60 protein-coding genes, 22 tRNA genes and 2 riboswitches are annotated in these 57,671 nt (G+C 30.6%); of the genes, 64 read left to right on the top strand and 18 right to left on the bottom strand.

Going from position 1 to position 57,671, the window contains the following annotated elements:
• Window positions 1–93: 93 nt before the first annotated feature.
• The 23 genes from Q4528_RS10170 (at window position 94) to fumC (ending at window position 9,698) form a co-directional block, all read left to right on the top strand.
• Window positions 94–167 (top strand) — tRNA-Met (locus Q4528_RS10170).
• 15 nt (window positions 168–182) lie between these two features.
• A tRNA-Asp gene (locus tag Q4528_RS10175) sits at window positions 183–258 on the top strand.
• Between the two features lie 10 nt (window positions 259–268).
• Window positions 269–341: transfer RNA gene (locus Q4528_RS10180), tRNA-Phe, on the top strand.
• An 8-nt stretch (window positions 342–349) separates the two neighbouring features.
• A tRNA-Thr gene (locus Q4528_RS10185) sits at window positions 350–425 on the top strand.
• Between the two features lie 6 nt (window positions 426–431).
• Window positions 432–515, top strand: a tRNA-Tyr gene (locus Q4528_RS10190).
• 9 nt (window positions 516–524) lie between these two features.
• A tRNA-Trp gene (locus tag Q4528_RS10195) sits at window positions 525–598 on the top strand.
• A gap of 2 nt (window positions 599–600) precedes the next feature.
• Window positions 601–673: transfer RNA gene (locus Q4528_RS10200), tRNA-His, on the top strand.
• 11 nt (window positions 674–684) lie between these two features.
• Window positions 685–756: transfer RNA gene (locus Q4528_RS10205), tRNA-Gln, on the top strand.
• A gap of 5 nt (window positions 757–761) precedes the next feature.
• Window positions 762–835 (top strand) — tRNA-Cys (locus tag Q4528_RS10210).
• A gap of 12 nt (window positions 836–847) precedes the next feature.
• Window positions 848–922, top strand: a tRNA-Gly gene (locus tag Q4528_RS10215).
• A 13-nt stretch (window positions 923–935) separates the two neighbouring features.
• Window positions 936–1,010: transfer RNA gene (locus Q4528_RS10220), tRNA-Gly, on the top strand.
• Between the two features lie 13 nt (window positions 1,011–1,023).
• A tRNA-Gly gene (locus Q4528_RS10225) sits at window positions 1,024–1,098 on the top strand.
• Window positions 1,099–1,111: 13 nt separating this feature from the next.
• Window positions 1,112–1,186: transfer RNA gene (locus tag Q4528_RS10230), tRNA-Gly, on the top strand.
• A 36-nt stretch (window positions 1,187–1,222) separates the two neighbouring features.
• Window positions 1,223–1,305, top strand: a tRNA-Leu gene (locus Q4528_RS10235).
• A gap of 223 nt (window positions 1,306–1,528) precedes the next feature.
• Entirely contained in the window at window positions 1,529–2,593 is a 1,065-nt protein-coding gene (locus Q4528_RS10240) for a PTS sugar transporter subunit IIC (RefSeq protein WP_017638024.1), read from the top strand.
• 115 nt (window positions 2,594–2,708) lie between these two features.
• A complete protein-coding gene (locus Q4528_RS10245) occupies window positions 2,709–4,169 on the top strand; it encodes an ABC transporter substrate-binding protein/permease (RefSeq protein ID WP_046466854.1) in 1,461 nt (486 codons plus the stop codon).
• Complete coding sequence (locus Q4528_RS10250) at window positions 4,162–4,884, top strand: amino acid ABC transporter ATP-binding protein (protein ID WP_046466853.1); 723 nt, start codon at window positions 4,162–4,164, stop codon at window positions 4,882–4,884. The genes Q4528_RS10245 and Q4528_RS10250 overlap by 8 nt, the downstream gene beginning before the upstream one ends.
• A gap of 142 nt (window positions 4,885–5,026) precedes the next feature.
• Window positions 5,027–6,157 (top strand): tRNA epoxyqueuosine(34) reductase QueG, encoded by a 1,131-nt coding sequence (queG, locus tag Q4528_RS10255; RefSeq protein ID WP_046466852.1) that lies wholly within the window; start codon window positions 5,027–5,029, stop codon window positions 6,155–6,157.
• Complete coding sequence (trmL, locus tag Q4528_RS10260; protein WP_017638028.1) at window positions 6,158–6,628, top strand: tRNA (uridine(34)/cytosine(34)/5-carboxymethylaminomethyluridine(34)-2'-O)-methyltransferase TrmL; 471 nt, start codon at window positions 6,158–6,160, stop codon at window positions 6,626–6,628.
• A gap of 181 nt (window positions 6,629–6,809) precedes the next feature.
• Complete coding sequence (locus Q4528_RS10265; protein WP_017638029.1) at window positions 6,810–7,409, top strand: 6-phosphogluconolactonase; 600 nt, start codon at window positions 6,810–6,812, stop codon at window positions 7,407–7,409.
• A gap of 27 nt (window positions 7,410–7,436) precedes the next feature.
• Complete coding sequence (locus tag Q4528_RS10270) at window positions 7,437–7,613, top strand: SAS053 family DNA gyrase inhibitor (RefSeq protein ID WP_017638030.1); 177 nt, start codon at window positions 7,437–7,439, stop codon at window positions 7,611–7,613.
• A gap of 151 nt (window positions 7,614–7,764) precedes the next feature.
• Complete coding sequence (locus Q4528_RS10275; RefSeq protein WP_017638031.1) at window positions 7,765–8,157, top strand: hypothetical protein; 393 nt, start codon at window positions 7,765–7,767, stop codon at window positions 8,155–8,157.
• A gap of 155 nt (window positions 8,158–8,312) precedes the next feature.
• On the top strand, window positions 8,313–9,698 hold the full coding sequence (gene fumC, locus Q4528_RS10280; RefSeq protein ID WP_046466851.1) for a class II fumarate hydratase: 1,386 nt from the start codon (window positions 8,313–8,315) through the stop codon (window positions 9,696–9,698).
• A gap of 59 nt (window positions 9,699–9,757) precedes the next feature.
• Here the strand turns inward: fumC and Q4528_RS10285 are convergent, their stop codons facing one another.
• Window positions 9,758–10,588 carry an RluA family pseudouridine synthase gene (locus tag Q4528_RS10285; RefSeq protein WP_029056289.1) on the bottom strand — a complete coding sequence of 277 codons (831 nt, stop codon included), beginning with the start codon at window positions 10,586–10,588 and terminating at the stop codon, window positions 9,758–9,760.
• A 179-nt stretch (window positions 10,589–10,767) separates the two neighbouring features.
• Here Q4528_RS10285 and Q4528_RS10290 point away from each other — a divergent pair, with 179 nt between their 5' ends.
• From Q4528_RS10290 to Q4528_RS10330, 9 genes are all read left to right on the top strand, one after another.
• Window positions 10,768–11,880 (top strand): GAF domain-containing sensor histidine kinase, encoded by a 1,113-nt coding sequence (locus Q4528_RS10290; RefSeq protein WP_029056288.1) that lies wholly within the window; start codon window positions 10,768–10,770, stop codon window positions 11,878–11,880.
• 20 nt (window positions 11,881–11,900) lie between these two features.
• Entirely contained in the window at window positions 11,901–12,524 is a 624-nt protein-coding gene (locus Q4528_RS10295) for a response regulator (protein WP_029056287.1), read from the top strand.
• Window positions 12,525–12,774: 250 nt separating this feature from the next.
• On the top strand, window positions 12,775–13,239 hold the full coding sequence (xdrA, locus tag Q4528_RS10300; RefSeq protein WP_002452105.1) for an XRE family transcriptional regulator XdrA: 465 nt from the start codon (window positions 12,775–12,777) through the stop codon (window positions 13,237–13,239).
• A 224-nt stretch (window positions 13,240–13,463) separates the two neighbouring features.
• On the top strand, window positions 13,464–14,594 hold the full coding sequence (locus Q4528_RS10305) for a DUF445 domain-containing protein (RefSeq protein WP_029056286.1): 1,131 nt from the start codon (window positions 13,464–13,466) through the stop codon (window positions 14,592–14,594).
• Between the two features lie 69 nt (window positions 14,595–14,663).
• Window positions 14,664–15,008 carry a YlbF/YmcA family competence regulator gene (locus tag Q4528_RS10310; protein WP_017638037.1) on the top strand — a complete coding sequence of 115 codons (345 nt, stop codon included), beginning with the start codon at window positions 14,664–14,666 and terminating at the stop codon, window positions 15,006–15,008.
• Between the two features lie 250 nt (window positions 15,009–15,258).
• Window positions 15,259–16,455, top strand: coding sequence for a metallophosphoesterase family protein (locus Q4528_RS10315; protein WP_017638038.1), 1,197 nt, complete (start codon window positions 15,259–15,261; stop codon window positions 16,453–16,455).
• Window positions 16,445–19,378 (top strand): ATP-binding protein, encoded by a 2,934-nt coding sequence (locus tag Q4528_RS10320; protein WP_096807774.1) that lies wholly within the window; start codon window positions 16,445–16,447, stop codon window positions 19,376–19,378. Before Q4528_RS10315 ends, Q4528_RS10320 begins: the two co-directional genes overlap by 11 nt.
• Window positions 19,378–20,319, top strand: coding sequence for a 3'-5' exoribonuclease YhaM (gene yhaM / locus Q4528_RS10325; protein WP_017638040.1), 942 nt, complete (start codon window positions 19,378–19,380; stop codon window positions 20,317–20,319). The genes Q4528_RS10320 and yhaM overlap by 1 nt, the downstream gene beginning before the upstream one ends.
• A 190-nt stretch (window positions 20,320–20,509) precedes the next feature.
• Window positions 20,510–20,605, top strand: a complete 96-nt coding sequence (locus tag Q4528_RS10330) for a type I toxin-antitoxin system Fst family toxin (RefSeq protein ID WP_107999723.1) — start codon at window positions 20,510–20,512, stop codon at window positions 20,603–20,605.
• A gap of 159 nt (window positions 20,606–20,764) precedes the next feature.
• On the opposite strand, the gene prsA is transcribed toward Q4528_RS10330, so the two are convergent.
• From prsA to Q4528_RS10350, 4 genes are all read right to left on the bottom strand, one after another.
• Window positions 20,765–21,757, bottom strand: coding sequence for a peptidylprolyl isomerase PrsA (gene prsA / locus Q4528_RS10335; protein ID WP_303521469.1), 993 nt, complete (start codon window positions 21,755–21,757; stop codon window positions 20,765–20,767).
• 182 nt (window positions 21,758–21,939) lie between these two features.
• Window positions 21,940–22,497 (bottom strand): DUF3267 domain-containing protein, encoded by a 558-nt coding sequence (locus tag Q4528_RS10340; protein ID WP_303521471.1) that lies wholly within the window; start codon window positions 22,495–22,497, stop codon window positions 21,940–21,942.
• A 195-nt stretch (window positions 22,498–22,692) separates the two neighbouring features.
• Window positions 22,693–23,064, bottom strand: a complete 372-nt coding sequence (locus Q4528_RS10345; RefSeq protein WP_017638293.1) for a YtxH domain-containing protein — start codon at window positions 23,062–23,064, stop codon at window positions 22,693–22,695.
• A gap of 77 nt (window positions 23,065–23,141) precedes the next feature.
• Window positions 23,142–23,567 (bottom strand): HIT family protein, encoded by a 426-nt coding sequence (locus tag Q4528_RS10350; RefSeq protein WP_017638294.1) that lies wholly within the window; start codon window positions 23,565–23,567, stop codon window positions 23,142–23,144.
• Window positions 23,568–23,698: 131 nt separating this feature from the next.
• Here Q4528_RS10350 and ecsA point away from each other — a divergent pair, with 131 nt between their 5' ends.
• Together ecsA and ecsB are read left to right on the top strand one after the other, a co-directional pair.
• Window positions 23,699–24,439 (top strand): ABC transporter ATP-binding protein EcsA, encoded by a 741-nt coding sequence (gene ecsA, locus Q4528_RS10355; protein WP_017638295.1) that lies wholly within the window; start codon window positions 23,699–23,701, stop codon window positions 24,437–24,439.
• Window positions 24,432–25,655 carry an ABC transporter permease EcsB gene (gene ecsB, locus Q4528_RS10360; protein WP_096807776.1) on the top strand — a complete coding sequence of 408 codons (1,224 nt, stop codon included), beginning with the start codon at window positions 24,432–24,434 and terminating at the stop codon, window positions 25,653–25,655. Before ecsA ends, ecsB begins: the two co-directional genes overlap by 8 nt.
• Window positions 25,656–25,710: 55 nt before the next feature.
• Here ecsB and traP read toward each other — a convergent pair whose 3' ends face one another.
• Window positions 25,711–26,214, bottom strand: a complete 504-nt coding sequence (traP, locus tag Q4528_RS10365) for a signal transduction protein TRAP (protein WP_017638297.1) — start codon at window positions 26,212–26,214, stop codon at window positions 25,711–25,713.
• Between the two features lie 338 nt (window positions 26,215–26,552).
• Between traP and hemE the strand changes: the two genes are divergently transcribed.
• From hemE to Q4528_RS10430, 12 genes are all read left to right on the top strand, one after another.
• Entirely contained in the window at window positions 26,553–27,590 is a 1,038-nt protein-coding gene (gene hemE / locus Q4528_RS10375) for a uroporphyrinogen decarboxylase (protein WP_017638298.1), read from the top strand.
• Window positions 27,591–27,651: 61 nt separating this feature from the next.
• Window positions 27,652–28,575, top strand: a complete 924-nt coding sequence (gene hemH / locus Q4528_RS10380) for a ferrochelatase (RefSeq protein ID WP_303521476.1) — start codon at window positions 27,652–27,654, stop codon at window positions 28,573–28,575.
• Between the two features lie 21 nt (window positions 28,576–28,596).
• Complete coding sequence (hemY, locus tag Q4528_RS10385) at window positions 28,597–30,003, top strand: protoporphyrinogen oxidase (RefSeq protein ID WP_096807872.1); 1,407 nt, start codon at window positions 28,597–28,599, stop codon at window positions 30,001–30,003.
• A gap of 118 nt (window positions 30,004–30,121) precedes the next feature.
• On the top strand, window positions 30,122–30,676 hold the full coding sequence (locus Q4528_RS10390; RefSeq protein WP_046466846.1) for an RBBP9/YdeN family alpha/beta hydrolase: 555 nt from the start codon (window positions 30,122–30,124) through the stop codon (window positions 30,674–30,676).
• 506 nt (window positions 30,677–31,182) lie between these two features.
• Window positions 31,183–31,256, top strand: a tRNA-Met gene (locus Q4528_RS10395).
• A gap of 15 nt (window positions 31,257–31,271) precedes the next feature.
• Window positions 31,272–31,347: transfer RNA gene (locus Q4528_RS10400), tRNA-Asp, on the top strand.
• Window positions 31,348–31,360: 13 nt separating this feature from the next.
• A tRNA-Phe gene (locus tag Q4528_RS10405) sits at window positions 31,361–31,433 on the top strand.
• Window positions 31,434–31,446: 13 nt separating this feature from the next.
• Window positions 31,447–31,522 (top strand) — tRNA-His (locus tag Q4528_RS10410).
• A gap of 28 nt (window positions 31,523–31,550) precedes the next feature.
• A tRNA-Gly gene (locus Q4528_RS10415) sits at window positions 31,551–31,624 on the top strand.
• Window positions 31,625–31,631: 7 nt separating this feature from the next.
• Window positions 31,632–31,706 (top strand) — tRNA-Asn (locus tag Q4528_RS10420).
• 1 nt (window position 31,707) lies between these two features.
• Window positions 31,708–31,779 (top strand) — tRNA-Glu (locus Q4528_RS10425).
• Window positions 31,780–31,835: 56 nt separating this feature from the next.
• Window positions 31,836–31,924, top strand: a tRNA-Ser gene (locus Q4528_RS10430).
• 189 nt (window positions 31,925–32,113) lie between these two features.
• On the opposite strand, the gene Q4528_RS10435 is transcribed toward Q4528_RS10430, so the two are convergent.
• Together Q4528_RS10435 and Q4528_RS10440 are read right to left on the bottom strand one after the other, a co-directional pair.
• Complete coding sequence (locus tag Q4528_RS10435; RefSeq protein ID WP_046466845.1) at window positions 32,114–32,326, bottom strand: tyrosine-type recombinase/integrase; 213 nt, start codon at window positions 32,324–32,326, stop codon at window positions 32,114–32,116.
• Window positions 32,316–32,555: a hypothetical protein gene (locus tag Q4528_RS10440; RefSeq protein WP_046466844.1), complete on the bottom strand. Its 240-nt coding sequence runs from the start codon at window positions 32,553–32,555 to the stop codon at window positions 32,316–32,318. The genes Q4528_RS10435 and Q4528_RS10440 overlap by 11 nt, the downstream gene beginning before the upstream one ends.
• A 452-nt stretch (window positions 32,556–33,007) precedes the next feature.
• On the opposite strand from Q4528_RS10440, the gene menE reads away from it, so the two are divergent.
• The gene (gene menE / locus Q4528_RS10445) at window positions 33,008–34,417 is read left to right on the top strand and encodes an o-succinylbenzoate--CoA ligase (RefSeq protein WP_029055622.1); all 1,410 of its coding nucleotides are present in this window, start codon (window positions 33,008–33,010) and stop codon (window positions 34,415–34,417) included.
• Window positions 34,407–35,423: an o-succinylbenzoate synthase gene (gene menC / locus Q4528_RS10450; protein ID WP_052728885.1), complete on the top strand. Its 1,017-nt coding sequence runs from the start codon at window positions 34,407–34,409 to the stop codon at window positions 35,421–35,423. Before menE ends, menC begins: the two co-directional genes overlap by 11 nt.
• Here the strand turns inward: menC and yidD are convergent.
• Complete coding sequence (yidD, locus tag Q4528_RS10455; protein ID WP_017637320.1) at window positions 35,404–35,661, bottom strand: membrane protein insertion efficiency factor YidD; 258 nt, start codon at window positions 35,659–35,661, stop codon at window positions 35,404–35,406. The genes menC and yidD overlap by 20 nt on opposite strands.
• 66 nt (window positions 35,662–35,727) lie before the next feature.
• Between yidD and ytkD the strand changes: the two genes are divergently transcribed.
• On the top strand, window positions 35,728–36,195 hold the full coding sequence (ytkD, locus tag Q4528_RS10460) for an RNA deprotection pyrophosphohydrolase (RefSeq protein WP_017637319.1): 468 nt from the start codon (window positions 35,728–35,730) through the stop codon (window positions 36,193–36,195).
• Window positions 36,182–36,973 carry an alpha/beta hydrolase family protein gene (locus Q4528_RS10465; protein WP_017637318.1) on the top strand — a complete coding sequence of 264 codons (792 nt, stop codon included), beginning with the start codon at window positions 36,182–36,184 and terminating at the stop codon, window positions 36,971–36,973. Before ytkD ends, Q4528_RS10465 begins: the two co-directional genes overlap by 14 nt.
• A gap of 23 nt (window positions 36,974–36,996) precedes the next feature.
• On the opposite strand, the gene pckA is transcribed toward Q4528_RS10465, so the two are convergent.
• Window positions 36,997–38,589 (bottom strand): phosphoenolpyruvate carboxykinase (ATP), encoded by a 1,593-nt coding sequence (pckA, locus tag Q4528_RS10470; protein WP_017637317.1) that lies wholly within the window; start codon window positions 38,587–38,589, stop codon window positions 36,997–36,999.
• A 153-nt stretch (window positions 38,590–38,742) separates the two neighbouring features.
• A riboswitch (SAM riboswitch) is annotated at window positions 38,743–38,858 on the top strand.
• A gap of 113 nt (window positions 38,859–38,971) precedes the next feature.
• On the opposite strand from pckA, the gene metK reads away from it, so the two are divergent.
• The 3 genes from metK (at window position 38,972) to Q4528_RS10485 (ending at window position 42,157) form a co-directional block, all read left to right on the top strand.
• On the top strand, window positions 38,972–40,171 hold the full coding sequence (gene metK / locus Q4528_RS10475; protein WP_046466842.1) for a methionine adenosyltransferase: 1,200 nt from the start codon (window positions 38,972–38,974) through the stop codon (window positions 40,169–40,171).
• Between the two features lie 121 nt (window positions 40,172–40,292).
• Window positions 40,293–41,201 (top strand): nuclease-related domain-containing protein, encoded by a 909-nt coding sequence (locus Q4528_RS10480; protein WP_046466841.1) that lies wholly within the window; start codon window positions 40,293–40,295, stop codon window positions 41,199–41,201.
• A gap of 119 nt (window positions 41,202–41,320) precedes the next feature.
• Complete coding sequence (locus Q4528_RS10485) at window positions 41,321–42,157, top strand: aldo/keto reductase (protein ID WP_017637314.1); 837 nt, start codon at window positions 41,321–41,323, stop codon at window positions 42,155–42,157.
• A 63-nt stretch (window positions 42,158–42,220) separates the two neighbouring features.
• On the opposite strand, the gene Q4528_RS10490 is transcribed toward Q4528_RS10485, so the two are convergent.
• The 3 genes from Q4528_RS10490 to Q4528_RS10500 form a co-directional block, all read right to left on the bottom strand.
• Window positions 42,221–42,577, bottom strand: coding sequence for a fluoride efflux transporter FluC (locus Q4528_RS10490; protein ID WP_017637313.1), 357 nt, complete (start codon window positions 42,575–42,577; stop codon window positions 42,221–42,223).
• Window positions 42,574–42,936: a fluoride efflux transporter CrcB gene (gene crcB, locus Q4528_RS10495; RefSeq protein ID WP_017637312.1), complete on the bottom strand. Its 363-nt coding sequence runs from the start codon at window positions 42,934–42,936 to the stop codon at window positions 42,574–42,576. The genes Q4528_RS10490 and crcB overlap by 4 nt, the downstream gene beginning before the upstream one ends.
• 95 nt (window positions 42,937–43,031) lie before the next feature.
• On the bottom strand, window positions 43,032–43,337 hold the full coding sequence (locus Q4528_RS10500; RefSeq protein ID WP_017638160.1) for a hypothetical protein: 306 nt from the start codon (window positions 43,335–43,337) through the stop codon (window positions 43,032–43,034).
• Window positions 43,338–43,602: 265 nt separating this feature from the next.
• On the opposite strand from Q4528_RS10500, the gene Q4528_RS10505 reads away from it, so the two are divergent.
• Window positions 43,603–44,316 (top strand): transaldolase, encoded by a 714-nt coding sequence (locus tag Q4528_RS10505; RefSeq protein ID WP_017638161.1) that lies wholly within the window; start codon window positions 43,603–43,605, stop codon window positions 44,314–44,316.
• 189 nt (window positions 44,317–44,505) lie between these two features.
• A complete protein-coding gene (locus tag Q4528_RS10510; RefSeq protein WP_017638162.1) occupies window positions 44,506–44,961 on the top strand; it encodes a hypothetical protein in 456 nt (151 codons plus the stop codon).
• Here the strand turns inward: Q4528_RS10510 and Q4528_RS10515 are convergent.
• Both Q4528_RS10515 and Q4528_RS10520 read right to left on the bottom strand, forming a co-directional pair.
• Window positions 44,936–45,382, bottom strand: coding sequence for a competence protein ComK (locus tag Q4528_RS10515; protein WP_017638163.1), 447 nt, complete (start codon window positions 45,380–45,382; stop codon window positions 44,936–44,938). The genes Q4528_RS10510 and Q4528_RS10515 overlap by 26 nt on opposite strands.
• A gap of 4 nt (window positions 45,383–45,386) precedes the next feature.
• Window positions 45,387–45,875, bottom strand: coding sequence for a sigma-70 family RNA polymerase sigma factor (locus Q4528_RS10520; RefSeq protein ID WP_046466838.1), 489 nt, complete (start codon window positions 45,873–45,875; stop codon window positions 45,387–45,389).
• A gap of 196 nt (window positions 45,876–46,071) precedes the next feature.
• Here Q4528_RS10520 and Q4528_RS10525 point away from each other — a divergent pair, with 196 nt between their 5' ends.
• The 7 genes from Q4528_RS10525 (at window position 46,072) to ribH (ending at window position 53,147) form a co-directional block, all read left to right on the top strand.
• Entirely contained in the window at window positions 46,072–46,296 is a 225-nt protein-coding gene (locus Q4528_RS10525; protein ID WP_029055630.1) for a hypothetical protein, read from the top strand.
• 281 nt (window positions 46,297–46,577) lie between these two features.
• Complete coding sequence (gene sagB / locus Q4528_RS10530) at window positions 46,578–47,438, top strand: peptidoglycan release complex glucosaminidase SagB (protein WP_046466837.1); 861 nt, start codon at window positions 46,578–46,580, stop codon at window positions 47,436–47,438.
• 371 nt (window positions 47,439–47,809) lie between these two features.
• Complete coding sequence (locus Q4528_RS10535; protein WP_017638291.1) at window positions 47,810–49,309, top strand: FAD/NAD(P)-binding protein; 1,500 nt, start codon at window positions 47,810–47,812, stop codon at window positions 49,307–49,309.
• 198 nt (window positions 49,310–49,507) lie between these two features.
• A riboswitch (FMN riboswitch) is annotated at window positions 49,508–49,637 on the top strand.
• 158 nt (window positions 49,638–49,795) lie between these two features.
• Window positions 49,796–50,839, top strand: coding sequence for a bifunctional diaminohydroxyphosphoribosylaminopyrimidine deaminase/5-amino-6-(5-phosphoribosylamino)uracil reductase RibD (gene ribD, locus Q4528_RS10540; RefSeq protein ID WP_017638290.1), 1,044 nt, complete (start codon window positions 49,796–49,798; stop codon window positions 50,837–50,839).
• A gap of 6 nt (window positions 50,840–50,845) precedes the next feature.
• On the top strand, window positions 50,846–51,478 hold the full coding sequence (gene ribE, locus Q4528_RS10545) for a riboflavin synthase (RefSeq protein WP_046466836.1): 633 nt from the start codon (window positions 50,846–50,848) through the stop codon (window positions 51,476–51,478).
• Window positions 51,479–51,494: 16 nt separating this feature from the next.
• Window positions 51,495–52,676 carry a bifunctional 3,4-dihydroxy-2-butanone-4-phosphate synthase/GTP cyclohydrolase II gene (locus tag Q4528_RS10550; protein ID WP_017638288.1) on the top strand — a complete coding sequence of 394 codons (1,182 nt, stop codon included), beginning with the start codon at window positions 51,495–51,497 and terminating at the stop codon, window positions 52,674–52,676.
• A gap of 12 nt (window positions 52,677–52,688) precedes the next feature.
• Window positions 52,689–53,147, top strand: coding sequence for a 6,7-dimethyl-8-ribityllumazine synthase (gene ribH, locus Q4528_RS10555; protein WP_017638287.1), 459 nt, complete (start codon window positions 52,689–52,691; stop codon window positions 53,145–53,147).
• Between the two features lie 40 nt (window positions 53,148–53,187).
• Here the strand turns inward: ribH and Q4528_RS10560 are convergent, their stop codons facing one another.
• Window positions 53,188–54,189, bottom strand: a complete 1,002-nt coding sequence (locus tag Q4528_RS10560) for a proline dehydrogenase family protein (protein WP_046466835.1) — start codon at window positions 54,187–54,189, stop codon at window positions 53,188–53,190.
• 232 nt (window positions 54,190–54,421) lie between these two features.
• Between Q4528_RS10560 and Q4528_RS10565 the strand changes: the two genes are divergently transcribed.
• A complete protein-coding gene (locus tag Q4528_RS10565) occupies window positions 54,422–55,249 on the top strand; it encodes an alpha/beta fold hydrolase (RefSeq protein WP_017638285.1) in 828 nt (275 codons plus the stop codon).
• A 362-nt stretch (window positions 55,250–55,611) separates the two neighbouring features.
• Complete coding sequence (locus Q4528_RS10570; protein ID WP_303521498.1) at window positions 55,612–56,013, top strand: transcriptional regulator, SarA/Rot family; 402 nt, start codon at window positions 55,612–55,614, stop codon at window positions 56,011–56,013.
• A gap of 51 nt (window positions 56,014–56,064) precedes the next feature.
• Here Q4528_RS10570 and mnmM read toward each other — a convergent pair whose 3' ends face one another.
• Together mnmM and mnmL are read right to left on the bottom strand one after the other, a co-directional pair.
• Entirely contained in the window at window positions 56,065–56,634 is a 570-nt protein-coding gene (gene mnmM, locus Q4528_RS10575; protein WP_017638283.1) for a tRNA 5-(aminomethyl)-2-thiouridylate-methyltransferase MnmM, read from the bottom strand.
• The gene (gene mnmL / locus Q4528_RS10580) at window positions 56,631–57,584 is read right to left on the bottom strand and encodes a tRNA modification radical SAM protein MnmL/YtqA (protein ID WP_017638282.1); all 954 of its coding nucleotides are present in this window, start codon (window positions 57,582–57,584) and stop codon (window positions 56,631–56,633) included. The genes mnmM and mnmL overlap by 4 nt, the downstream gene beginning before the upstream one ends.
• Between the last annotated feature and the right edge of the window lie 87 nt (window positions 57,585–57,671).

Genomic DNA, 57,671 nt, shown 5'->3' on the forward strand with positions numbered 1-57,671 from the left:
CGGCTGAAGGGATCGGTCTTGAAAACCGACAGGGCCTTAACGGGCCGCGGGGGTTCGAATCCCTCTTCCTCCGTTTTTATTATTTATTATTAACGCGGGATGGAGCAGTTCGGTAGCTCGTCGGGCTCATAACCCGAAGGTCGGTGGTTCAAATCCGCCTCCCGCAATACATAGTTTTAATAGGTCTCGTAGTGTAGCGGTTAACACGCCTGCCTGTCACGCAGGAGATCGCGGGTTCGATTCCCGTCGAGACCGCCATTATTATTATGGTTCAGTAGCTCAGTTGGTAGAGCAATGGATTGAAGCTCCATGTGTCGGCAGTTCGACTCTGTCCTGAACCATTTAACAAGCCGGCCTAGCTCAACTGGTAGAGCAACTGACTTGTAATCAGTAGGTTGGGGGTTCAAGTCCTCTGGCCGGCACCATCTCTTGGAGGGGTAGCGAAGTGGCTAAACGCGGCGGACTGTAAATCCGCTCCTTCGGGTTCGGCAGTTCGAATCTGCCCCCCTCCACCATATTTAAATAGGGGCATAGTTCAACGGTAGAATAGAGGTCTCCAAAACCTTTGGTGTGGGTTCGATTCCTACTGCCCCTGCCATGGCGGTTGTGGCGAAGTGGTTAACGCATCGGATTGTGGTTCCGACATTCGAGGGTTCGATTCCCTTCAACCGCCCTTATTATTAATGGGCTATAGCCAAGCGGTAAGGCAACGGACTTTGACTCCGTCACGCGCTGGTTCGAATCCAGCTAGCCCAGTTATTGGCGGCATAGCCAAGTGGTAAGGCAGAGGTCTGCAAAACCTTTATCACCGGTTCAAATCCGGTTGCCGCCTCCAGGTTTATATTAAGCGGGAGTAGTTCAACTCTTAGAACACGTTCCTTCCCGGAACGAGGTATAGGTGCAAATCCTATCTTCCGCTCCAAATTTTATATTAAGCGGGAGTAGTTCAACTCTCAGAACACGTTCCTTCCCGGAACGAGGTATAGGTGTAAGTCCTATCTTCCGCTCCAAATTTTATATTAAGCGGGAGTAGTTCAACTCTCAGAACACATTCCTTCCCGGAATGAGGTATAGGTGCAAGTCCTATCTTCCGCTCCAAATTTTATATTAAGCGGGAGTAGTTCAACTCTTAGAACACATTCCTTCCCGGAATGAGGTATAGGTGTAAGTCCTATCTTCCGCTCCAATTACTTCCAAGTGGGAAGTTTTTTCTTTATATTGAGCCGGCGTGGCGGAATTGGCAGACGCGCGGGACTCAAAATCCCGTTCCTTTTTGGAGTGTCGGTTCGATCCCGACCGCCGGTATTATATAAATACCTTATGTATTGTGAGTGAAAATGTTGTTCAACCAATGTTTTCACTCTTTTTTTATACTTTTAGATATTTTAAAGAATAGAGGAATAAATACTAATGATTTGAAGAATTTAAAACGTTTAAAAATATTGTCTTATCTTTGTTAAAAAGTGTGATTGTAGTAAAAAGAGTTTTATAATATGATAATTCTAACATTATTAATTGGAGGTCTATAATGAGTAATACTAGCTCGAAAATGGGTAGTAAAAGTTTTTTTAGTAATATTTTAAATGCAGTAGGGGCAGGAGTAGTCATTGCATTATTGCCAAATGCTTTACTTGGTGAATTGTTGAAATTTTTTAAAGATGGTAACGAGCTGCTTGAAAGTATTTTTAGACTTGTTACTGTAGTACAATCATTCATGGCTTTTATTGTTGGTGTACTTGCTGCGCATCAATTTAAATTTAATGGATCAGGAGCAGCGATAATAGGAGCTTCTGCTATGTTAGGGTCAGGGGCAATTGTTTTTGATGGTCAGACTATCATGTTAAAAGGTATTGGAGATATTATTAATATTATTTTAGTCGTGATTATAGCATGTTTTTTATATTTAATTCTTCAAGGTAAATTGGGATCTTTCGAAATGATTATTTTACCTGTTTTAATTCCGGTAGTCAGTGGAACAATAGGACTCATTACATTACCTTATGTTCAAATTATCACTCATACTATTGGTAAAGTTATTAATTCATTTACTGATTTGAATCCTTTAACTATGTCAATTTTAATAAGCGTAACTTTCTCTTTATTGATGGTAACACCTATTTCATTAGTAGCAATTGCCACTGCTATTAGTTTAACTGGTTTGGGAAGTGGTGCTGCTAATATGGGAATTGTAGCTGCATGCGTAACATTTTTATTTGGTTCATTAAGAATAAATTCTATTGGGGTTAATTTAGTATTATTAATTGGAGCAGCAAAAATGATGATTCCTGTTTATTTAAAACACTTAATTATTGCAGTACCATTGATAATTAACGGAATAGTGACTGGTATAACTGCGTATTTGATTGGAATTAAAGGGACGCCACTTTCAGCTGGATTTGGATATACAGGCTTAGTTGGACCTATTAATGCATTAAATCGTATGTCTGGTGACCAAATGACTAATATTATATTATTATTTGTTGGATACTTTATAGTTCCTTTCATAAGTGGATTTGTAGTCCATGAATTATGCAAAAAATTTATACACTCTTACAATGATGAAATATATAAATTTGAAATTCCAAAAGAATAAATTTGCTTAAAGTGTAGCCTAATGGCTATGCTTTTTTTATGTATTTAAAAATTAATATTGCATATTAATGTATAAATTTGTATAATAATGAATATTAAAAAGGAGGGATGCTTTAATGAAATATATTATTAAAGTATTTTTGGTATTTATAATCCTTGTAGGTTCATTATTGACAAATACTCAAAACAATACTCATGCTGAAGAAAACGACGAACATTGGAAAAAAATCAAAGAAAGTGGCGTATTGCGTGTTGGTCTATCAGCAGATTACGCACCAATGGAATTTGAAAAGAATATAAACGGTAAAACTGAATATGCTGGTGTTGATATTGAACTAGCCAAAAAGATAGCTAAAGATAATCATTTGAAATTAAAGATTATTAATATGCAATTTGATAGTTTACTAGGTGCATTAAAAACAGGAAAAATTGATATTATCATTTCAGGAATGACAACAACCCCTGAACGTGAAAAAGAAGTAAATTTTACAAAGCCTTATATGATGACTAATAATATTATGTTGGTTAAGAAAAAAGAAAAGAGTCATTTAAAAGATATTAACGATTTTAAAAATAAAAGAATTGCTGTCCAAAAGGGTACAGATCAAGAAAAAATAGCAAAAACAGAGATAGAAAATGCTGACGTGACTTCTTTAAATAAATTGCCTGAAACAATATTATCTGTCAAAAGCAATAAAGCAGATGGAGCTATTTTAGAAAAGCCGGTAGCAGAAGCATACATAAAACAAAATCCAGAACTTGCTTTTTCAGATGTGACATTTAATGAAGAAAAGAAACCCACTTGTATTGCGCTTCCTAAAAATTCTCCCATTTTATTAAAAAAGCTTAATCAAACTATCGATGAAGTCAATGATAAACATTTAATAGATCAATATATGACTCAAGCATCAAAAGATATGCAAGATGATGGTAATTTTTATACAAAATATAAAAGCTTTTTCATTAAAGGTATAAAAAATACGATTTTAATCTCAATTATTGGGGTAGTGTTAGGAGCTATTTTAGGAGCTTTTATTGCGCTTATGAAATTAAGCAAAATTAAACCTTTATCTTGGTTGGCATCAATTTACATTGAATTTTTAAGAGGAACACCACTATTAGTACAAGTTTTTATAGTATTTTTTGGTACTACCGCAGCACTTGGACTAGATATTTCTGCGTTAATTTGTGGAATCATTGCGTTAGTCATTAACGCTTCAGCATATATAGCAGAGATATTTCGTGCAGGTATTAATTCAATCGACAAAGGACAAACTGAAGCTGCTCGTAGTTTAGGCTTAAGTTACAATCAAACAATGAAATCGGTCATTATGCCTCAAGCAATTAAAAATATTCTACCTGCTCTTGGTAATGAATTTGTCACATTAATAAAAGAATCATCAATTGTATCTACAATTGGTGTAGGTGAAATAATGTTTAATGCTCAAGTTGTTCAAGGTATTTCATTTGATCCTTTCACACCATTATTAATAGCAGCAGGTATGTACTTTATTCTTACATTTACTTTATCACGAATCATGAATTTTATAGAGGAGAGAATGATGGCCAGTGATTAAAATTAAAAACTTAAATAAGAAATTTGGTAATAATGAAGTTTTAAAAGACATTAATTTAGAAATACAGCAAGGAGAAGTTGTAGCAATTATTGGACCCTCTGGTAGTGGGAAAAGTACATTACTGAGATGTATGAATTTACTAGAAATACCAACTAAAGGACAAGTTATTTTTGAAGGTAATGATTTAACGCATAAAGGTATACAATTAGACCAGTTACGCCAGAAAATAGGTATGGTATTCCAAAATTTTAATTTATTTCCACATAAAAAGGTTAAAGATAATATCATATTAGCTCCAAAACTTTTAAAAAAGAGAGAGTTAAATAAGTTGAATAATCAAGCTTTGGAATTACTTGAAAAAGTGGGTTTAAAAGAAAAAGCCGAAGTATATCCAAGTCAGTTGTCAGGCGGACAAAAACAAAGAGTTGCTATTGCACGTGCATTAGCAATGCAACCGGATGTTATGCTATTTGATGAACCTACCTCAGCCCTAGATCCAGAAGTTGTTGGTGATGTATTAAAAGTAATGAAAGATCTAGCTAAAGAAGGTATGACTATGGTTGTGGTTACACATGAAATGGGATTCGCTAAAGAGGTAAGTGATAAAGTAATATTTATGGCTGACGGAGTGGTAGTAGAATCTGGTAAACCCAACGAACTATTTGAACACCCACAAAATGAAAGAACTCAAAATTTCTTAGCAAGAGTTTTATAACTATATGAAAAATAATATATAATTTGTCAATAAACAAGTGAACATTTTGTGTGTTTGCTTGTTTTTTAAATCTGATACATACATCATTAATTACTGATATGTTAGAATAACAAGAGTATATTTTTATTGTGGGGGCAAAATTTTGGATGTAAAGCAGTTAAAACAAGATATCATTGATTATGCGCATACTATTGGTATCGACAGTATAGGTTTTACTACTGCCGATCCTTTTGACGAATTAAAACAAAAACTAGAAGACTATCATGCTAAGGGATATGCATCTGGTTTTGAAGAGTCTGACATTGCACTAAGGACTGAACCCAAATTAAGTTTACCAACTGCAAGATCCATTATTGCAATTGCTGTAGGCTATCCAAATAAACTTAAAGGTGCACCTAAAAGTGTTCGTGGTGATAGACGTGGTATGTTTGCAAGAGCTTCTTGGGGACAAGACTACCATACAATTATGAGAAAGCGACTCGATCAACTAAGTGAGTATATAAGATCAGTTGTTCCAGATGTTGAGATTCAATCTATGGTAGATACTGGTGTATTATCTGATAGAGCGGTTGCAGAACGAGCTGGTTTAGGATTTGTAGGACGAAATGGATTTGTAATTAATCCAGATTTAGGTACGTGGACTTATTTAGGAGAAATGCTTGTTAGTATTCCATTTGAACCTGATGATCCATTAATTGATAGTTGTGGTGACTGTACTATTTGTGTTGATAGATGTCCCACTGGAGCATTAGTAGGTAATGGTCAATTAAATAGTCAAAAATGTATTAGCTTCTTAACGCAAACAAAAGGGTATTTAGATGATCAATATAGATATAAAATAGGTAATCGCTTATATGGTTGTGACACATGCCAACAAGTTTGTCCAAAAAATAAAGGAATCAATACGCAACATGATGATATAGTTTTAGAACCAGAAATATTGAAACCTCGATTAATACCATTATTACAAATGAGTAATAAAGAATTTAAAGCAACATATGGGCATTTAGCAGGTGCTTGGAGAGGAAAAAAACCAATTCAACGTAATGCTATTTTAGCTTTAGCACATTTTAATGAAGAAAGTGCTATACCTGAGTTAAAAGAAGTAGCATTAAATGATCCAAGACCTATGATAAGAGGAACAGCATTTTGGGCAATTGGACAAATTGATGGTGAAAATGCGCGTGAATTTATTCAAACACATTATCATGATGAATTAGAAGAAGTCCAAGTTGAAATGAAGAAAGGCTTGGAAATGAGGAGAGAAAAATAAATGACAAATCACATTGTTTTATTTCAACCTGAAATACCTGCCAATACTGGCAATATTGCTAGAACGTGTGCAGGTACCAATACACATTTACATTTAATTAAACCTTTAGGGTTTAGTACTGACGATAAAATGTTAAAAAGAGCAGGATTAGATTATTGGGAACATGTTAATATTACATACCATGAAAATATAGAATCATTTTTTGATGAAACTGAAGGAGATTATTATTTACTTACTAAATTTGGTAAACAAACATATAGTGATTTTGATTTTTCAGATACAAGTCACGATCATTACTTTATTTTCGGAAGAGAAACAACTGGGTTACCGGATTGGGTTAAAGAAAAATATCAAGAAACAGCATTACGTATACCTATGAGTGATAAAATTAGATCATTAAATCTTTCTAACACGGCAGCATTACTTATTTATGAAGCTTTAAGACAACAATCTTTCCCTGATTTATCTTAAAAAATGATAGATTAAGTTCAAAGTAGATGAAGGATATTATATCAACATGTTATATTTATTGATGAGAAAATAATATTCAATAAACATAGGTTAGTTTAACCTAAATATAATAAGGGTATAAATGAATTAATATTAACCATACTATTCTATGTATAGCAAACTAAGAGGAGTGTATTTTAAAATGGCAATGAACTTTAAAGTATTCGAAGATAAACAAAGAGTAGCTGAATATACAGCAGACATTTTGAGAAAACAGTTTAACAACAATCCTATGACTATCGCTGGTGTTCACTTAACTAAAGACCATGCACCTGTATTAGATGAACTTAAAAAGAACGTTGAGTTACATGCAGTTGATTTTAGTCAAATTAACATTTTAGATTATGATGAAAATAAATCATACTATGAAGCTTTAGGCGTACCTCAAAGCCAAATTTATTCATTATCTTATAATCAAGATGCTAATGAATTTATTTCTGATAAAATTAAAACAAAAGAAAATAAAGGTAAATTAGTGTTACAAGTAGTTTCTATTGATGAGAATGGCAACCTTGATGTAAGCGTAAGACAAGGATTATTAGAAGCGCGTGAAATTTTCTTAGTTGTTACTGGTAGCAATAAACGCGAAGTAGTTGAAAAATTATATAATGAAAATGGTAAGTCTAATTATGAACCAGCAGATTTAAAAGCTCATCGCATGGTTAACGTTATTTTAGATAAAGAAGCAGCGGCTGGATTACCTGAAGATGTTAAAGAATACTTCACTGCTCGCTTTGCTTAATTACTAAGTGAAAAAGAGGTTCTATGTATGACACAAAATAAAGATTCTAAAACTAATTATCATGAAGAAGAAAATGCTATGGTAACTGATTTAGATGATTTAAAAGATTTAGGTAAAGAAATGGAACAAATTTCTGAGGAAAATGATGAAGATAAATTAAACCAATCACATGATTCAGATGTTCGTTCTGATTTAGAAGAATAATCATTAATCAAGCGCTTGTATTAGCATAGTCTACTACAAGCGCTTTTATTAATTGTATGATATTTTTACAATTTGTATTTCAAAAATGCATAAAATATCTACTTATATTATGATATGATATTGAATAGTCATATATATAAGGAGAACGTGTATGTTAGGAAAGTATTGGAAACATTTAATGATAGCTACGGTCATTATAAGTTTAATATCAATTAAAGCATTTCCATTAGCACTTGGCGCATTATATTTACCATTATTATTCAAAATCGTGCAATTGCAATTGAATCTTTCAAATGGCTTAATTGATGATGTCAATGCGCAAACTTTTATTAAGAGTAATCAATCTGGAATCATTATAAGTGTAATTTGTTGTTTAGCTATAACTGGAATTTTATACTACACATTAAATGATTTTTATAATGGTTTAACAGGCTTCTTGAGAATTTTAATTCAAATAAGTCCAGTTACAGTTATTTTAAGTGCGATATTGTATATTTTAACTGCAATTGCTACTGTTCAAGCAACAAAACAAAAATTTCAATAAAAAATAATAGAGTCTAGTTTCAACAGTTAAATAAAATTGTTGAAGCTAGATTTTTTTGTAAAATTTTATTATGTAAACGGTTTAGTTCTAAATTGATAAGGTAATTTAAATAGTGATATACTGGTATCAAACAATATAAATAAGGGGAGAATAAAATGTCAGTACGTATTGAACATGATACATTTGGAGAAATTGAAGTACCTGCAGATAAATATTGGGGTGCGCAAACAGAAAGAAGTAAACGTAATTTCCCAGTAGGTAAAGAAAAAATGCCTATTGAAGTAGTTTATGGTTTTGCACAATTAAAAAGAGGTGCTGCATTAGCTAATAATGAATTAGGTAAACTTAGTGATGCTAAAAAAGACGCAATCGTATATGCATGCGATAAAATTTTAAATGGTGAGTTGGACGAACACTTTCCATTAGTAGTATGGCAAACAGGAAGCGGTACTCAAAGTAATATGAACGTTAACGAAGTCGTAAGTTATGTAGCTAATGAATATTTAAAAGAACATAATAGCGATGAATCAATTCATCCTAATGACGATGTTAATAAATCACAAAGTTCTAATGATACATTTCCAACTGCAATGCATGTCGCTTTGTATCACGAAGTTGAAACTAAATTAGAACCTGCATTAAAAAATTTACGTCAAACATTCAAACAAAAAGAAGATGAATTTGAATCTATCATAAAAATCGGACGTACACATTTACAAGATGCTACACCAATTAAATTAGGCCAAGAAATTAGCGGTTGGAGATACATGTTAGATAAATGTGAAACATTACTAAGTGAATCTAAAAAACATATATTAAACTTAGCTATTGGTGGTACAGCAGTAGGTACAGGAATTAATGCACATCCAGAATTTGGAGATAAAGTTGCTAAATTTATTTCAAAAAATACTGGTTATGAATTCGTATCTTCTGAAAATAAATTCCATGCTTTAACAGCACACGATGAAGTTGTCCAATTACATGGAACACTTAAAGCATTAGCAGCAGATTTAATGAAAATAGCTAATGACGTTAGATGGTTAGCTTCAGGTCCAAGAGCTGGTTTAGCTGAAATTTCTATACCAGAAAACGAACCAGGTTCTTCAATTATGCCGGGTAAAGTTAATCCAACACAATGTGAAATGTTAACTATGGTAGCTGTTCAAGTCATGGGTAATGATACTGCAGTCGGAATTGCAAGTTCTCAAGGTAACTTTGAATTAAATGTATTTAAACCGGTTATTTTACACAATACTTTACAATCAATTTATTTACTTGCAGATGGTATGCAAACATTTAATGATAATTGTGCAGTTGGAATTGAACCTATAGAAGAAAACATCAATAATTATTTAAATCAATCATTAATGTTAGTTACTGCATTAAATCCTCATATCGGTTATGAAAAAGCAGCTCAAATTGCAAAAAAAGCACATAAAGAAGGATTAACGCTTAAAGAATCAGCAATTCAGTCAGGCCATGTAACTGAAGAACAATTTGAAGAATGGATTAAACCAGAAGATATGGTAGATCCACATTAGAGGTATAAAAATTTCAAAAAGCTAGGTTGAATTATATTAATAATCAACCTAGCTTTTATTTATGAGATATCGTCATCTAAACTAACTGAAATGAATTCCTTAGTAAAAGGATGTTGCAGCTCAATTTTGTAGCTGTGTAATTCCAATTGTCTTAAAGTTGAATCACCATATAATGGATCACCAATAACAGGATGTCCAATTTCAGCCAAATGAACACGAATTTGATGAGTTCGACCAGTATCTAATTTAATTTCTAATTCACAAACATTTTCTTTAATCATATTTGATGAAAGTATATGAGTAATAGCACGTTGTCCAGTATTAGAAATACGTTTCTTATTTGGATGGAATTTGTCTTTACCGATTGGTTTATCGATAGTTTGTGGTTTAACTGGTAATAACGCTTTAACATGCGCTTTATAAATTCGTGTGATTTGATTTTCTTCAAGCATTCTATCTAGTATTTTCTTCATTATAGGATTTTTAGCTACAATTAATAAACCAACCGTTTCTTGGTCCAATCTATGAATAGGTTCAACATATTCGCTGTCAATCGTATATATAACATGATTCATTAATGTATTACTTTCTTTTAAGTCATTAGGATGTGTTTTGACACCTTTAGGTTTTAGGACGATTGCAAAATCATCATTTTCATAAAAAACTTGTGCATAACGATAACTAGGTAAATAATTACTTTTCTCATCAGGCGTAGGTATAAATATATGATCACCTGTATGTATTTTATTAGATAATTGGCTAGCTTTGTCATTAATGGTGATTTCTTTAGACATATTTAATAAATGTAAGTCCTTCTTAGGTAACTTCAAATCTTGGAAAATCTCTCTCAATGTATATTGATCATAATTTTCAGGTATTGTAAATTTCATAAAATCCTCCTATAGTTACTATTTATCATATCACAAAATATATGACAGCAATATAAAATTAATTGAAATCACAGTCCTTTAACTAATTGATAATTTAAAGAGTTTGGTGATATGTTTGTTTATATAATCTTAAACGCTATAATAGAATAGATATATATAAATTAAAATCGGAGGTAACTATGGAAAAACCAACACGTTTAGCACTCCTTAAAGAAATTGCTGAATTTTTAAATGAAGAAACAGAAGTGTATAGTATGATGCAAGGAGCAATTCAATATTTAATTGAGGGCAGCGATTTTACAACGGGTTGGATTTTCTTTATTGATGAAGCAGGTAATCACGAATTAGTATCGAGCGTAAATTTACCTGGGGCATTATCAAATAATCAATGTCACTATATGACAAACGGTTCATGTTGGTGTGTGAGATCTTATCATAATGGAAAATTAACAAAAGCATCTAATATTATTAATTGTTCTAGAATTAATTTAGCGAATCGTGCACACCATGAAGAAACAGATGGTATCACACATCACGCGACTGTACCACTAAGATCTGGGGAAGAACAATTTGGTTTATTAAACGTTGCGACACCACATAAAGTCCATTACAACGAAGAAGATTTAGCATTACTAGAATCTGTTGCTTTTCAAATAGGCTCAGCAATAAAACGAATTATGCTTACTGATAGAGAGAAAGAAAATGCTCGAATAAATGAAAGAAATAGATTAGCTCGAGATTTACATGATTCGGTAAATCAAATGTTATTTTCATTAAAATTAACTGCCCATGCAGCTTATGAGATATCAAATGAAGAAATATCTAAAAAAGCGTTTAAAACGATTGAAGAAACGAGTCAAAATGCCGTAAATGAAATGCGTGCCCTCATATGGCAATTAAAACCGGTCGGATTAGAACAAGGTATGTTACAAGCTTTGAATCAATATAGTAATGTACTACAACTTAATTTAACTGTACATGTGGACGGATTAGTAGATGTATCTAATCTAGTAGAGGAAAATGTATATCGCATGGTACAGGAATGCTTAAATAATGTAAGAAAACATGCTAATACTAAAGATGTCGAATTAATATTAAAACAAACTAAAGAAACGCTTATTGTAATTGTTCAAGATGAAGGCAAAGGCTTTGATAATAATCATCAATCCAAAGACAATTCAAATGGTCTTAAGCATCTTCAACAACGAACTGATTTATTAAAAGGACAATTACAAATAGAATCAAAAATAAATAAAGGTACGCGTATTAAAATTGAAATACCTTTGAACTAAGTTTTTAAGGGAGTATAACTATGCATAAAATTATATTAGTTGATGATCATCATATTGTGAGACAAGGTTTAGAATTTTTATTATCTACTGTAGATGATATTGAAGTAATTCAAGGATTTGCTGAAGGAAAATCATTTATACATTATTTAGAGAAAAATGAATTACCAGATATCGTTTTACTAGATTTAGTAATGCCTGATATGAATGGTATTGAAATTACAGAATATTTAAAGAAACATTATCCCAATATTAAAATTTTAGTGTTAACAAGCTATGTAGATGATGAACACGTGATATCAGCATTAGAAAAAGGTGCGGATGGTTATGAAATGAAGGATGTAGAACCTCAGAAACTTATTGAAACAATTCATAAAGTGCTTGACGGAGAAAAAATCATTCATCCCAATGCTAAACGTGTCATCGATACTATGAGTACAAAACCACATTTTACTAATAAGTTATCTAAGAGGGAAACTGAAGTATTAAAAGAAATGGTCAAAGGAAAAACAAATAAAGAAATCGCGAATACATTGTTTGTATCAGAAAAGACTATAAAAACCCATGTTAGTCACATATTTAGTAAATTACAAGTGAGCGATCGTACACAAGCAGCAATATATGCTATGGAAAATAAATTGATTTAATAAATGTAGTTTTAACCACTAAAAATCAAGCTCAATTTTTAATGTAAAAATAACTTTCTAACTATCAATAATGTTAAAAGTTTAATTATTTTGATAATTTTGCCTTTAACAAAAATACCGATAAAACAAAATTGACTCTTTTATTTTCTTTAAAAATATATTAAGATGTAATTTGTGTTTCAAGAAATGTGTATAATTGCAATTTCTTGTGTCCGGATATAAATTCTTTTCAAGAAAGGTAGATAATAGAATGGATAGACAGAGTTTTACAGATTTAATTCAAACAAAATTTAAAATGGTTCGTATAGAAGCAGGATATACACAAGATACAATGGCTCAAACAATTGGACTATCAAAGAAAACATTAGTTCAAATAGAAAAAGAACGCGTATTACCTAATTGGACAACATGTGTTTCTATTTGTGCTTTGTTTAGAGATTCTGATGTATTGAATAGTACATTTGGTTGTGATCCTTTAGAAATCGTACAAACTATTTCTAGAAACCACTGTGCTTACCCAAATCACTCAACTACTAGTGATATTTATTGGAATACAATCGAAACTAGAAGCGGTTATATTCTACAAAGTAATAAAGTAAGCAATATTTATCGTGTGTTAAATCCTGAAAAACAACCTATTTTTGGTACTTCAAAAATGAGAGAAGCAGAAACTTATTTCAATAGAAATGCTAAAGAAGAGTTAGTTCATATTTAATTTCTGTAAAAGTGACAGTAGAATCTTAAAACGATTTAATCACTTTTAAATAGTTAGAAGATGTTTTAGTTATTCGTTATACATATTAGCCTAGGTCATCTATTATGAAGACTTAGGCTTTTATTTATATAACCTGTAAGTTTTTAATAATTTTAATTATCTCTAATTAAATCAGTAACATGCTATAATGAATCATGATTTTTAAAAAGAAGGGAGTCTTTGTCATGCATGCTTTATTTATCATCTTATTTATGATGGTAGTCGGTGCTATTATTGGTGGTATAACTAATGTGATTGCAATAAAAATGTTGTTTCATCCATTTAATCCGTATTATATTTTTAAAATGCGTATTCCATTCACACCTGGTTTAATTCCAAAAAGAAGAGATGAAATTGCTAATAAAATTGGACAAGTCATAGAAGAACATTTACTCACTGAGGAGCTTATCAGACAAAAGTTGAATGATGGACAAGCTAAAGATGCGATAAATGAAATGATTATGAATCAATTAACTCAATTGAAGTCTGATGATATGACTATTTATAATATTGCTAATAAATTTGATTTTAATATAGATGATGTCATCGATCATCAAATGCCAGCCAAAGTAGAAAAGATACTGAATCAATATTATGAATCCAATCAGCAAAAAGCTATCAAAGATATCGTGCCCCAAGAATTAATTAATCTTGTTGATGAGAGGTTAGATGAAGTAGGGGATTTAATTTGTGACCGTGCACGTGTTTATTTATCATCACCTAAAGGAACTCGTGATATAAATGAAATGTTAGATACTTTCTTTAATGAAAAAGGTAAGATAATAGGCTTATTACAAATGTTCATGACACGAGAAAGCATTGCTGATCGTATTCAACAAGAATTAATTCGTTTGACAAGACATCCAAAAGCTAAAAGCATTATTGAGCAAGTTATAAAAAATGAAGTTGAAACATTCAAAAATAAACGATTAGGTGAGTTAGTAGCAAATCATCAATTTAAACAAATGGCAACAACAACCTCTACATTAATCATCACACATTTCAATTTGCATGATAAAGCAAGACAACCAATAAAAGACTTGGCACCTCAATTCATTAAATATTTAGAAAATGAATTATCAGGTAAACTCACTATGATAATTATCGATCAGTTATCAAGTAATTTATCAACTATCATGCGTAAAATTAATTTAAGACAGCTTATAGAAGATCAGATTAATACGTTTGATTTAGACTATATTGAAAAAATTATTATAGATATAGCTAATAAAGAGTTAAAATTAATTATGTCTTTAGGATTTATACTTGGAGGAATAATAGGTATTTTCCAAGGAATAGTCGCAATCTTTGTCTAACTAAATAATATGTGTTACATTATTGAAGAGTGTTAAAACACAAATTAACTCAAAGGAGTGCAATTAACAATGGCAGTAAATTTATATGATTATGCAAACCAATTAGAACAAGCATTAAGAGATAGTGATGAATACAAAGCTATCAAAGATGCTTACGCTAAAGTAAAAGATAATGAAGAATCAAAAAAATTATTTGATGAATTCCGTGAAACTCAAATGAGCTTCCAACAAAAACAAATGCAAGGTGAAGAAATTCCTGAGGAAGACTTACAAAAAGCTCAAGAACAAGCTCAAGCAATCGAAAAAGATGAAAACATTTCAGCTTTAATGCAAGCTGAGCAAAAAATGAGTCAAGTATTCCAAGAAATCAATCAAATCATCGTTAAACCATTAGATGAAATTTACGCTGACTAATTAATCGCGTAATGATTTATACTAGCTACAGTACTGAGATAAGGTACTGTAGCTTATTTTTATGTAATTTACTAATAACATGGTTCTGCATCGACTGTAGCGTTTCACATATGGTAAAATGAGTAGATATAAAGGAAAATTATAAATAGTTATAACTTAATAATTAAAAAGATAATTCGTTTTTATAACTTTAACTACATTTTTTAATTAATGCAGTTATAAAGTGTCTTAAATAAGGAGAATAAAGCTTATGGTCAAATTTATACATTGTGCGGATTTACATTTAGACAGTCCTTTTAAATCTAAAAGCCATTTAAGTCCTAAAATTTTTGAGGATGTACAAAAAAGCGCGTATGAAAGTTTCCAACAAATTGTTGACTTAGCACTACAAGAAGAAGTGGACTTTATTATTATTGCTGGAGATTTATTTGATAAAGAAAATCGTACATTACGAGCAGAAGTATTTTTAAAAGAACAATTTGAACGTTTACAAAAAGAACAAATTTTTGTCTATATTTGTCATGGTAATCATGATCCATTATCTACTAAAATTTCATCAAATTGGCCTAAAAATGTTTCGGTATTCTCAAATCAAGTAGAAACATATCAAGCAATTACTAAAGATGGAGAAACAATCTTTATCCATGGTTTTAGTTACCAAAATGAGGCAAGCTATGAAAATAAAATTGATAGTTTCCCATCAAGTCAAGGTCAGCAAGGAATACATATAGGTGTACTTCATGGAACTTATAGTAAATCATCAGTTAAAGATAGATATACTGAATTTAGATTAGAAGATTTAAATAATAAACTATATCACTATTGGGCGTTAGGTCATATTCATGAACGCCAACAGTTAAGTGATATGCCTGTAATTAATTATCCTGGTAATATTCAAGGAAGACATTTTAATGAAAAAGGTGAAAAAGGTTGTCTACTTATACAAGGGGACAATTTAAAACTAAAAACTAAATTTTATCCGACACAATATATCAAATTTGAAGAAGCTACAATTGAAACGACACAAACTACAAAGCAAGGGTTATATGAAGCAATACAATCTTTTAAAGATAAAGTACGCGATGAAGGTAAAGCATTCTATAGATTAAATGTTGTTATCAAGAGTGAAACGATGTTATCCCCTCAAGATGTATTACAAGTTGAAGAAATGATTTCAGACTATGAAGAACATGAAAAAGACTTTGTCTTTATTGAAGATTTGAACATCCAATATGCAACAAATGATGAACCTCCATTAGTCAAAGAGTTTTCAAAAGACCTATTAGATGACAGTTCTGTTTTTGATAAAGCTATGTCTGATTTATATTTAAATCCACGAGCATCTAAATATTTAGATGACTATACTTCATTTGATAAAACTGAATTAGTTAATCATGCTGAAGATTTATTAAAAGCAGACATGAGAGGTGAACATAATGATAATTAAATCACTTGAAATATATGGATATGGACAATTTGTTCAACGTACAATTGAGTTTAATCAGTCATTTACTGAAATTTTTGGTGATAATGAAACTGGGAAATCTACAATTCAAGCATTTATACATTCAATTTTATTCGGTTTTCCTACTAAAAAGTCTAAAGAACCTCGTTTAGAGCCTAGGTTAGGTAATCAATATGGCGGTAAACTGAAGCTTCAGTTAGATGATAATAGTATCGTTGAAGTTGAACGTATTAAAGGAAGCGCCCAAGGTGACGTTAAAGTTTATCTAGAAGATGGTACAGTTAGAGATGAAGAATGGCTTCAAAAGAAATTGAATTATATTTCTAAGAAAACGTATCAAGGTATCTTCTCTTTTGACGTTTTAGGCTTACAAGATATTCATCGCAATTTAGATGAAAAACAACTACAAGATTATTTGTTAGAAGCGGGTGCGTTAGGCTCAACTGAATTTACAAGTATGAGAGATACAATCAGCTTAAAAAAAGACGAATTGTATAAAAAATCTGGTAAAAATCCAATTATCAATCAACAAGTCGAACAATTGAAACAATTAGAAGCACAAATACGTGAAGAAGAAGCAAAGTTAGATACTTATCATAGATTAGTAGATGAAAAAGATAAGTCATCTCGAAGACTTGATAATCTAAAACAAAACTTAAATCAACTCTCTAAAATGCATGAAGCTAAGCAGAAAGAAGTAGCTTTACATGATCAAACTCAAGAATGGAAACAACTTGAACAAGCACTTAATATAGAACCATTACATTTTCCTGAAAAAGGTATCGATCGTTATGAAACTGCTAAAGCTCATAAACAATCCTTAGTAAGAGATATTGATTTAAGAGAACAACAATTATCACAAATTGAACAAGAAAATCAATCACTTCAACCGGTAAAACAATCTGATATTGATGCGTTTAATAGTTTATATCAACAAGAAAATGAGATTAAACAAAAAGAGTATGAATTAAGATCTATTGAAAAAGAAATTTCTGATAAACAACGTGATAAAGAAAGTATGCAGTCAAATATTGGGTGGAATGAAACGCATCACCAAGTAGATAGTTCCGAAGCTATGAAGAGTCACATTAGTGACCAAGTGAAGGATAAGCAAGAACAAGTTGCATATATTCAACAATTAGAAAGAAGTCTTGAAGATAATAAAATAGATCAGAGTGCGAATACTAATGAACTTGAACAATTAGAAAGTCAACTTGTTCCCGAAGAAACATTCGAGAAGAAAAAAGAACATAAACAACAAATTGTTGAATTAAACGAAAAAGAAAACTTATATGAAAAATTAAAAGAGACATTTGAACTCGAACAAGAAAGAAAAAATAAACGCCAGAATATATTACGATGGGCATTTATTTTATTAGCTATTGTAGGTGCAGCGTTAACTGTCTTTGCATTTATTTCTCAAAATATGTTGTTTGGTATTATTTTTGCAATCTTAACAGTAGTATTTATCGTAGGTATTTTCTTAGTGAAATCTAAAGAAGTTGATTATAGCGAAACAATTACTCAAGAAATTGATGATTTAGAAAATCAATTACAAGAATTGGAAAAAGATTATAATTTAGACTTCGATTTAGATGAACAATTTCGTATTCGTGACCATTGGCAACACGCTTTGAAAAATAAAGACGTTTTAGCTGAGAAGTCAAGCTATATAGAAAGTTCATTATCTAAAGCACAACAACGTTTAGAAGAAATCAATAATAGTATTGAAGTAGCTAAACAAGAGTTACATTTATCACCTAAAATATCAGATAATCTTATTGTTGAAAGTATTAGCACAATGAGTCAAATTAAGTCAAATGACCAATATTTAGATGATCTTAATAGCAAACGACATCAACTAGTAAATGATATAGAAGCTTTCTACAATCATGCTGAAGCAGTAACTCAATCTCAATTTACTTATTTCAATAAGATGTCATTCTTCCATGATGTCAAACAATGGTTAAAAAATGCAGAAGAAAATAATGAGAAATGGTATAAAAATAGTGAACAGAGCAAATTACTTAAAAATGAATTAACTCAATTACGTTCACATTTAGATGAAAGTAATAATACGATTAAAGAATTATTTAATCATATAAATGTTTCAAATGAAGAAGCTTTTTATCAACATCATGAAAATTACCAAACTTATACAAATCAAATGACACGTTTTAACGATTTAACTAAATATCTAGAAAATCAAAATTATTCTTATGAATCTAGTTCACAACTAAGTGAAAAAACTAGTGCACAATTAAACGAAGAAAATCAACTATTAGCGCAACAAGTAGATCAATATAATGAACAATATCTCGATATGCAAGCTGAAGTTAGTGATTTAAATGCGCAAATTAATAATATGGAAACAGATACGACACTAACTAATTTACGTCATGAATATCATAGCTTGAAAAATAGAATGAATGATATTGCTAAAGATTGGGCAAGTTTAAGCTACTTACAAAGTTTAGTAGAAGAGCATATTAAACAAATTAAAGATAAACGTTTGCCACAAGTCATCAATGAAGCGATTATTATTTTCAAAAATCTTACTAATCATGCTTATACAAATATTTATTACTCAGAAGAGGCAATTCAAGTGAAACATGAAAATGGCCAAATTTTCCAACCTGTAGAACTAAGTCAATCTACAAAAGAATTATTATATGTTGCACTTAGAATAAGTTTAATCAAAGTTTTAAAACCATATTATCCATTCCCAATTATAGTGGACGATGCATTTGTACATTTTGATAAAGCACGTAAAGAAAGAATGTTGAACTATTTAAGAGAATTATCTCAAGATTATCAAGTCTTATACTTTACATGTACAAATGATAATATCATTCCAAATAAAGAAATGATTACTTTAAATAAATTTGAGAAAGGCGGGAAATAATGAGAAATGTAGAAAAATTAAATCCCGGTGATTCGGTTAATCACTTCTTTTTAATTCATAGAGCAACGCAAGGTGTAACAGCTCAAGGTAAAGATTATATGACACTGTTCTTGCAAGATAAGAGTGGGGACATTGAAGCTAAATTATGGACTGCGACTAAAGAAGACATGCAAACATTAAAACCTGAAGAAATAGTGCATGTTAAAGGTGATGTTATTAATTATCGTGGTCGTAAACAAATGAAAGTAAATCAAATAAGACTAGCCACGCCTGAAGAAAATATGAATACACAAGATTTTGTTGATGGCGCACCAATGACACCAGCAGAAATTCAAGAAGCTCTTTCTCATTATATGCTTGATATTGAGAATGCCAGTTTACAACGCATAACAAGACATTTAATTAAAAAATATCAAGAAAGCTTCTTTACGTATCCGGCAGCAAGTTCCCATCATCATAATTTTGCTAGTGGTTTAAGTTATCATGTATTAACGATGTTACGTGTTGCTAAATCGATATGCGATATTTATCCATTATTAAATAGAAGTCTTTTATATAGTGCTATTATTTTACATGATTTAGGAAAAGTAAAAGAGCTTAGTGGACCAGTAGCAACTACTTATACTGTAGAAGGAAACTTATTAGGCCATATTTCTATTGCAAGTGATGAAGTAGCTGAAGCAGCTAAAGAGCTTGGTATTGATGGAGAAGAGGTAATGTTGCTTAGACATATGATTCTTGCTCATCATGGTAAATTAGAATTTGGATCACCTAAAATGCCTCATTTGAAAGAGGCTGAGATTTTATTTTTCATAGATAATATTGATGCTAAAATGAATATGTTTGAAAAAGCATTTAAGAAAACTGAAAAAGGTCAATTTACAGAACGAATTTTTGGACTTGAAAATAGACAATTTTACAATCCAACACAATTAGATTAGAAGTTCAGAAAAGGTGATATAGCTCAATGAAGAGCTACATCACCTTTTTAAATTATAAATATTTGTTATTCAAAAGTAATTTAAACTAAACAGACAATCTTTATATTTAAAATGTATTTTATGATGATATAATAATCATGTCGCCTATCTCTCAGGCGTCACTTCGACGATGAGAGGGGGTGTTCATTCCATGTCTGAAATCTTTGTTCATATTATGACTACTGTTATCAGTGGTTGTATTGTTACGTTGTTTGCACATTGGCTACGGCATCGTAACGATAAGTAAATAGGCGACAATTGTAGTCACACTAAAAAATCCCCTCACTACCGCAAATAGTGAGGGGATTGGTGTTTCCATACTGAAATCTTTGTTGATTACATTATAACATGCGTTTGTACTATTGCAAAATGTTACATTTAAAAAAGATTTTAGTGAAGATATATCTTAAGAACCAGTCATTCCAGTTGCACCTTGTTGTGAACTAGCGCCACCTTGAGAAGACTGTTGTTGCTGTTGTTTTATTTTGTCTGGATCTAAAATAGTATCATCAACTGCTTTTTTAATATCTCTATCTTTATAGTCTACATTATATTCGTCTAATATATCTTTATAAGCATCAGTTAATAATTTAGGATTTTTTTGAATTTTTTGTTCTAAAATTTTAGATTTAAGGTTAGATTTTTCAGAGTTAAAGTCTGTTTCTTTATCTGCTTTAATAATATGATAACCGTAGTCTGTTTTAACTACTTTAGATACTTCGCCTTCTTTAAGTTTGAATAGTGCTTTATCGAAGCTATCCATCATTTGGCCCTTAGTTACATAACCAAGAGAACCATCTTTTTTGGCACTTGATTTATCCATAGATTCTTTTTTAGCGATTTCTCCAAATTTACTTGGATCTTTAGATACTTCTTTTTGAATTTCTTCAGCTTTTTGTTTTGCTTTTTTATCTGATAAACCTTCTTTGTCACTATCTTTAGATTTTACTTTAATCAAGATATGAGAGGCTATTTTAGTATTGTCTTTGATTTCTTTATCTGACACTTTAACTTTATCGTTCAATAGTTCTTTTTGATAAGCTGATAAACGTTTTTGTTCTTTATAATCATCCATAGACATTCCTTGTTGTTTTAAGACACTTTCAAATTGATCTTTACCGCCATATTGTTTTTCTTCTTTTTTAATATCTTTTTCGATATCTTTAGTATCCACTTTGTCTTTATATTTATCTGCAAGAATTTTATCTAATACAATACTAAAGGATTTACTAGCGATTTGGTCTTTACCAATTTTCTTCATCACATCTTCTACTTTAACATCGCCAGCTTTTGATGAAATAAGAGTATTTTCTTTAGAATCAGTTGCATCAGATCCACATGCGCCTAATAAAAGGGCACTTGCAGTTACAGGTATCATAATTTTATTAAATGCTTTCATAAGTTGTTAACTCCTTTATGTATATAATCAAGTAAAATATAACATATAAAATGAGGCGTACCAATTCATAACCCTCTCTTTAGGACTATAGTACTAGTTTTATTAAAAAAAATATGAATAATTTTGTTATATAAAATAAAAATTGGACCATATGAGAGGGTCCAATTTTAATATAAAGATCATTATACTGTTGTAACAAATTTCTCTTTTTTTAATATGTGGATACCAGATCGGTGTTCCTCAATATAATTTCCATAATTAGAGAAAATAAGTATCTTTAAATACATTAAATCTAAAATAGAAAAACCAAAGTTAAGTGTCAATAAAAACATAAAATAATGTCCATATTGCGGGAACTTCACACACAAAGCGATGAACAACATTGATATTAAAATGAAAGGTAAAATCAAATTAATACAAAAATAAATTTTATGAATAGGTGTATTAACGTAAGTATTAAAATATGGAATCCATTTTCTTCGCGTTAATTTATGTACTCTAAAAGATTTATAATAAGGAATAAAAAATAACAGATGTACACTTTTATGTAGTGGATACATAAAGAATGTAATTGCTAAAACAATAAGAAAATGTTTGTCAGATAATGGTGTATCACTAAAGAAATACATGATTTCATAACTAACTAAAAACATTATAATAGTACCAACAATACTCATGAAGGCAATTCTAGGTATGCCAAAACGTTCATGAATATCAATTTGTCTTGTACATAAAAACATGAGTCATGCCTCACTTCTTAATCAATATATGATTCGTATTATCTATTGAAATTTGTATGAAGTCAATATCTATTTGCAGATTAGATTAAATGAACATTCTTAATTTAATACTTATGTTCAAAAGTTATTAATAAAATAAAAACCCCTATCCAAATAATTATTCTTGAATAGGGGGAAACATTATAGTACAAAAAATTATTTCTCTTTAGAAAATGTATTACTAATTTCTTCGCCACGATTTTGTAAATTTTCAATATGAGATTGTAATTTTTCGATATTAGGGTTGATATCAGATTTGAAGTTACCAATTAAAGTTTTGATTTCGTCACCAATTGAACTACCAAATTCAGTACCTTCATTTTTAATTTGTGAACTATAATTTAAAATATCGTTAAATGATTGTTTCATAGTTTCAAGTTCACGTTGTAACTCAGATTGAGCGCCAGTAGGTTGGCTACCATCAATAGTATTGTTCTTAACGCTTTGGTCATCACGATTTCTTAAAGATACTGCGAAACCTGCGGCAACACCTACGCCAATACCAAATAATACGCGTGTTACTTTCATTATAATTCTCCTCACTTTTATATCTCGGATAATAGTATTATTCATCTTATACCCATTTTAATACAGATTATGCATGATTATTCGAAATGGGCTTGAATTTGAGCAGCAATTTCTTTTTTAGCATCATCATTTAATTCATCTTCGTGTGTTTCCCATTTATAACCGAAACCATCAATATCATTTTCATATCTTGGAATTAAATGAAAATGTAAGTGGAATACAGATTGATCAGCAAACTCACCATTATTTTGAATAATATTAAGACCATCAGGATTAAATGCTTTTTTAATTGCATTCGCTACTTTAGGTAGCGCAACGCCGATATGTTTCATTGTTTCTTCATCTGTTTCAAAAATATTTGCAGAAGCTTTTTTAGGAATTAATAATGTGTGTCCTTTTGTAACTTGAGAAATATCTAAAAATGCATAGACATAGTCATTTTCATATATTTTAAAGCTTGGTATTTCACCAGTAATAATTTTACTGAAAATTGTTTCAGACATTTTGATAACACTCCTCTTCGTTTCATCTTAAAATACATTATAGCATTACTTAGGAAAAAACGTCATTCTTCATAGCTAATTTTAGGAGTAAAACATAATTTTTGGTACAATAGTTTTCGTGGAGGTGCCTTATGACAGTAAAAGTAGAACATCTAACAGGTGGTTATGGAAAACGACCAGTTATTAAAGATATCAATTTTGAATTAAATAAAGGTGAGATAGTTGGATTGATAGGTTTAAATGGTGCTGGGAAGAGTACTACAATTAAACATATGTTAGGATTATTAACGCCTTCATCAGGGTCACTATCAATTTCAGAAACAAATATAAATGACGATATAGAAGAATATCGTAGAAAACTTTCATATATTCCTGAATCACCAGTAATATATGAAGAATTGACTTTACAAGAACATATAGAAATGACTGCGATGGCTTATGGTCTTACACATGAAGTAGCAATGGAAAGGGCAAAGCCTTTATTAAAAGTATTTAGACTTGAAGATGAATTAAAAGTTTTTCCAAGTCATTTTTCAAAGGGTATGAAACAAAAAGTCATGATTATATGTGCATTTATTGTGAATCCTGAATTATACATTATCGATGAACCATTTCTAGGATTGGATCCATTAGGTATACAATCAATGCTCGATTTAATGGTAGAAAAGAAAAATGAAGGACGTACAGTTCTTATGAGTACACATATTTTAGCCACTGCAGAGCGTTATTGTGATCGATTTATTATCTTAGATAAAGGTGAAGTTGTGGCATTTGGTAATTTAGAAGAGTTAAGAGAACAAACAGGATTGAAAGAACACACACTAGATGATATTTATATTCACGTCACTCAAGGTGGAAATGCCAATGATTAATGAGGCAACTACATTGTTCAGGAAACGTCAGAAAGCGATTCGGAAGGAAAAGAATTATTATAATAAATTCATTTTCAATGGTCACTTTACAGTATTTTTATTAATATTATTTGGTGCTTTTATAATGGGGTATGGTGAATGGTTGAAGCATATACCTCAACATATTGATTATGCTTTGATTACAAGTATTATTATCGCCTTGTTATCATTATTTCCATTAAGAACATTATTAAAAGAAGCAGACCAAATTTTTCTATTACCTTTTGAAAAATATATGAAACGATACATGATATTAAGTATTAATTATAGTTATTTCACTAGAATAATGATGTTATTACTTATTCTAATTGTTCCGTTCCCATTATTTTATCAATTAAGTGAAAGTAATATTCAATATTATATTGCATTTGCATTAGTTGCCTTAATAACACCATATCTAGTATTGCATTTAAGATGGTGTTTATATCAATTAGGTGTATCTACTTGGATAGTTAATGTGAGTTTTTTCATTATTTTAAGCCTTAATTTTTATATAATATTAGGCTTACATTCTTATCTAGGGATATTAATTACGATTGCAATGGCAGTGTTAATTGTTGTACTAAAAGGTAAGGTAGTTAAACAATTATACCCGTGGGAAAGAATGATTGCGATTGAGCAAAGACATCATACTAATTATTATAAATTCGTGAATATGTTTACAGATGTTAAACATTTAAGAGAGACTGCAGTACGTCGTAGTTATTTAGATTTTATTTTACCAGTACCAAAAGGCAAAAAATTTAATGCCAATCAAATGTACTTATATTTATTTATGAGAAGTTTTGTAAGAGGGAGAGATGCTTTTAGCATTATAATAAGATTAATGTTAATCGCAGTTGTATTAATCATATGGCTTTCTCATCCTATTGTAGGTATTTTAATAGGAAGTTTATTTATGTATATCACGCTATTGCAAATGTCACAGTTTTATACACAACAAGCTTATGGTCTCTGGCCTCAAGTTTGGCCAGCACCAGATACTATTGTAATTAAAGGATACGAAAAATTTCTTTATAGACTTATGATCGTGATGGGTGTGGTATTCACAATAGCATTTTCAATTATGAATCCTACATTATTCTTTTTCTCAATTGTATTTTTCTTAGTAGGCTATTTGACTATTAGAAGTACAATTAAAAAACTAAAATATCAAGAAACGTTATTACGAGATTAAAAAAGTTGTCCTATTTGCGAAATTGAATTACTTCGCTATAGGACAACCTTTTTTATTATTGATGATCTACAGGATATAAGTAACGTTCGAAATAACTTGAATGTTGACCACTATATCCAAAGAATTGATTTAAAGCAGTTTTAGAAAAGTGCTCCTGGAATAAATCTGATGATTTGAAATCTTCATAAGCACTTCTATTTGCAAAACCAAAATATAATTTATAAGTATTACCTTCTAATGGTCTCAATAATCGATAACTTTTGAAACCACCAAAGTTATCAAATGGAGCACCAAAATGAAGAAGTTGTTTTTCTAATTGATTTTTATGATCTTCAGATGAAGGTATGAAGAGCGCAGAATAGAAATGTTCTTCATTAAATTCACCCACGCTATATAAAACTTCATAAGCACTTGGATGCTTCAGTACAGATTTGCCTTCAGTTTCTTCTAAAATAACAGATGTATCTGAAGCAGAATATTGAAATAGATTATGATCTGGATTATTAATTTGAATTTGATTTAAAAAACCATAAGTACCATACGATGTATATAAATTCATGATCCTTACCTCCCTTGTTTTAATTAATTATACGATTATAAATTTCTATTTTCTACCTTCAAAGTCTTAATTTTGAAATAAATGTATAAAAATGGATTGATTTTTTACAAATTAAACTAAAATTAATTGCTATTAATTTATATCATTACTATTAAATGTTTAATTATAATACTAATACACTTTAACAAAACGAAAAATTATGAGATAAGCTATGTAGATACAAATAATTTATAAAACATTTTACTATGTCTTTTTTATGACATTTAAGCACATTAAAATACGAAATAACTAAGTATATGCTATTATAGATAAGAATGATTTTAATTTAGGAGGACTATATGGTACATAGTAAGAATGATACTATTTTAAAAATGATTAAAGGTGAAAAGACCTCTCATACACCAGTCTGGTTTATGCGTCAGGCAGGGCGATCTCAACCTGAATATCGTAAATTAAAAGAGAAATATTCACTGTTTGAAATTACTCATCAACCTGAACTATGTGCTTATGTGACACATTTACCAGTTGATAATTACAATACGGATGCAGCAATTTTATATAAAGACATTATGACACCTTTAAAACCTATTGGTGTAGATGTAGAAATTAAATCTGGAATAGGTCCAGTTATTCAAAATCCAATCAAAACAGTCCAAGACGTGGAAAAGTTATCACAGATAGATCCGAAAAGAGATGTGCCATATGTTTTAGATACAATCAAACTGTTAACTGAAGAAAAATTAAATGTACCTTTAATTGGATTTACTGGCGCACCATTTACACTAGCCTCATATATGATAGAAGGTGGCCCTTCTAAAAACTATAATCAAACAAAAGCTATGATGTACAGTGATGAAGCGACTTGGTTTGCTTTAATGGATCATTTAGTAGCGGTTTCGATAGATTATGCTAATGCACAAGTAGAAGCTGGTGCTGAATTAATTCAAATTTTTGATTCATGGGTCGGCGCATTAAATGTTCAAGACTATAGAAAATATATTAAACCAGGTATGGACAAGTTAGTTAAAGGCATTAAATTAAAACATGATGTTCCAGTTATTTTGTTCGGAGTGGGTGCTAGTCATTTAATCAATGAATGGAATGATTTACCTATAGATGTATTGGGACTTGATTGGAGAACATCAATACAACAAGCACAACAGCTTGGTGTAACTAAGACGCTACAAGGTAATTTAGATCCTTCATTATTATTAGCACCATGGGATGTAATAGAAGAAAGATTAAAAGATATCTTAGATCAAGGCATGGAAAGAGGACAACATATTTTCAACCTTGGACATGGTGTGTTCCCAGAAGTTCAACCAGAAACTTTACGTAAAGTAAGCCAATTCGTTCACGACTATACACATCAATAATTTAGCATTATGAATTTTAATAGATTAAGTAATAGCAATAGACTAAAGGGTGGTTTTATAAATGAGTAAAACAATAGGTTTATTAGTAATGGCATATGGTACACCTTATAAAGAAAGTGACATTGAGCCATATTATACTGACATTAGACATGGTAAAAAACCAACAGATGAAGAGCTCCAAGATTTAAAAGACCGTTATGAATTTATTGGGGGACTATCTCCATTAGCTGGAACAACAGACAAACAAGCAGAAGCATTAAGAGATGCATTAAATGAATCTTATGAAGATGTAGAGTTTAAATTATATTTAGGGCTAAAACATATTTCACCGTATATAGAAGAAGCGGTTGAATCTATGCATAAAGATGGAATTACTGAAGCGGTCACTGTTGTATTAGCACCACATTATTCAAGTTTTTCAGTAGGATCTTATGATGAACGTGCAGAAGAAGAAGCTGAAAAATATGGTATTCAATTACATCATGTAAAACATTATTACCATCAACCTAAATTCTTAGAGTTTTGGACTAATCAAATCAATCACACATTAGAACAAATTCCTACAGAAGAACATGATGACACTGTATTAGTAGTATCAGCTCATAGCTTACCAAAAGGTTTAATTGAGAAAAATAATGACCCTTATCCAAATGAGTTACATGATACTACAGTACAATTAAAAGAGCAATCAAATATTATCCACGTAGCAGAAGGTTGGCAATCAGAAGGTAATACAGGTACACCTTGGTTAGGACCTGATGTTCAAGATTTAACAAGAGATTTATTTAATGAACATGGATATAAACATTTTATTTATACGCCAGTAGGATTTGTATGCGAACACCTTGAAGTGTTATATGACAATGACCATGAATGTAAAGTAGTGTGCGATGACATAGGTGCAAACTACTATCGTCCAGAGATGCCTAATACGCATCCATTATTTATTGGTGCGATTGTAGACGAAATTAAAACAGTATTTTAATAGAAGGAAGCGTGAATGATTTTGAGTAAGAATGTAGCAATCATCGGAGCAGGTATAACCGGTTTAACAAGTGCTTACTATATGAAAAAACAAAATCCTAACTTAAATGTTACTATCTATGAGGCAAGTAATCGTCCAGGTGGTAAAATTCAAACGTATCGTAAAGATGGTTATACTATTGAATTAGGACCCGAATCATACTTAGGTAGAAAAACTATTATGACTGATATAGCTAAGGAGATTGGATTAGGCGATGATTTGATTACGAATACTACAGGTCAATCATACATTTATGCTAAAAATAAATTATATCCTATCCCAGGTGGTTCTATTATGGGAATACCTACGGATATAAAACCTTTTATAAAAACAAAATTGATTTCTCTATTAGGTAAGTTACGAGCAGGTCTGGATCTATTTAAAAAGCCTATAGAGATTGAAGATGACATTTCAGTAGGTGACTTTTTTAGACAGCGTTTAGGTGATGAAGTACTTGAAAATTTAATTGAGCCACTAATGGGTGGCATTTATGGTACCAATATTGATGATTTAAGTTTGATGAGTACTTTCCCTAATTTTAAAGAAAAAGAAGAAGCTTTTGGTAGTTTAATCAAAGGCATGAAAGATGAGAAGGAACAACGTATTAAACAACGCCAACTATATCCAGGCGCTCCTAAAGGTCAATTTAAGCAATTTAGACACGGACTTAGTTCGTTCATAGAGGCTTTAGTTGAAGCTGTAACAAAACAAGGTGTCAATATTGAATATAATACAGAGGTTGAAGATATTATTATATCTCAAACTGACTATCAAGTAATTGTCGATGGCAAAAAAGAATTTTATGATGGTGTATTAGTAACAACACCACAGCAAGTCTTTATGGACTGGTTTAACCATGATCCAGCATTTGATTATTTCAATACAATGGATTCAACGACAGTAGCAACAGTGGTACTTGCATTTGATGAAAAGGATATTGAAAATACTTATGATGGAACAGGTTTCGTTATTGCTAGAACAAGTAATACAAGCATAACAGCATGTACATGGACTTCAAAAAAATGGCCATTTACAACTCCAGAAGGAAAAGTGTTAATCAGAGCTTATGTTGGTAAACCAGGAGATACAGTTGTTGATGACCATACAGATGAAGAAATTGTATCTATTGTACGTCAAGATTTACAACAGATGATGACGTTCAAAGGTGACCCAGAATTTACCATTGTTAATCGTTTGCCTAAGAGTATGCCTCAATACCATGTAGGTCATATTAAGCAAATTAGAGAAATACAACAGCATATTAAACGAACTTATCCACGTTTAAAAATTACTGGTGCACCATTTGAAGCAGTTGGACTACCAGATTGTATTCAACAAGGACATAATGCAGTTGATGAAATGCTAGAAGAATTAAAGTTGATCAATTAACAAATCAATTAAGCACTTTGAAGGGATAAATATATCTTTTTAAAGTGCTTTTATTATAAAATAAAGTAAAATGAGTCATGATTATTTTTTAAATTATATAATGTGAGGTTTGATAATAATGACAGACGTAATAATAGTTCATTCAAGTGTAGGCAATGCACATAACCATTGGTATGAATGGTTAGGACATAATTTAACATTAGAAGGTTATGAGGTTACATTATTTAATTTAGAAGCAGATACACCTGCTAATCTAGACATGTGGGTAACACAAATGCAACATCAAATAAATGTTAGGAAAAAAGATACATATTTTGTGACACATGGATTTGGAACAATCGCAAGTTTGAAATTTATTGAAAGTTTGAATCAAAATATTGAAGGTTTATTCAGTATTGCAGGATTTAGAGACGATGCTCAAGATATTGATGAAAATATAGATTTACAAGATGTAACCATAGATTATGATACTGTCAAAAATAAAGTAGACTACTTTTATGGACTTTGTTCAAAGAGTGACAAGCATGTTTCGTATAAAGAAACAAAAAGACTTATGGATACACTAGAAGGTCATATTCGTGTTGTTGAAGAAGGCGGTCATTTCATGGAAGAAGATGGTTTTACAACATTTACCGCTTTACAAGATCGTATGCAAGGACTAATGACACAATAATTTGATATGAGTAGGGGAGGGGGAGTTATGTTTAAAGTTTAATCAGATATGAACTTCAAGAGTTTTGTTATAAGTGTTAATTTAATGCTAAAAGAGCACTAAACTTGAATATTAAATCAATATTAGTAGGATTAATTTGAAGGAATGTTCCAGTAGATACGTCGCAAAATCAATAAGCTTTATTAAGAAATGTTTCTTTTTAAGATTTATAACATGTGTAAAAAGTTTAATTTGATGATGTTGGCAAGTGATTTTGTGACCATTTGCACACTTTTGTTATAAAATGATTTAACTAGTTAATTATTACACATTTTAATTGTAAATAATTATTGACTATTAGTTTTAAAATTAATATACTAATAAAGTGTTAAGCGAGAGCGATTTAAAGCTAATTTGATGTATCAAACATTTTGAAATTTAAGAGATTGTAAATTTAAATTAAAAAATGTATTGACTTTGTTAAGTTAATAATAGTACAATAATCAAGTAGTCAAAAATAATATTATCGCGGGATGGAGCAGTTCGGTAGCTCGTCGGGCTCATAACCCGAAGGTCGGTGGTTCAAATCCGCCTCCCGCAATACATAGTTTTAATAGGTCTCGTAGTGTAGCGGTTAACACGCCTGCCTGTCACGCAGGAGATCGCGGGTTCGATTCCCGTCGAGACCGCCATAATTATTATTGTGGTTCAGTAGCTCAGTTGGTAGAGCAATGGATTGAAGCTCCATGTGTCGGCAGTTCGACTCTGTCCTGAACCATTCGTCATTTTTGGCGGTTGTGGCGAAGTGGTTAACGCATCGGATTGTGGTTCCGACATTCGAGGGTTCGATTCCCTTCAACCGCCCCATAATCGTATTACATTTCACATTTTATATGCGGGTGTAGTTTAATGGCAAAACCTCAGCCTTCCAAGCTGATGTTGTGGGTTCGATTCCCATCACCCGCTCCATTATTATTCCACAGTAGCTCAGTGGTAGAGCTATCGGCTGTTAACCGATCGGTCGTAGGTTCGAGTCCTACCTGTGGAGCCATGGCTCCTTGGTCAAGCGGTTAAGACACCGCCCTTTCACGGCGGTAACACGGGTTCGAGTCCCGTAGGAGTCATACAAACAGAAGTGAAATATCGCTTCTGTTTTTTTATTTATCATATTATATATTATGGAGAGTTGTCCGAGTTGGCCGAAGGAGCACGCCTGGAAAGTGTGTAGGCGCCACAAGCGTCTCGAGGGTTCGAATCCCTCACTCTCCGTACATACGTAAAAATCAGTGAAAATCTGATAAGCTAAAAGTAGGGGGAACGTTGTTAAATCAACGTTCTTTTTTATTTTGGTGAAAATTTGTAACAATCTGTTTTGAAATAAAACCGTCAACTAGGTCGACAACATTTCAAAAATTATTGAATATTGTCGGTTTGTTTGTCAGTTTGACCGTTAAACTCCTAGAACGATGCTAGTTTCGCATCTAAACTTTTTTCTTCTTTTTCTTTTAATTCATCTAATAAATGACTATATACTCTCCAAGTAATTTCTATATTTGAATGACCTAATCTTTTACTTACATATTGAACACTAAATCCTTTTGTTAATAACATAGATGCAATTGTATCTGTAAGTTTGAAAAAATTTAAATCTAATTTAATATTACTCTTCATCATCATCTAGTAAATCAGTTATATTTAGTATGATTTCTTTCGTATTAGTATCAATCGATAGTTCATTGCTATAGCCAATAGATTTTACTTTAATGATGTCACTATCTGATTTTAAAACTAATTCAGCGTGTTGGTTTCTCTCCAAAATAACAAAAGTTTCATTATTACTTATGATTTCATGTCTAGAATTTAAACCATTAATTATAATATTCCAATTATTGAATTTCATTAAAAAACACTCCTTTAATTTAGTTTTTTATAAAGAAAATCCTAGAATCATACCCAAAGGTAAATTCTAGGATTAATTTATATAGGTCTTACATTGTTATGTCCTTAGATGAATAAATGTAGTTTATTTATTTTCAAATAAACCTTTGAAAAATTCTACTGCTTTTTTGATGATAGCTGTGATATTTTCCATTACTATTCACCTCCTATGTAAGCTACTTTTAATATAAATCATTTTTAATTATCATAGATTATTTATTCTTATTTTATAAATTTATTTTCATAAACGTAACATTTCTCTGCGAAATTAGACAGTTATGAATTCAAATGTGTTAACAAAGAGTGATATATCTTATTATTAAATTCAAATTTCTAAATTCAAGCTTTAATCACTGATAGAATGCGTTAAAATCGTTATAATTATCTTTGTAATGATAATTGGAGGAATGACTTGTGAACTTCTGGTTAAAAGATCAATCAGTAAAAAATAAAGATAAAATAGCTGTTACAGATGGCGCACATCAAATGACATTTAAGGAATTATATGATGATGCATTTCATTTAGCACAGCAACTACAAAACCTTAATCAAACGAGAATAGGGTTACATATAAATAATCGTATTGAATCTTTAGTATTGATACATGCATGTTGGATCGCCAATATCGAAATTGCTATGATAAATACACGATTAACAAAGAATGAAATTATTGCTCAAATGAATTCTATACAAGTGAGCACAATAGTAACGACAACTACACTCGAAATGGATCAATTTGATATATATACGCTTGAGGATATTCAAAATTTATCTCCTCAAAATATAAATTCTAATGTATTTCAATTAGAAAACATTGCTTCTATCATGTTTACATCTGGCACTACTGGTCCTCAAAAAGCTGTCCCTCAAACTTTTGAAAATCATCTCGCAAGTGCAATAGGTTGTAAGGAAAGTTTAGGTTATAATCAGCAGACGATTTGGTTATCTGTATTACCGATATATCATATATCAGGTCTGAGTGTCATTTTAAGAAGTGTTATAGAAGGATTTACAGTACGTATTTTAGAAAAGTATAATACTGATACAATGCTTCAAATTATTCAAAATGAAAATATTACGCATGTTTCTCTTGTACCACAAACTTTAAAATGGTTAATGGATGCTGGATTACAGAGTCCATATCAATTAGAAAAAATCTTATTGGGTGGTGCAAAGCTATCAGCAAATTTAATTCAACAAGCTTTAAACTACAAACTACCTATTTATAATTCATTTGGTATGACTGAAACGTGTTCACAATTTTTAACAGCAACGCCAGATATGTTAGCACAACGTTATGATACTGTAGGGGTGCCTAGTGATAATGTAGAAGTGAAAATTAAGCAACCTAATCAAAATGGACATGGTGAATTATTAATTAAAGGAAACAACGTAATGAATGGCTATTTATATCCTGTTAATTTAACAGATACATTTGAAGATGGCTTTTTCAAAACAGGGGATATAGCTGAAATAGATGAAGATGGTTTTGTTATGATTTATGATCGACGTAAGGATTTAATTATCAGTGGTGGCGAAAATATATATCCTTATCAAATTGAATCTATAGCTAAATATTATCCAAACATTGAAGATGCTGTTTGTATTGGTCAATCAGATGATACGTGGGGACAAGTACCTATATTATATTATATTGCCGATACAAAAATTAATGAAATCGAATTAAGACAATATATGTTGGATCATTTAGCAAAGTACAAAGTACCAAAGTCTTTTTATCAAGTTGAAGAATTGCCATATACTTCTACAGGTAAACTCCAAAGAAATAAAATGATACAAAAGGAAGAAAAAAATGATTATTAATCAATTAAATTTTTACTTATATAATCAGTCTTTTAAATCACCAATTGTAACGCCTAAAGTAAAATTAGAAACAAGAAAAACATTAGTCATTGAATTCATTGATAATCACGGGGATGCATATTTTGGAGAATGTAATGCATTTCAAACACAATGGTATGATAATGAAACTATTGATTCCGTAAAAGAAAACATTAAACAATGGTATGATCGTATAAAGAATAAAGAAATGTCAACTTTTAAAGAATGGCAATCATCACTCGAGCTTTTAAATGATTATCCAGCAGCAAGATGTACAATTATGATGGCTATCTATCAAAAATATTATAAACTTGAATCATTTAAAGTTCCGTATGGTGCAACTGTAAACGGTATGACTGAAATACAATTAAATCGTTTGGCTCAAACACAACCTAAGCGAATTAAATTAAAGTATTCAAATCAATTAATTTCAGACATCGATAATTTACAATCACTTAGTTTTAGTTTTGATTTGGCTATAGATGCCAATGAATCCCTTAATCTGACACAATATCAATCTATTATAGAAAATATAGACCATGATATTCTTTATATTGAAGAACCATTTCAATCATTAGATGATATCAAACGCATTAATGGAAAACCTTATCCACCTATTGCTCTTGATGAAAAGGCCACTTCCACTCAAGAAATCAAAAATATTATATCTGAATATCCAATAGAGGTAGTTATATTGAAACCATTTAGACTTGGTGGTATTGATCGAGTATTAGATGCAATACAAACCCTTCATAAAGAAGGGGTGAAAGTTGTGATTGGTGGTATGTATGAATATGGGTTAAGCCGATATTTTACTGCAATGTTAGCTCAACATGGGGATTATCCTGGAGATGTGACACCAATGGGTTATTATTTTGAAAATGATTTTGTAGAAAATGAAGGTATATTAAAAGAGGGAATGATAGAATTCAATCCCCCTGTAGTTAATCGTACAAAATTAGAATGTATTAATGATGATTGTGTTTAGCATGATGTGATTTCGATTTGTTTTTTGCAAGTGGCACTGGATCGTATCCACCTTTGTGTAAAGGATGACATTTTAATATTCGACGTATGCCTAAGTATAATCCTTTGAATGCACCATGATATTGTATCGCTTCTCGTGTATATTCTGAACATGTTGGATAGAATCGACACGTTGGTGGCGTTAATGGCGAGATAAAACGTTGATAAAAATGTATTAAGGCAAGAAATAATTTTTTCATAATAATGCCTCCGAGCAAATTTTAGAATATAGGTATTTTAACATATTATAAAGGGATGTGATGTACATGAAGTTTTTAGATAAAGACCAAAGAGAGGTACACCTAACATATAAAACAAATAAAGATGTTCCTACGGGTAATCATGTACTTGCTATTCCAGTATATCAACATCAATTATTGTTTACTTGTCATAAAATTAGAGGTATTGAATTTCCTGGTGGCAAAAGAGAACTCAATGAAACTAGTATTGATGCTATACGGAGAGAATTGTATGAAGAAACTGGTGCTCATGCTATCGATATTAAATATATAGCACAATATAAAGTTGAAACAAATAGTAATATAGATTTTGTGAAAGATGTATATTTTATACAAGTTGATACGCTAAAAGAACAATCTGACTATCTAGAAACAGATGGTCCATGTTTATTTCAATCAGTTGAATCAATTCCCGATAATAAAAAAAGCTTTTTACTTAAAGATGATGCTATCTTGCATTGTTATGAAAGGGTGAAGACACTTGGATTTTATTAAAGTTAAAAAAATGCCAATAGAGATGAGGACACATCATTTTGATGAAATAACCTATCAAGTTGATCATCTTAATGTCAAAGCTTTAATGATGACACCTTATAAAAAAGTAAAACGCATTGTTATCTATTTGCGAGGTGGTAAAGGACAAGTAGGGCGTGTCAGAGCTGCAAGGCTAATGCAGTTTGCTAATGATGAAACTCTAGTTGTAGGTCCATATTATAGAGGTAACAATGGTAGTGAAGGCAAAGATGAATTTTATCGTGGAGATTTAAATGATGTCACTGAGCTCATTCGTTTACTGTATTCAAAGCATCCACAAGCCTTTATTCATATGATTGGTTTTTCACGTGGTGGTTTACAAGGATTATTAACTTTTCAAGACTTACCTGTAAATAGTTATATTATATGGGGTGGGGTATCTGATATTTATTTAATGTATGAGGAACGTGTTGATTTAAGAGGGATGTTAAGACGAATGGTTGGACATCCTATTAAAGATGCTCAAAATTATACTGATAGAGAGGCAATACATAATATTACGCCACAAAGTCCGCCAATACTTATTGTTCATGGTGGAAATGATAAGCAAGTTGGTATACATCAAGCTTATTATTTAGAACGACGCTTAAATGAGATTGGAGCAAACTTTGATACTTTTTATCAAATGAAAGAAGGACATGTACCACGCCCATTTGCTTTGAAAGAAACACTTGAATATATTCATCAATGGATGAATCAAATTGAAAATGATAAAGATAACGAAAGCGCAACAGAATGAATTTTCTGTCGCGCTTTTTACCATTATTTATTAAATGCACCTTTATCTGAAATATGTTCTACTTCAGAGCCGAATTTTTTGAAGTTTTCTTCAAAACGTTGAATTAAGTCATTAGCTTGTGCTTTATATTTTTCAGGGTCACTCCATGCATTAATTGGATTTAAGATAGTTTTAGGAACATCTTCTACTTCCACTGGAATATTTAATCCAAATGAAGCATCTTTAGTATATTCTGCATTTTTTAATTTACCTGAAATAGCCTGGTTAACCATTTGACGTGTATAATGTAAACTTATTCTTCTACCAACGCCATATTTACCCCCTGTCCATCCTGTGTTAACAAGGTAAACGTCAACTTCATGCTTATCAATTAATTCACCTAATAAATCAGCATAAACTGTAGGATGTAATGGTAAGAATGGTGCACCAAAGCAAGTAGAGAATGATGGTTCTGGTTCAGTAACGCCACGTTCTGTACCAGCTAATTTAGATGTGAATCCACTTAAGAAGTGATACATTGCTTGGTCTTTAGTTAATTTTGAAATTGGAGGAATGACACCAAAAGCATCCGCTGTTAAAAAGATAATTGTATTAGGATGAGCTGCTTTGGAAGGTAATACAATATTATCTATATGGTGAATTGGGTATGCCGCTCTTGTGTTTTCAGTGAATTTATTATCATCAAAATCAACCGTGCCATCATTTTTGACAACAGTATTTTCTAAAATGGTACCATATTTAATTGCATCGAAAATTTGTGGTTCTTTTTCTTTTGAAAGGTTGATTGCTTTAGCGTAGCAACCTCCTTCGATATTGAACACACCATTTTTATTCCAGCCGTGTTCGTCATCTCCAATTAATTTTCTATCAGGATCAGCTGATAATGTTGTTTTACCAGTACCTGATAAACCAAAGAATAATGCTACGTCACCTTTATTACCAACATTTGCTGAGCAATGCATACTCATAATATCTTGCATTGGTAATAAATAGTTCATAACTGAGAATATACCTTTTTTCATTTCGCCAGCATATTCAGTACCACCAATTAAAATGACTTTATGTTTGAATGAAACGATAACAAAAGTTTCTGTTTTTGTACCATCTACTTCTGGGTCAGCTTTAAAATGAGGTGCTGATACAATGGTAAAGTCTGATTTGATTGATTTAGCTTCTTCTTTTGATTCAGGACGTATAAACATATTATGTGCAAAAAGATTATGCCAAGCTAATTCATTAATTACAGTTAGTTTTAAGCGTGAATCTTTGTCACTTCCAGCGTAACCATTAAATACGTATAGTTCATCTTTCTTACCTAAATAATTTAATACTTTGTTATAAAGTTTTAAAAATGTTTCTTCATCTATCGGCTGATTAACGTCTCCCCAATCAACATTATCTCTATATGAAGGTTCTGTAACGATAAACTTATCTTTAGGTGAACGCCCAGTGTATTTACCGGTACTTGCATTAATAGCGCCCAACTCAGTAAGTTCACCTTCATTATTATCTAAGATTTTATTGTAAAGTTGAGTTGTAGATAATTGAAACTGTGTAGATGGTTTTTCTAATAATTGTTTGATTTTAATAGTTTCAGAGTATGTATCGATCGACATACTTAATCCCTCCAGATAGTTGTAATGTAAGCCTTTACATTTCAATAGTATAACATATTAAGTTAATTAATCCACCGTAAATTTTCATTAAAATAACTTAATTCTAAAATTGACATTAATTCGCTAATTATGTAGTATTAATTTTAACGGATTCTCTTATCCTGAGTGGTGGAGGGACATGGACCCAATGAAACCCAGCAACCTCTTTTTTGTATAGAAAAGAAAGGTGCCAAACCGTTTGCAGACCTATATTGTCTGAACGATAAGAGCGAATGGACGTATAAGAGCCTTCTCTCTATCTAGATACTAGTTAGCAGAAGGCTCTTTTATTTAGCTCAAATAAAAGAGAATTATCGTAATAAATTTTTAAAAGGAGCAAAACATGACTAACAATAAACGATTATTCACGTCAGAATCAGTAACTGAAGGACACCCGGATAAAATAGCCGATCAAGTTTCCGATGCCATTTTAGACGAAATTCTTAAAGATGACCCTAATGCGCGTGTAGCATGTGAAACAACAGTAACTACAGGTATGGCTTTAATTTCTGGTGAAATTTCAACAACAACTTATGTTGATATCCCTAAAGTAGTAAGAGAAACAATTAAAGAAATTGGTTACACACGTGCAAAATATGGTTATGATTCACAAACAATGGCTGTATTAACAGCAATTGATGAACAATCACCAGATATTGCGCAAGGTGTAGATAAAGCATTAGAATATCGCGATGATATTACTGAAGAAGAAATTGAAGCAACAGGTGCAGGAGATCAAGGTTTAATGTTTGGTTATGCAACTAACGAAACAGATACGTATATGCCTTTACCAATTTTCTTATCACACCAGCTAGCTAAACGTTTATCAGATGTTCGTAAAGATAAAATACTAGATTATTTACGTCCAGATGGTAAAGTTCAAGTAACAGTTGAATATGATGAAAATGACAAACCAAAACGTATTGATACAATTGTTGTTTCAACACAACATGCTGAAGATAAAACATTAGAAGACATTCAAAATGACATTAAAGAACATGTCATTTATCCTACTGTTCCAGAAAATTTACTAGATGATCAAACAAAATTCTATATCAATCCAACAGGAAGATTTGTAATTGGTGGACCTCAAGGTGATGCAGGATTAACAGGTCGTAAAATTATCGTTGACACTTATGGTGGATATGCTAGACATGGTGGAGGATGCTTCAGTGGTAAAGATCCAACTAAAGTAGACCGTTCTGCCGCATACGCAGCAAGATACGTTGCTAAAAATATTGTTGCAGCTGAATTAGCTGAACAATGTGAAGTACAACTTGCATACGCTATTGGTGTAGCTGAACCTGTGTCAATCTCAATTGATACATTTGGTACAGGTAAAGTCAGTGAAACAGAATTAGTAGAAGCAGTTAGAGAGAACTTTGACTTAAGACCTGCAGGAATTATTAAAATGTTAGAGTTGAAACAACCTATTTATAAACAAACTGCTGCATTTGGTCATTTCGGACGTACTGATGTTTTATTACCTTGGGAAAAATTAGATAAAGTCAACGTTTTGAAAGATTCAATAAACCAAGCCTAAAATAATTAAAATATTTGGGATAGGTAAAATATAATTAATTAAATTATAACGAAATGTCGAAAATATCATAGTTATGATTTATAATTGATTGTATTGATAATTTAAAAGGAGCGTTGATGTGATGAGTTTATCTTCACCCATTGGAATAGGATTAATCGTTGCAGTAGTGATTGCAATTATCTTTTTTGTTTTATTTTTAATCACGTTAAATAAAAAGAAAAAGATAAAGAAACAAACTGAAGAAGAATATCAACAAAAAGAACAAAACTTAAAAGCATCTCATGAGGAAACATTAGAAAAAGAACGTATAGAAAACAAAAAGACAGTCACTAAACAAAAAGAAGATTATGAAGCTACAGTAAGTAGTAAAGAAAGAGAAATTGATGCATTAAAATTATTCTCTAAAAATCATAGTGAATATGTTACAGACATGAGATTAATTGGTATTCGTGAACGTCTTGTTAATGAAAAGCGTATTCGCCCAGAAGATATGCATATAATGGCAAATATTTTCTTGCCAACTAATGAATTTAATAATATTGAAAGAATTAGTCACCTCGTATTAACACGAACTGGTTTATACATCATTGATTCTCAATTATTAAAAGGTCATGTTTATAATGGTATTAGTGGCGCACAATTTTCAGAGTTACCAACTATGAAACAAGTATTTAATACGCTAGATTTAGATAAATCTACGCCACAAACATTGGTATTAGATCAAAATGATGATCAAAAATCATTATCATTTGTTAACTATTCAGATAAAATTCAGCAAATACAACAATTAGCTGGAGATTTACAAAATAAATTGAATACTAAATACACACCAACTTCTATTTTATACTTTAATCCTAAAAATGAAGATGATGTAACGATTTCAAATTATGCTCAGAATAGTAATGTAAAAGTATTAGTTGGACCTGAACAACTTAACGAATTCTTTAATAAATTTGTATTCCATGGACGTATTCAATATAACGTCGATGATTTACAAGATATTATGGATAAAATTGAATCATTTAACTAATTATTTTAGCTAGTAGGGTGTATGACACTTTACTAGCTTTTTTATAATATTGAATTTTAATCATCGGATAAGGGTATAGATAATGTATAAATATTTTTATATGTAAGGAGTGAAAATCCATGGATAAAATTAAATTTTATAATGGTCATGAAATGCCAAGAGTAGGACTAGGTACGTTTAGAGTCGAAAATAATGATGATTGTACTAAGGCTGTTAAACATGCTATAGAGAATGGTTATAGAAGCATTGATACAGCAAAAGTTTACAGTAATGAAGAAAAAGTAGGACAAGGTATTAAAGAAGGATTAGAAACTACAGGTCTAAAACGAGAAGACTTATTTATTACTTCAAAATTATGGTTAGAAGATTTTGGTAGAACTAATGTAGAGGATGCGTATGAAGGTAGCTTAAAAAGATTAGGCTTAGATTATCTAGATTTATATTTAATGCACTGGCCAGGTACTAACGAAGCACTAATGATAGATACATGGCAAGGGATGGAAGATTTATATAAACAAGACCGTGTTAAAAATATCGGTGTAAGCAATTTTAATGTAGACCATTTTGAAGCACTACTAGCACAAGTATCAATAAAGCCTGTCATCAATCAAGTTGAATTTCATCCATATTTAACACAAAGTTCATTAAGACAATATATGGAAGTTCAAAATATTGTTATGGAATCATGGTCACCATTAATGAACGCACAAATTTTAGATGATGACACTGTTAATGCTATTGCAAAAGAAATTGATCAATCACCTGCACAAGTGATTATTCGTTGGAATTATCAACATGATGTAGTAGTTATCCCTAAATCAGTAACACCACATCGTATAGATGAAAATTTAGATATTCTAAACTTCAAACTTAACGAAGATCAAATGAATCGTCTTGACCAATTAAATGAAGATAGAAGAATTGGTCCTGATCCTGCAGAATTTAACGGACAATAAATTCAATTAAAGCCACGTTTCTCATAAAGAGGACGTGGCTTTAAAAGTATCTTCTTCTATTTTTTAAATAAGGTGATAAGCTAAATAACAGCTTAAGAATGATCCTATGAATTGAATAGTAGAATATACAATAAACAATGTAGGTTTGAATTTAGGTGATAACATTCCGACGAGTTCATTAGAGAGGGTAGAAAATGTAGTTAAACCTCCTAATATACCTGTGATTAAAAAAGGGTTTATCCATTGTATATGTAATGATAAACCAGATAGGGTACCAATGAATATACAACCTACAATATTAACTATAAGCGTACCTATTGGCAACACAGATTGAAACTGATTGAAATAGTTAGAAATACTAGCACGTAGAATTGCTCCAATACCTCCACCTAACATGACTAACAAAATTGTAGTAATCATAAACGTTCACCTAATTTCTTACCTAATAAACATAATAAAATACAAAGAATATAACTAATCACTGCATAAATAATTAATAACATCCAGTTTTGTTGATTGTACATTTGAACTAATTCAAATTGAAAAGTAGAAAATGTAGTTAAAGCTCCCATGAAACCTGTTGTTATAGCTTTTTTAAATAGGGGATGTGATTGAAATAATTTAATCGATAGTGCTGTGAAAAATCCCATTAAAAAAGCACCGATGATATTTGCTGTTAATGTACCTATTGGTAATTGGTGACCATGATTAAAAAATGATAATAAATATCTTAATAAAGCACCAAACGCACCACCTACAAAAATGTATAAATATTGCAAAGTAATAACTCCTTTAATAAACATTTACTCAAATAAATAAAAGAACCACTTCAATCTGAAATGGGTCTAACAAATAAAGTATACGTCAATAAATTTTAAGAAAGGAATCCGTAAGTATTTAATGACGACACAATATGAATAATAATCACAATAAGAATGATAAATGGTAATAGTTTACTACCAATTCTAATCCAACCTTGTTTGTCTCGTGAATGTTTAATGGATTTGTCCGCAAAAATGATTGAAATGATTAGAACAATGACATTAATGACACTACATGCAATAATTAATTTGACGAAAGAACCCAACACATTATTTAAAAATGGATTATTTGTATTAAAGAAAAAGCTTATCGCTAATAATAATAAAGTTATATAAAAGTAGAGTTTAGATTTTGACATGCGTAACCTCCTCGATGGATATCATTACAATATACTACCACTTTTTAGGATATGAGAATAGTATAAATGTATAGAAAATAAAATGTAAAATACAAAAATGCTTTTATATAGGCAAATAATTCGCTTACATTTCAAAAGCATGATATAAATTATTTATAAATGATTTGTTAACGAAAATAAAAACCAAAGATAAATCATATATGAATTTGATATTCAATACATTGGAAATCCAAATTTAGTATTGAAATTGAAGGAGGAATACATAGTGAGAAAACTAAATGTAGAAGTATTTGCGGATGGAGCAGATATCGAAGAAATGAAAGCTGCTTATAAAAATAAACAGGTTGATGGATTTACAACGAATCCTAGTTTAATGGCCAAAGCAGGAGTAACAGATTATAAAGCATTTGCGGAAGAGGCTGTTCGAGAAATTCCTGACGCTTCTATTTCATTTGAAGTGTTCGCAGATGACTTAGAGACAATGGCTAAAGAAGCGGAAATTCTTAAACAATATGGTGACAATGTTTTTGTTAAGATTCCTATTGTTACTACTAACGGTACTTCAACAATTCCATTAATCAAAGAATTATCTGCAAAACAAGTACGTTTAAATGTCACTGCAGTTTATACAATTGAACAAGTTAAAGAAATTACTGAAGCTGTCACAGAAGGAGTACCAACATATGTGTCAGTATTTGCAGGACGTATTGCAGATACTGGTGTAGATCCATTACCATTAATGAAAGAATCAGTAGAGATAACTCATAGTAAAAAAGGTGTTAAATTATTATGGGCAAGTTGCCGCGAATTATTTAATGTTATTCAAGCAGACGAAATTGGTGCTGACATCATTACTTGTCCAGCCGATGTAGTTAAAAAAGTTAACAATAATTTAGGTAGAGACGTTGAAGAACTATCAATTGATACTGTTAAAGGTTTTGCTAAAGATATCCAAAGTTCAGGATTATCAATTTTATAATTGCTTTAATTAGTATCTTTATCGGATTAAATTTAAAAGCCAAGCTAGTGGCACTATTAGAATTGATTGTCTATAGTGTACACAAGGTTGGCTTTTTATTAATGTAATTTGAATATTTGAATTGATTGAATTAGAAATTTCATCTATGATGTAAAGATAATCTAATAGATATGAGGTGCAATTCTAGCTATGGATAAAAATTCGTTTAGTGCTAGAGTACAAAAGCAGTTATGGTTCTTAAATAACAAAGAGAAAGCTCAATTAAATGATGAAATTAGTAAAGTTAATCATAATGATAGTGACACGCTGAATAAACCAATAAGGTTTTCAAATCAGTTTTTAAAAGATCATGTGTATAGCCAAAAACATATTAGTTCAGCTAGTTTATTTATATTATTGATTGGAATTGTATTTACATATGTCATTTTATTAGGTGGCTTTTTATTTGGCCTTATAACAAGTTTAACAGCGGTAAATTATTTCATTCATCCCCAGGTTAACTTATCAACTGTGACTGTTGTACTCATCATTATAGGCGCTATTATATTAATGTTAATAGCGATATTCTTAATTAAGAAAGTAACTGCATTTTTTACTAAAAAATTATTAGAATATAAATTCAATAAGAAGAATACGACTGTGTAATTAAATGGCAAAGAAGTAAACTTTCTTGCCATTTTTTTAATATAGCATGATAAGGTTCATCTACTAAAAGATGAGTAGCATTTGAAAACATAATTAATGTGCCATTATTTTTGGTTTGTATACCAGTAATATGATAAGCGTTTATGTAATATTGAATGGGAGAACGACGATGTTTTAGAGGAAATAAAATGAGTTGATCACATACATAAATAGGAATTTTTTTGTTTATATGAAGTAAGCGTTTGGCGATTTTCTTTTGAAGAGGTAACGTTTTTTGATGTAATTCTAGCATATAGTCTAACGTATTGTTGATTGAAATAGGGAGAGAAATGTCATATTGCTTATATTGCCATTTAGTGGATAGCTTATCGCTTATTTCTGTTTGTATATATAGTAAGTTAGTTGTAGTTAAATGATTCATTGTTTCATTCCTTTTTAAGAGTATAATGTAAATGTTTTGAGATTTTAGATTGCACTGACTTCTTAATTTTTTTAATAGTAGTCAAAGATATATGCATTCTTTCTGCAATTTCATATTGTTTATATCCAGATAATTTTAGTAATAGCCATTCCTTTTCTTTTGAGTTTAATAAATAATGAATATCTTGTATTAGTAGTGATTCATTATTGATGTGTTGAGATGGTTCTATTTCACTAGAAATATAATCATCAATATCACTAGTTTTAATTTTGTTACTTTCTTTTCTGAATATATCAATAAGATAGTAGTTTAATCTGATGAATAGATAAGAGGAAAATTTGTTGGATTTTGAGGGATTATAGTTATTCGATAAGTGCCACATTTGAATTAATAGTAATTGATAAAACTCGTCATAATTATAAGTGATTTGATACCTAGTTAACAAATAATGTATGATTTTGTTATACTTTTGATAAATAATATTAAATTCCAAGATTTACTCCAGTTTTATGTACATAAAAGTGTATATTTCCGGATACATTGAATTTAAAATAGATTGGGAAAATTTTCATTTGCTAAATTATTAAAATAGGTGTTAAATAGAAGTCATAGTAAATAAATATGTATTCAAAAACAACCAAAAACATGTCGTATTATTAATATAGAGCAAAATTTAATAGGAGGTACAAATGGATTACGCACACTTAAATTTAGAACATTTTTTCGCACGTAATGATGATTTAGATAGAATTAAAGATCGTTCAGACTTTGTGATGATTAATAATTTTACTAATGAAATGAAGTATAGAGAAGGAAGTATTGAAGGTACAATAGATTTAAATCAATATTTTTATAAGAATAGATCACAAGCTGCAAGTTTCATAATGATGGATTATAAAAATCATAATAAATAAAAATGGGATGAGATTTAGACAATTTAATTGAATAGATATTGCTAAATGACAATAGTTAACATATTCAATACAATTGATTGAAGTGTTAATCAATCTATTTAATGGATACAAAATCATGTCTATTTCTCTTTTTTATACTCAAAAGTTTCAATTTTATTACTTTTTATTTATGAATTTGTAACAAAGTATATATTAAATTGTGATTCATAATTAATAATGTTAAACTTTATTATCGTAATACAAATGAAAAGTATAACAACATTGACCTAAGAGGTGTGAATATGACGAAGCACAAAAAGGGATCTATAGTTGCAATTTTAGGATTGCTTATCATATTTGCAGTAGGTGCTATTATCTTTTTCTCAATGGTTTCTGACCAAATATTCTTTAAACATGTTAAAGAACAACAAAAAGTTGAGAAGTTAGATGTAACATTAGATAAAGCTGCGAAGAAACAAATAGACAACTATACGAGTCAACAAGTATCTAATAAAAATAATGATGCTTGGAGAGATGCATCATCAACTGAAATTAAAACAGCTATGGATAGTAGTCAATTTATTGGCAATGACAAACAAAAGTATCAATTTTTAGATTTATCTAAATATCAAGGTATTGATGAAAAAAGAATTAAAAGAATGTTAATTGATAGACCAACTTTATTAAAACACACTGATGATTTTACAAAAGCAGCTAAAGAAAAACATGTAAATGAAGTTTACTTAATTTCACATGCTTTATTAGAAACAGGTTCTGCTAAAAGTGAATTGTCTAAAGGTGTAGAAATTGATGGTAAGAAATACTATAACTTCTATGGTGTTGGCGCATTAGATAGTGACCCTGTAAAAACAGGTGCAGAATATGCGAAGAAACATGGTTGGGATACACCGCAAAAAGCAATTTATGGTGGTGCAGATTTCATTCATAATCATTTCTTAAAACACGAAGATCAAGACACATTATATAGCATGAGATGGAATCCTAAAAATCCAGGTGAACATCAATATGCTACAGATATTAAATGGGCTGAAAGTAATGCCAGTATCATTGCTGATTTTTATAAAGACATGAAAACAGAAGGTAAATACTTCAAACTTTATGTGTATAAAGATGATAAAAGTCATTTAAAAGATAATAAATAATAATCTATTTGAATGTTTAATTTTCTAATAAGAATAAAATCAAGTTTGAATTTTAAATAAAAAAGGATATGTAATTTAACCTGCGGCATTAAATTGGCGCAGGTGTTTTTTATGTGCTGATTATTTGGCTTTGTTGTTTCTTGTTACCCAAGCAAATATAATAACTGTCAGAACTATGATTTTTGCAACTAATTTCATATCAATCACCTCATAAAGAAATTTTATCACAGATGATAAAAGATTAAACTTTGCCTGATTAGGATATATAAGAAATAATGTGAAATCAATAACAACAGTTATAAAATCTATGAAATATATATGTTGTTGTAATCAAATTAGAGATATAGAAATGAAAAAAGGATGATGTCATAATGCGTGTAGCTATAATTGGTATGGGCACTGCAGGTGTTAGTGTTTTACGACAACTTGTAAAACATGAACATTTTGAAAAATTAAAAGTAGATGTCTATGATGACCGTATAAATATGGGACAAGGAGTTCCATTCCAAAATGATAGTAGTGAATTATTAATCAATTTACCTTCTAAAAAGATGAGCTTGAATTTAGACGATGAAGAAGAATTTTGGAAATGGTATCAAGATCAAAATGAATTTGTATTCGATAATCCTACATATCTACCGAGATTTGTATTTGGACATTATATGAAATCATACTTGTCTCAATTTAATAATCAATATGAAAATATTACAATCATTAACAATAAAGTTCATGAAGTTTTTACAAGTTCTAAAGTTGATGAAACGAATCTAAAATATTATGTTTGTACGTCAGATGATATGAAAGAATGGAGAGAATATGATTATTTATTCTTAACTTTTGGTACTTTTGCATATCATGATCCATATCGACTAAAAGGGATAGATGGGTTTAAACCGACACCTTATCCTACATATCATTCTCTCGATGATGTTAGTGAAAATGATAGTATTGCAATTATAGGAACTGGACTGGCAAGTTTAGATGTCATCAGATATGTTTCTGCTCACCATCCTAAATTGCCTATACTAATGACAAGTCGTTCAGCAAATTTACCTAGTGTAAGAGGTAAAATGGTTGATATAGAATTTACTCATTTAACTAAACAACGATTCAATGATATACAAGCTCAAAATTATGGCAATGTGCCTTTAGATACAGCAGTTGATTTATTTTTAAAAGAATGCAAAGATTATGGCATTAATTTTGAAAAACTAGTTAATAGAAGAACTGGAGACCACATTAAAGATTTACAATTTGATTTGGAACATGAAAAGGAAATTGGCATATTTCAAAGTATCGTTGAACTGTTAAAAGAGAATTTAAATTGGATTTGGAATAGTTTAAGTATTGAAGATCAACAAGAATTTAATCGTCGTTATACAAAAATAATTCAACTTAATTCCAATCCTATGCCTCCTAGAACTGCCCGTTTACTTATAGATTTATTAGAAAACGAAGCATTAATTATTCGTAAAAATTTAAGAAACATTTATCACGACGATGGATTATTCCATTTACAATATGAAGAGGAAAAAGATATTGAAGATTTTGATGTGGTTATTAACGCTACTGGTTCTAAAACTCATTTAAATGAACTGGATGAAGATGATCAATTAATACTAAATCTTGAAAATAGACAAATTGTTCAGGCACATCCAATGGGCGGTATTCAAATCATACCAGAGACAAACCAAGTGATTAGCCCTAGATTTGGTACACTAACGAATGTTATTGCTATAGGTCAAATGACTAATGGGGTTAATAAACTTAGAAACGGTGTCAAAATGATTGTGAATCAAGTAGCCAACGCTGTTGATAGATTATATGAAACACAACAAGATTTGGATAACCTTGATAAAGAGAATCATTAATCCTTAAATATCTAATAAAATTAAATACTTATCTGGTATTTGATTATAGTTAAAAATAAAATTTGATAATTAAAATTAAATCTATCTCTTTAATTAAGTACAATGTATAGTAATTGTTTTTTTGAAATAGGTGTAGTAGAATTTGAATTGTAGTCATTGAGATTACGATACTCAATTAACCTTTAACAATTTCATATTCAATTCTTTCGGGGCAGGGTGTAATTCCCAACCGGCAGTGATAAAGCCTGCGACCTGCTAACATTTGTTAGTGGCTGATCTAGTGAGAATCTAGAGCCGACAGTTAAAGTCTGGATGGGAGAAAGAATGACGATTATCGACACTAACATATATTTGTATAAGTATGTGTTTAATGAAGTATGTTTATGTTAAGTATAAATATGCTTTTATAAAGATATATAAATTGCCTTATGCCTTGAAACAATAATTTTCAATGGTATAAGGTTTTTTAATTTTAGAGGTGATATATTGAGTAATTTTATGAATTATGCCATCCAACTTGCACAAATGGTTGATGGTCAAACTGGTGTAAATCCACCTGTAGGTTCTGTAGTAGTCAAAAATGGCAGAATTGTAGGTATTGGTGCACATTTGCGTAAAGGCGATAAACACGCTGAAGTTCAAGCCTTAGACATGGCGAAATCAGAAGCAAAAGGTGCAACAATATATGTATCATTAGAACCATGTACACATCATGGCTCTACTCCTCCTTGTGTAAATAAAATTATAGAAGCAGGAATTCAAAAAGTGATTTATGCTGTTAAAGATACAACATTAATATCACAAGGTGATGACATATTACAAAATGCAGGTATTGAAGTTGAATTTCAATATAACGCTGTAGCCGCACAACTATATCAAGATTTCTTTACTGCTAAACGTAATGAGATACCAGAATTAACAGTTAAAGTCTCAGCAAGCTTAGATGGGAAACAGGCTACAGATAATGGTGAAAGTAAATGGATTACTAACAAAGATGTTAAAAAGGATGTCTATCAATTACGTCATAACCACGATGCAGTATTAACAGGAAGAAAAACGATTGAAGCAGACGATCCTTTATATACTACTCGGATTGAAGATGGTAAACATCCTGTTCGTGTCATTTTAAGTAAAAGTGGTAAGTTGGATTTTCAACAACAACTTTTCAATGATGACTCATCTCCAATTTGGATTTACACAGAGAATAAAACGTTAACAACAGAAAAAAATAATATAACTATAATATATATGAATCAATGTGATATTGAGTCAATTTTGAAAGACTTATATCAAAAAGGTATCGGGAAATTGTTAGTCGAAGCAGGTCCCGAAATTACTTCAGAATTTCTCCAATCTGATCATCTAGATCACCTAGTACTTTATTTTGCCCCGAAAATAATAGGTGGTTCTGGTAAATATCAATTTTTCAAAACTGATAAAACGATAGCACTACCAGACACTACACAATTTGAAATTGTTAATTCCACGTTAATTAATCAAAATATTAAATTAATCTTGCGAAAGAAGTGATTGCAGGTGTTTACAGGCATCATTGAAGAAGTTGGTACTGTTCAACAAGTTCTTACTCAGCAATCAGTTAGAACTTTAGTTATTGCTGCAGATAAAATATTAGAAGATATGCATGTTGGCGATTCAATTAGTGTAAACGGTGCATGTTTGACTGTTATAGATTTTGATGAACAATCGTTTTCTGTACAAGTGATTAAAGGTACAGAAAATAAAACCTATCTTGCTGACGTACAGCGTCATACCGAAGTAAACTTAGAACGTGCTATGAGTGGAAATGGACGTTTTGGTGGCCATTTTGTTTTAGGTCATGTTGATGACTTAGGCACAATAATAAAAATTAATGAATCTGCTAATTCTATGATTATTAAAATTCAAGCATCCAAGTCATTACTTAATCAAATGGTTAAGCAAGGATCTATAACTGTCGATGGAACAAGTTTAACTATTTTTGATCTCCATTCAGATGCTTTTGATATTCATTTGATTCCTGAAACAAGACGATCTACTATTTTATCGAATAAAAAGGTAGGAGATAAAGTTCATCTAGAATCAGATGTGCTCTTTAAATATGTAGAAAATATATTTAAGCAAAATAAATCTAATTTGACTGAAGAAAAACTAAAAGCATTTGGTTTTTAGGGGGAGGAAATAATATATGGAATTCGACAAAATTGAACATGCATTAGATGCTTTAAAAAAAGGAGACAGTATAATTGTAGTCGATGACGAAGATAGGGAAAATGAAGGAGACCTTATTGCAATTACTGAATGGATGAAAGATGAAACTATTAATTTTATGGCTAAAGAAGCAAGAGGTTTAATTTGTTCACCAATTGGTTCAAGTATCAGTGATAAGTTATCTTTAAATCCAATGGAAACAAACAATTCAGATGTATTCGGGACTAATTTTACTGTAAGTGTTGATCATATTGATACAACAACAGGTATTAGTGCTCATGAAAGAACATTAACTGCGAGAGCTTTAATTAATGATGAATCTAAAGCTGAAGACTTTAACCGACCTGGCCATTTGTTCCCATTAATTGCTAAAGACAATGGCGTACTTGAAAGAAATGGCCATACAGAAGCGGCAGTAGATCTAGCAAAAATGACAGGTGCTAAACCTGCTGGTGTTATTTGTGAAATTATGAATGAAGATGGAACAATGGCAAAAGGCGAAGATCTTCAAGCTTTTAAAGAAAAACATGGTTTGGTAATGATAACTATAGAAAGTTTAATAGAGTATCGACGTATTAATGAATCACATGTGAATTTAAATGCAAAAGTTAAAATGCCGACAGACTTTGGTACTTTTGATATGTATGGTTTTACGACTGACTTTAGTGATGAAGAAATTGTTGTAGTGACTAAAGGAGAAGTTCGTCCTCATGAAAATGTTCGTATCCATTCAGCGTGTCTTACTGGAGATATTTTCCATAGTCAAAGATGTGACTGTGGTGCACAGCTTGAAGCTTCAATGGAATATATTGAACAACATGGTGGAATGATTATTTATTTACCTCAAGAAGGTCGAGGTATAGGCCTAATGAACAAATTACGAGCATATGAATTAATAGAAAAAGGCTATGATACTGTAACGGCTAACTTAGCTTTAGGATTTGATGATGATTTACGAGATTATAATATTGCTGCACAAATTCTTAAATACTTTAACGTTGAAAAAGTAAATTTGTTAAGTAATAATCCTAAGAAATTTGAAGGCTTAACAGAATACGGTATTAATATTCAAAAACGTATAGAACTTATAGTACCAGAAACTAAATATAATCATGATTATATGACAACTAAAAAAGAAAAAATGGGACATTTAATTTAGGAGGATATTAAAATGAATTTTGAAGGTAAATTAATAGGTAAAGATTTAAAAGTAGCTATCGTAGTTAGTAGATTTAATGATTTTATCACTGGTAGATTATTAGAAGGTGCAAAAGATACATTTATTAGACATGATGTTGATGAAAGTAATATTGATGTTGCCTATGTACCAGGTGCATTTGAAATCCCTATGGTGGCAAGAAAACTAGCTCAAAAAGGTGATTATGATGCGGTTGTTACATTAGGATGTGTAATTAGAGGTGCAACATCACACTATGACTATGTTTGTAATGAAGTAGCGAAAGGCGTTTCCAAAGCAAATGAAGCAACAGATGTACCAGTCATTTTTGGTATATTAACAACTGAAAGTATTGAACAAGCTGTTGAACGTGCTGGAACTAAAGCAGGTAATAAAGGTGCAGAAGCAGCAGTAAGCGCAATCGAAATGGCTAATTTAATAAAACAATTTTAATTATAAAAACTCGGTTGTTTTCAACCGAGTTTTTGTTTTCTTATTTACGAATATACTTTGAAATTAAGCCTAAAATAGAAGCAGATCCTAGTACAATTGCTGAAAATAATCCTGCTTTTTTAAGCGTTTCTGGCGTTGCGAATTCTTTTACAGCTAATGATAAGTTTTGAGGTCTTTCAGCTAATCTTCTCATAAAGTAAGCAAACCAATCATCACCATAAGGAACATAAACAGTGAAATGATAACCTTCATTTGCAATTGATTGGGCTAGGTCAGAACGGAAACCGTATAACATTTGGAATTCCATTTGATCTTTTTCAATATGATTTTCTTTCATAAATTGTTTTACATGGCTAATGATTTCATGATCATGAGTAGCAACTGATGTAAAATTTTTTGCGTTTAAAAGACGTTTTTCGATAATTTTAATATAATTAGCATCGATGTCTTCTTTAGTTTGGTACGCTATTGTTTCATCTTCTTTATATGCACCTTTAACTAATCTTAATCGTAAATTAGGGTATTTATCTATCAGTTTTTCGGCATCGTATAAATAACCTTGAATAACTGTTCCTACATTTTTAAACTCACCTTTTAATTTATCTAATACTTCTACAATTTGTTGAAGACTATCATATTTTTCAGTATCAATATTAATATGCATATTGTCATATTCGTTAGCTTTTAGTAAAATTTCTCTTAAATTTTGGTATGCAAGATCTAAATCGAAATTACTTCCTAGCAAACTTAATTTAACAGACATATGTGCATCAACATTATATTGATTGATAGCTTCCATTATTTCAAGGATTTCTTCTTTAGCTTTTTGACTTTCTTTCTGAGTCGTAACAAATTCCCCTAAATTATCCACAGTAACTGAAATTTTATTTTCATTTAAATATTCAATTGTTTCTATCAATTGTGGAATTGTGTTCCCAGCAACAACTTTATTAGCACCCATTCTAGGACCGACTTGCTTAGCTGCGTCATTTAAATATTTGTTATTAGACAAAGCTATAAATATATTTTTAAAAACTCCCATCGTACATACCTCCATAACCCAATAACAATCATTGTTTAAAAATAGTGTATCATGAAACATTTATTCAAGAAAGCGTTTACATAAAGAAATTAATAAAATTTATTGCAAAATTACATCAAAAGTAAATGGTTTGATACCAAATAAATAAGTTGATTATTTAAAATGGCATTCAATTGTTATGTTTTGCTATAATTATGATACTAAAGACTATTGATAAAGGAGCAATTATAGAATGTGGAAGTGGGAAACTGAAAATGACGCGAAAGGCGTTGTTGTCATTGCTCATAATATATTAGAACATACAGGTCGATATGCTTATGTCATTACGATGTTAAGAAGAAATGGTTATCATGTTATTATGGGTGATTTACCTGGACAAGGACAGACATCTCGAGCAAATAAAGGTCAAATTGAAGATTTTAATGAATATCATGAAAATGTTCTAGAGTGGATTAAGATAGCCAATGAATATAAAATTCCAACATTTGTCCTTGGAGTTGGTTTAGGTGGGTTAATCTTATTAAATTTACTTGAACGTGTTGAATTACCTATTGAAGGACTAATGTTAATTTCACCACTATTAGAATTTAATCAATCAGGCAAAGGTAGAAAGAATAAATTGCTTTCTAATGTTGGTAAAGCATCTAAAGATACTCGTTTTAAAATTGGTATCACAGCACAAGATTTAACTCGTAATGATGAGGTCATTGAAGAAACTGAAAATGATGCTTTAATGTTAAAAAAAGTGACATATCATTGGTATAACTTAGTCAGTGAAACAATGAAAGAAACAATGGAACACATTAAAGATATTAAATCACTACCGACATTAATTATGTTTGGTACAGAAGATATTATTTCTGATATTTCTGCCACAAAAGAACTAAAAGATAAGCTTGCTACTAATGAATTATATTATAAAGTATGGAATGGTCTGTATCATGAAATACATAATGAACCAGAACGTGATCAAGTCATGCGTTATGTACTTACATTTTTAAATAATAGTGTTAACACAATGGGCTTCATCGTTGAGGAAGAAGAGATAGAAGATATATAAACACCTACTTAAATAGTAGGATATTAATTCACTTTTTTATAAGGTTGATAGGCAAAAATACGTAAAATGTTTTTTAATTTGTAGTTGCAATTTTATTGTAGTATTGATATATTTTGTTTGGATAAAAAATATAATTTTAATATGTAAAGAGGCTATGTGTATTAAAGTGTTTCTAATTTTACAAAATTATATTTTTATTTATAACATATGCATATGTCTCAGTTAATCATTTCATTTATTAAGCATTCAGTTAAATTTGTACAAGTTATAAAGCATATTTTTTGATTAACCGATAGCGTCATTTCGGGGATCGGTTACTTTAGGAAATATTAATTTATACTTGTAATTTGGGAGAGTTTACTATGAATCAAAGGGAAAATGAAAGAGTTTACGGTATTTTGCAATTAGACAAACTATTATCAGATGTTAGCTCTATTTTTGAAACAATTCAACGAGAATATGACATGTCAAAAGAAGAAATTTTAATTTTATTAAACCTATGGGAAAAAGGTTCAATGACGTTAAAAGAAATGTATGAGTTTGTTGAAATTAAGCCTTATAAACGAACAAGAACTTATAACAATTTAGTGAATTCAGAATGGATTTATAAAGAACGTCCACAAGATGATGAACGTACAGTAATTATTCATTTCAACGAGAAACTTGCTAAACAAAAAGATGGATTGCTAGATTTTATTGCTAAGACGATTACAGGCAAATCAGAACATATGCAGACAAGTTTAAATTCAATTTTATCAGTTTAACATCTGAATAGTAAAAAAGGGTCCGAAGTTACTTCGGACCCTTTTACTATATTAAACGTTAGCACGTTTTTCTAATGCACATATAAAAGGCGCATTGTTTCTTTGATTAATGAACTGATATTGTAAAACGTGTGCTTGATTTTGATCTATTTGTACTAAATAATCCATTAAGGCATCACGTTCAATCTTACCTTCATCATGTCCATGATATATCACTAAAATAATAATACCTTCGTCACTTAAAATATCAAATATATTATTAATAGCACTAATAGTTGTATTAGGTGTAGTGACTATCGATTTGTCACCTTTAGGTAAATAGCCAAGATTAAATATAGCTGCATCAATTTTACCAATATGTTCAGCCTTAATATATTGTTTTACATTGTTATGACTATCTTTAATTAATTTTACATTAGAAAATGTAGCTACTTTCTGCTCTGTATTTGTGATTGCTAATTGTTGAATATCAAAACCATAAACAAAGCCGTTAGGTACATTTTGTGCAAGAAATAAGGTATCATTACCGTTGCCACAAGTAGCATCTATAACAACACTTGATTCAGTGATATGGCTTTGAATTAAACTTTTAGAAAAAGGTAATATACGTTCTAATTTCATGAATTCACCTTTTGCACAAATTTTTTACCTTGATAAGAATCACGACGTGCTAGTTCATTATCAATTTCATTTAAAACTTCCCATTTATTAACACTCCACATTGGACCTACCATTAAATCAATAGGGCCATCACCGGTAATTCGATGAATAATCATTTCTGGAGGTAAAATTTCAAGTTGATCACATACGAGATTAGTATAATCATCTTGTGACATAAACTCTAACATACCTTTTTCATATTGTTTCACCATTGGAGTACCTTTTAATAGGTGGAGTAAATGAATTTTGATACCTTGAACATCCATTTGTGCAACTTCTCGAGCAGTTTCCATCATCATTTCATAATCTTCCCCTGGTAAACCATTAATGATATGCGTACAAACATTGATATTGTGTTTACGTAGCTTAGCTACACCTTCATAATACGTTTGCATATCATGTGCACGATTTATTAAATCAGAAGTGGATTGATGAACAGTTTGTAATCCAAGCTCTACCCATAAATAAGTTCTCTCGTTTAATTCAGCTAAATATTCTACAACATCATCTGGTAAACAATCTGGACGTGTTGCAATTGATAAACCAACAACACCTTCTTCTTTTAATACTGGCTCATACTTTTCTTTTAATACTTCTACAGGTGCATGTGTATTTGTAAATGCTTGGAAATAGGCGATATATTGACCTTCGCTCCATTTTTCATGCATACGTTCTTTAATTTGTTGGAATTGAACTTCAATTGGGTCAGCACGATTTCCTGCAAAGTCGCCACTACCTGCAGCAGAACAGAATGTGCAACCACCATGTGCTACAGTGCCATCTCTATTGGGACAGTCAAATCCACCGTCTAAAGCTACTTTGAAAATTTTGCGACCAAATTTATTTTTCAAATGATAGTTCCAAGTATGATATCTTTTATCTTCAAAAGCATACGGGAAGTAATTACCCATAAGACATTTTCCTTTCTATTTTGTATCTAAGTAAAGATTTTAACATACTTTAATGTTATAGTGTCTATTATAGATTGAGAAAAATAT

This window comes from Staphylococcus pasteuri, from assembly GCF_030547725.1.
GTDB classification, from domain to species: Bacteria; Bacillota; Bacilli; order Staphylococcales; family Staphylococcaceae; genus Staphylococcus; species Staphylococcus pasteuri.

What these genes read in the sequence shown, in the direction of transcription:
- Q4528_RS10240 (WP_017638024.1), top strand. Translation starts at nt 1,529, where the DNA reads ATGAGTAATACTAGCTCGAAAATGGGTAGTAAAAGTTTTTTTAGTAAT.
- Q4528_RS10245 (WP_046466854.1), top strand. Translation starts at nt 2,709, where the DNA reads ATGAAATATATTATTAAAGTATTTTTGGTATTTATAATCCTTGTAGGT.
- trmL (WP_017638028.1), top strand. Translation starts at nt 6,158, where the DNA reads ATGACAAATCACATTGTTTTATTTCAACCTGAAATACCTGCCAATACT.
- Q4528_RS10265 (WP_017638029.1), top strand. Translation starts at nt 6,810, where the DNA reads ATGGCAATGAACTTTAAAGTATTCGAAGATAAACAAAGAGTAGCTGAA.
- Q4528_RS10270 (WP_017638030.1), top strand. Translation starts at nt 7,437, where the DNA reads ATGACACAAAATAAAGATTCTAAAACTAATTATCATGAAGAAGAAAAT.
- Q4528_RS10275 (WP_017638031.1), top strand. Translation starts at nt 7,765, where the DNA reads ATGTTAGGAAAGTATTGGAAACATTTAATGATAGCTACGGTCATTATA.
- fumC (WP_046466851.1), top strand. Translation starts at nt 8,313, where the DNA reads ATGTCAGTACGTATTGAACATGATACATTTGGAGAAATTGAAGTACCT.
- Q4528_RS10285 (WP_029056289.1), bottom strand. Translation starts at nt 10,588, where the DNA reads ATGAAATTTACAATACCTGAAAATTATGATCAATATACATTGAGAGAG.
- Q4528_RS10290 (WP_029056288.1), top strand. Translation starts at nt 10,768, where the DNA reads ATGGAAAAACCAACACGTTTAGCACTCCTTAAAGAAATTGCTGAATTT.
- Q4528_RS10295 (WP_029056287.1), top strand. Translation starts at nt 11,901, where the DNA reads ATGCATAAAATTATATTAGTTGATGATCATCATATTGTGAGACAAGGT.
- xdrA (WP_002452105.1), top strand. Translation starts at nt 12,775, where the DNA reads ATGGATAGACAGAGTTTTACAGATTTAATTCAAACAAAATTTAAAATG.
- Q4528_RS10305 (WP_029056286.1), top strand. Translation starts at nt 13,464, where the DNA reads ATGCATGCTTTATTTATCATCTTATTTATGATGGTAGTCGGTGCTATT.
- Q4528_RS10310 (WP_017638037.1), top strand. Translation starts at nt 14,664, where the DNA reads ATGGCAGTAAATTTATATGATTATGCAAACCAATTAGAACAAGCATTA.
- Q4528_RS10315 (WP_017638038.1), top strand. Translation starts at nt 15,259, where the DNA reads ATGGTCAAATTTATACATTGTGCGGATTTACATTTAGACAGTCCTTTT.
- Q4528_RS10320 (WP_096807774.1), top strand. Translation starts at nt 16,445, where the DNA reads ATGATAATTAAATCACTTGAAATATATGGATATGGACAATTTGTTCAA.
- yhaM (WP_017638040.1), top strand. Translation starts at nt 19,378, where the DNA reads ATGAGAAATGTAGAAAAATTAAATCCCGGTGATTCGGTTAATCACTTC.
- Q4528_RS10330 (WP_107999723.1), top strand. Translation starts at nt 20,510, where the DNA reads ATGTCTGAAATCTTTGTTCATATTATGACTACTGTTATCAGTGGTTGT.
- prsA (WP_303521469.1), bottom strand. Translation starts at nt 21,757, where the DNA reads ATGAAAGCATTTAATAAAATTATGATACCTGTAACTGCAAGTGCCCTT.
- Q4528_RS10340 (WP_303521471.1), bottom strand. Translation starts at nt 22,497, where the DNA reads ATGTTTTTATGTACAAGACAAATTGATATTCATGAACGTTTTGGCATA.
- Q4528_RS10345 (WP_017638293.1), bottom strand. Translation starts at nt 23,064, where the DNA reads ATGAAAGTAACACGCGTATTATTTGGTATTGGCGTAGGTGTTGCCGCA.
- Q4528_RS10350 (WP_017638294.1), bottom strand. Translation starts at nt 23,567, where the DNA reads ATGTCTGAAACAATTTTCAGTAAAATTATTACTGGTGAAATACCAAGC.
- ecsA (WP_017638295.1), top strand. Translation starts at nt 23,699, where the DNA reads ATGACAGTAAAAGTAGAACATCTAACAGGTGGTTATGGAAAACGACCA.
- ecsB (WP_096807776.1), top strand. Translation starts at nt 24,432, where the DNA reads ATGATTAATGAGGCAACTACATTGTTCAGGAAACGTCAGAAAGCGATT.
- traP (WP_017638297.1), bottom strand. Translation starts at nt 26,214, where the DNA reads ATGAATTTATATACATCGTATGGTACTTATGGTTTTTTAAATCAAATT.
- hemE (WP_017638298.1), top strand. Translation starts at nt 26,553, where the DNA reads ATGGTACATAGTAAGAATGATACTATTTTAAAAATGATTAAAGGTGAA.
- hemH (WP_303521476.1), top strand. Translation starts at nt 27,652, where the DNA reads ATGAGTAAAACAATAGGTTTATTAGTAATGGCATATGGTACACCTTAT.
- Q4528_RS10390 (WP_046466846.1), top strand. Translation starts at nt 30,122, where the DNA reads ATGACAGACGTAATAATAGTTCATTCAAGTGTAGGCAATGCACATAAC.
- Q4528_RS10435 (WP_046466845.1), bottom strand. Translation starts at nt 32,326, where the DNA reads ATGAAGAGTAATATTAAATTAGATTTAAATTTTTTCAAACTTACAGAT.
- Q4528_RS10440 (WP_046466844.1), bottom strand. Translation starts at nt 32,555, where the DNA reads ATGAAATTCAATAATTGGAATATTATAATTAATGGTTTAAATTCTAGA.
- menC (WP_052728885.1), top strand. Translation starts at nt 34,407, where the DNA reads ATGATTATTAATCAATTAAATTTTTACTTATATAATCAGTCTTTTAAA.
- yidD (WP_017637320.1), bottom strand. Translation starts at nt 35,661, where the DNA reads ATGAAAAAATTATTTCTTGCCTTAATACATTTTTATCAACGTTTTATC.
- ytkD (WP_017637319.1), top strand. Translation starts at nt 35,728, where the DNA reads ATGAAGTTTTTAGATAAAGACCAAAGAGAGGTACACCTAACATATAAA.
- pckA (WP_017637317.1), bottom strand. Translation starts at nt 38,589, where the DNA reads ATGTCGATCGATACATACTCTGAAACTATTAAAATCAAACAATTATTA.
- metK (WP_046466842.1), top strand. Translation starts at nt 38,972, where the DNA reads ATGACTAACAATAAACGATTATTCACGTCAGAATCAGTAACTGAAGGA.
- Q4528_RS10480 (WP_046466841.1), top strand. Translation starts at nt 40,293, where the DNA reads ATGAGTTTATCTTCACCCATTGGAATAGGATTAATCGTTGCAGTAGTG.
- Q4528_RS10485 (WP_017637314.1), top strand. Translation starts at nt 41,321, where the DNA reads ATGGATAAAATTAAATTTTATAATGGTCATGAAATGCCAAGAGTAGGA.
- Q4528_RS10490 (WP_017637313.1), bottom strand. Translation starts at nt 42,577, where the DNA reads ATGATTACTACAATTTTGTTAGTCATGTTAGGTGGAGGTATTGGAGCA.
- Q4528_RS10500 (WP_017638160.1), bottom strand. Translation starts at nt 43,337, where the DNA reads ATGTCAAAATCTAAACTCTACTTTTATATAACTTTATTATTATTAGCG.
- Q4528_RS10510 (WP_017638162.1), top strand. Translation starts at nt 44,506, where the DNA reads ATGGATAAAAATTCGTTTAGTGCTAGAGTACAAAAGCAGTTATGGTTC.
- Q4528_RS10515 (WP_017638163.1), bottom strand. Translation starts at nt 45,382, where the DNA reads ATGAATCATTTAACTACAACTAACTTACTATATATACAAACAGAAATA.
- Q4528_RS10525 (WP_029055630.1), top strand. Translation starts at nt 46,072, where the DNA reads ATGGATTACGCACACTTAAATTTAGAACATTTTTTCGCACGTAATGAT.
- sagB (WP_046466837.1), top strand. Translation starts at nt 46,578, where the DNA reads ATGACGAAGCACAAAAAGGGATCTATAGTTGCAATTTTAGGATTGCTT.
- Q4528_RS10535 (WP_017638291.1), top strand. Translation starts at nt 47,810, where the DNA reads ATGCGTGTAGCTATAATTGGTATGGGCACTGCAGGTGTTAGTGTTTTA.
- Q4528_RS10550 (WP_017638288.1), top strand. Translation starts at nt 51,495, where the DNA reads ATGGAATTCGACAAAATTGAACATGCATTAGATGCTTTAAAAAAAGGA.
- ribH (WP_017638287.1), top strand. Translation starts at nt 52,689, where the DNA reads ATGAATTTTGAAGGTAAATTAATAGGTAAAGATTTAAAAGTAGCTATC.
- Q4528_RS10560 (WP_046466835.1), bottom strand. Translation starts at nt 54,189, where the DNA reads ATGGGAGTTTTTAAAAATATATTTATAGCTTTGTCTAATAACAAATAT.
- Q4528_RS10565 (WP_017638285.1), top strand. Translation starts at nt 54,422, where the DNA reads ATGTGGAAGTGGGAAACTGAAAATGACGCGAAAGGCGTTGTTGTCATT.
- Q4528_RS10570 (WP_303521498.1), top strand. Translation starts at nt 55,612, where the DNA reads ATGAATCAAAGGGAAAATGAAAGAGTTTACGGTATTTTGCAATTAGAC.
- mnmM (WP_017638283.1), bottom strand. Translation starts at nt 56,634, where the DNA reads ATGAAATTAGAACGTATATTACCTTTTTCTAAAAGTTTAATTCAAAGC.
- mnmL (WP_017638282.1), bottom strand. Translation starts at nt 57,584, where the DNA reads ATGGGTAATTACTTCCCGTATGCTTTTGAAGATAAAAGATATCATACT.